52 protein-coding genes and 2 rRNA genes (1 of these 54 running past the window's edge) are annotated in these 57,671 nt (G+C 58.8%); 34 read left to right on the top strand and 20 right to left on the bottom strand.

Annotation, left to right across the window (positions count from 1 at the left end; genetic code table 11):
- From purL to IH944_12640, 7 genes are all read left to right on the top strand, one after another.
- A protein-coding gene (purL, locus tag IH944_12670; GenBank protein MCH7905400.1) for a phosphoribosylformylglycinamidine synthase subunit PurL crosses the window boundary here: on the top strand, window positions 1-1,429 show its 3' portion. 839 nt of this gene lie to the left of the window's left edge; the window shows 1,429 of its 2,268 coding nt (coding positions 840-2,268); its start codon lies off the left edge, out of view; it ends in the stop codon at window positions 1,427-1,429.
- A 107-nt stretch (window positions 1,430-1,536) separates the two neighbouring features.
- Window positions 1,537-3,414: a tetratricopeptide repeat protein gene (locus tag IH944_12665; protein MCH7905399.1), complete on the top strand. Its 1,878-nt coding sequence runs from the start codon at window positions 1,537-1,539 to the stop codon at window positions 3,412-3,414.
- Between the two features lies 1 nt (window position 3,415).
- A complete protein-coding gene (locus IH944_12660; protein MCH7905398.1) occupies window positions 3,416-4,264 on the top strand; it encodes an NAD(+)/NADH kinase in 849 nt (282 codons plus the stop codon).
- The gene (locus IH944_12655) at window positions 4,265-5,215 is read left to right on the top strand and encodes an ABC transporter ATP-binding protein (GenBank protein ID MCH7905397.1); all 951 of its coding nucleotides are present in this window, start codon (window positions 4,265-4,267) and stop codon (window positions 5,213-5,215) included.
- Between the two features lie 74 nt (window positions 5,216-5,289).
- Entirely contained in the window at window positions 5,290-5,691 is a 402-nt protein-coding gene (locus IH944_12650; GenBank protein ID MCH7905396.1) for an FKBP-type peptidyl-prolyl cis-trans isomerase, read from the top strand.
- Between the two features lie 15 nt (window positions 5,692-5,706).
- A complete protein-coding gene (locus IH944_12645; protein MCH7905395.1) occupies window positions 5,707-6,582 on the top strand; it encodes an ABC transporter permease in 876 nt (291 codons plus the stop codon).
- Window positions 6,579-7,364, top strand: coding sequence for an ABC transporter ATP-binding protein (locus tag IH944_12640; GenBank protein ID MCH7905394.1), 786 nt, complete (start codon window positions 6,579-6,581; stop codon window positions 7,362-7,364). The genes IH944_12645 and IH944_12640 overlap by 4 nt, the downstream gene beginning before the upstream one ends.
- On the opposite strand, the gene IH944_12635 is transcribed toward IH944_12640, so the two are convergent.
- Window positions 7,282-8,214 carry a glycosyltransferase family 2 protein gene (locus tag IH944_12635; GenBank protein MCH7905393.1) on the bottom strand — a complete coding sequence of 311 codons (933 nt, stop codon included), beginning with the start codon at window positions 8,212-8,214 and terminating at the stop codon, window positions 7,282-7,284. The genes IH944_12640 and IH944_12635 overlap by 83 nt on opposite strands.
- Before the next feature lie 42 nt (window positions 8,215-8,256).
- Between IH944_12635 and IH944_12630 the strand changes: the two genes are divergently transcribed.
- The 9 genes from IH944_12630 to IH944_12590 all read left to right on the top strand — a co-directional run bounded on the left by IH944_12630 (window position 8,257) and on the right by IH944_12590 (window position 17,691).
- Window positions 8,257-8,730, top strand: a complete 474-nt coding sequence (locus tag IH944_12630; GenBank protein MCH7905392.1) for a transcription elongation factor GreA — start codon at window positions 8,257-8,259, stop codon at window positions 8,728-8,730.
- The gene (locus IH944_12625) at window positions 8,678-9,385 is read left to right on the top strand and encodes a hypothetical protein (protein MCH7905391.1); all 708 of its coding nucleotides are present in this window, start codon (window positions 8,678-8,680) and stop codon (window positions 9,383-9,385) included. The genes IH944_12630 and IH944_12625 overlap by 53 nt, the downstream gene beginning before the upstream one ends.
- Before the next feature lie 550 nt (window positions 9,386-9,935).
- The gene (gene kdsB / locus IH944_12620) at window positions 9,936-10,664 is read left to right on the top strand and encodes a 3-deoxy-manno-octulosonate cytidylyltransferase (protein ID MCH7905390.1); all 729 of its coding nucleotides are present in this window, start codon (window positions 9,936-9,938) and stop codon (window positions 10,662-10,664) included.
- An 85-nt stretch (window positions 10,665-10,749) separates the two neighbouring features.
- Window positions 10,750-12,969, top strand: a complete 2,220-nt coding sequence (locus IH944_12615; protein MCH7905389.1) for a bifunctional (p)ppGpp synthetase/guanosine-3',5'-bis(diphosphate) 3'-pyrophosphohydrolase — start codon at window positions 10,750-10,752, stop codon at window positions 12,967-12,969.
- Window positions 12,966-13,412: a D-tyrosyl-tRNA(Tyr) deacylase gene (locus IH944_12610; protein MCH7905388.1), complete on the top strand. Its 447-nt coding sequence runs from the start codon at window positions 12,966-12,968 to the stop codon at window positions 13,410-13,412. Before IH944_12615 ends, IH944_12610 begins: the two co-directional genes overlap by 4 nt.
- Window positions 13,413-13,717: 305 nt before the next feature.
- Window positions 13,718-14,461, top strand: a complete 744-nt coding sequence (locus tag IH944_12605; GenBank protein MCH7905387.1) for an SDR family oxidoreductase — start codon at window positions 13,718-13,720, stop codon at window positions 14,459-14,461.
- Window positions 14,462-14,471: 10 nt separating this feature from the next.
- A complete protein-coding gene (locus IH944_12600; protein ID MCH7905386.1) occupies window positions 14,472-15,620 on the top strand; it encodes an insulinase family protein in 1,149 nt (382 codons plus the stop codon).
- On the top strand, window positions 15,617-16,819 hold the full coding sequence (locus IH944_12595) for an insulinase family protein (protein ID MCH7905385.1): 1,203 nt from the start codon (window positions 15,617-15,619) through the stop codon (window positions 16,817-16,819). Before IH944_12600 ends, IH944_12595 begins: the two co-directional genes overlap by 4 nt.
- A 65-nt stretch (window positions 16,820-16,884) precedes the next feature.
- The gene (locus IH944_12590) at window positions 16,885-17,691 is read left to right on the top strand and encodes a DUF4382 domain-containing protein (GenBank protein MCH7905384.1); all 807 of its coding nucleotides are present in this window, start codon (window positions 16,885-16,887) and stop codon (window positions 17,689-17,691) included.
- Here IH944_12590 and IH944_12585 read toward each other — a convergent pair.
- Window positions 17,675-18,472 (bottom strand): PD-(D/E)XK nuclease family protein, encoded by a 798-nt coding sequence (locus IH944_12585; protein MCH7905383.1) that lies wholly within the window; start codon window positions 18,470-18,472, stop codon window positions 17,675-17,677. The genes IH944_12590 and IH944_12585 overlap by 17 nt on opposite strands.
- A gap of 79 nt (window positions 18,473-18,551) precedes the next feature.
- On the opposite strand from IH944_12585, the gene IH944_12580 reads away from it, so the two are divergent.
- The gene (locus tag IH944_12580) at window positions 18,552-20,567 is read left to right on the top strand and encodes a hypothetical protein (GenBank protein ID MCH7905382.1); all 2,016 of its coding nucleotides are present in this window, start codon (window positions 18,552-18,554) and stop codon (window positions 20,565-20,567) included.
- A 71-nt stretch (window positions 20,568-20,638) separates the two neighbouring features.
- Here the strand turns inward: IH944_12580 and IH944_12575 are convergent, their stop codons facing one another.
- Window positions 20,639-21,157, bottom strand: a complete 519-nt coding sequence (locus tag IH944_12575) for a DUF1579 family protein (GenBank protein ID MCH7905381.1) — start codon at window positions 21,155-21,157, stop codon at window positions 20,639-20,641.
- 142 nt (window positions 21,158-21,299) lie between these two features.
- Here IH944_12575 and IH944_12570 point away from each other — a divergent pair, with 142 nt between their 5' ends.
- The 4 genes from IH944_12570 to IH944_12555 all read left to right on the top strand — a co-directional run bounded on the left by IH944_12570 (window position 21,300) and on the right by IH944_12555 (window position 23,717).
- On the top strand, window positions 21,300-21,500 hold the full coding sequence (locus IH944_12570; protein MCH7905380.1) for a hypothetical protein: 201 nt from the start codon (window positions 21,300-21,302) through the stop codon (window positions 21,498-21,500).
- 42 nt (window positions 21,501-21,542) lie between these two features.
- A complete protein-coding gene (locus IH944_12565) occupies window positions 21,543-22,040 on the top strand; it encodes a hypothetical protein (protein MCH7905379.1) in 498 nt (165 codons plus the stop codon).
- A gap of 200 nt (window positions 22,041-22,240) precedes the next feature.
- Window positions 22,241-23,221, top strand: a complete 981-nt coding sequence (locus tag IH944_12560) for a hypothetical protein (protein ID MCH7905378.1) — start codon at window positions 22,241-22,243, stop codon at window positions 23,219-23,221.
- Between the two features lie 37 nt (window positions 23,222-23,258).
- Complete coding sequence (locus IH944_12555) at window positions 23,259-23,717, top strand: isoprenylcysteine carboxylmethyltransferase family protein (GenBank protein ID MCH7905377.1); 459 nt, start codon at window positions 23,259-23,261, stop codon at window positions 23,715-23,717.
- Between the two features lie 321 nt (window positions 23,718-24,038).
- On the opposite strand, the gene IH944_12550 is transcribed toward IH944_12555, so the two are convergent.
- Entirely contained in the window at window positions 24,039-25,202 is a 1,164-nt protein-coding gene (locus IH944_12550; protein MCH7905376.1) for a hypothetical protein, read from the bottom strand.
- Between the two features lie 70 nt (window positions 25,203-25,272).
- On the opposite strand from IH944_12550, the gene IH944_12545 reads away from it, so the two are divergent.
- Entirely contained in the window at window positions 25,273-25,521 is a 249-nt protein-coding gene (locus tag IH944_12545) for a hypothetical protein (protein ID MCH7905375.1), read from the top strand.
- A 113-nt stretch (window positions 25,522-25,634) separates the two neighbouring features.
- Here the strand turns inward: IH944_12545 and IH944_12540 are convergent, their stop codons facing one another.
- Together IH944_12540 and IH944_12535 are read right to left on the bottom strand one after the other, a co-directional pair.
- Window positions 25,635-26,354, bottom strand: a complete 720-nt coding sequence (locus IH944_12540) for a hypothetical protein (GenBank protein ID MCH7905374.1) — start codon at window positions 26,352-26,354, stop codon at window positions 25,635-25,637.
- 352 nt (window positions 26,355-26,706) lie between these two features.
- Window positions 26,707-27,144, bottom strand: coding sequence for a hypothetical protein (locus IH944_12535; GenBank protein MCH7905373.1), 438 nt, complete (start codon window positions 27,142-27,144; stop codon window positions 26,707-26,709).
- Between the two features lie 1,126 nt (window positions 27,145-28,270).
- Between IH944_12535 and IH944_12530 the strand changes: the two genes are divergently transcribed.
- Window positions 28,271-29,104 (top strand): hypothetical protein, encoded by an 834-nt coding sequence (locus IH944_12530; protein MCH7905372.1) that lies wholly within the window; start codon window positions 28,271-28,273, stop codon window positions 29,102-29,104.
- Window positions 29,105-29,144: 40 nt separating this feature from the next.
- Here IH944_12530 and IH944_12525 read toward each other — a convergent pair whose 3' ends face one another.
- The 3 genes from IH944_12525 to IH944_12515 are packed head-to-tail and all read right to left on the bottom strand — an operon-like array spanning window position 29,145 to window position 32,787.
- Window positions 29,145-30,761: a GAF domain-containing protein gene (locus IH944_12525; protein MCH7905371.1), complete on the bottom strand. Its 1,617-nt coding sequence runs from the start codon at window positions 30,759-30,761 to the stop codon at window positions 29,145-29,147.
- A 9-nt stretch (window positions 30,762-30,770) separates the two neighbouring features.
- Window positions 30,771-31,997, bottom strand: coding sequence for an insulinase family protein (locus IH944_12520; protein ID MCH7905370.1), 1,227 nt, complete (start codon window positions 31,995-31,997; stop codon window positions 30,771-30,773).
- Between the two features lie 4 nt (window positions 31,998-32,001).
- Window positions 32,002-32,787: a fumarylacetoacetate hydrolase family protein gene (locus IH944_12515; GenBank protein MCH7905369.1), complete on the bottom strand. Its 786-nt coding sequence runs from the start codon at window positions 32,785-32,787 to the stop codon at window positions 32,002-32,004.
- A 122-nt stretch (window positions 32,788-32,909) separates the two neighbouring features.
- On the opposite strand from IH944_12515, the gene IH944_12510 reads away from it, so the two are divergent.
- The 4 genes from IH944_12510 (at window position 32,910) to IH944_12495 (ending at window position 36,190) form a co-directional block, all read left to right on the top strand.
- Entirely contained in the window at window positions 32,910-33,329 is a 420-nt protein-coding gene (locus IH944_12510; protein MCH7905368.1) for a response regulator, read from the top strand.
- A gap of 103 nt (window positions 33,330-33,432) precedes the next feature.
- Complete coding sequence (locus tag IH944_12505; GenBank protein ID MCH7905367.1) at window positions 33,433-33,798, top strand: hypothetical protein; 366 nt, start codon at window positions 33,433-33,435, stop codon at window positions 33,796-33,798.
- Window positions 33,799-33,925: 127 nt separating this feature from the next.
- Window positions 33,926-34,867 carry a phenylalanine 4-monooxygenase gene (locus tag IH944_12500; protein MCH7905366.1) on the top strand — a complete coding sequence of 314 codons (942 nt, stop codon included), beginning with the start codon at window positions 33,926-33,928 and terminating at the stop codon, window positions 34,865-34,867.
- A 78-nt stretch (window positions 34,868-34,945) separates the two neighbouring features.
- Window positions 34,946-36,190, top strand: a complete 1,245-nt coding sequence (locus IH944_12495; GenBank protein ID MCH7905365.1) for a 2-oxo acid dehydrogenase subunit E2 — start codon at window positions 34,946-34,948, stop codon at window positions 36,188-36,190.
- Between the two features lie 99 nt (window positions 36,191-36,289).
- Here IH944_12495 and IH944_12490 read toward each other — a convergent pair whose 3' ends face one another.
- The 6 genes from IH944_12490 to ilvC form a co-directional block, all read right to left on the bottom strand.
- On the bottom strand, window positions 36,290-38,251 hold the full coding sequence (locus IH944_12490; protein ID MCH7905364.1) for a DUF1929 domain-containing protein: 1,962 nt from the start codon (window positions 38,249-38,251) through the stop codon (window positions 36,290-36,292).
- 3 nt (window positions 38,252-38,254) lie between these two features.
- Window positions 38,255-38,929: a PEP-CTERM sorting domain-containing protein gene (locus tag IH944_12485; protein ID MCH7905363.1), complete on the bottom strand. Its 675-nt coding sequence runs from the start codon at window positions 38,927-38,929 to the stop codon at window positions 38,255-38,257.
- 157 nt (window positions 38,930-39,086) lie between these two features.
- Window positions 39,087-39,770: a hypothetical protein gene (locus IH944_12480; GenBank protein MCH7905362.1), complete on the bottom strand. Its 684-nt coding sequence runs from the start codon at window positions 39,768-39,770 to the stop codon at window positions 39,087-39,089.
- A gap of 162 nt (window positions 39,771-39,932) precedes the next feature.
- Complete coding sequence (locus IH944_12475) at window positions 39,933-40,979, bottom strand: DUF3466 family protein (GenBank protein MCH7905361.1); 1,047 nt, start codon at window positions 40,977-40,979, stop codon at window positions 39,933-39,935.
- A gap of 149 nt (window positions 40,980-41,128) precedes the next feature.
- A complete protein-coding gene (locus IH944_12470) occupies window positions 41,129-41,809 on the bottom strand; it encodes a hypothetical protein (GenBank protein ID MCH7905360.1) in 681 nt (226 codons plus the stop codon).
- A 129-nt stretch (window positions 41,810-41,938) separates the two neighbouring features.
- Window positions 41,939-42,931 carry a ketol-acid reductoisomerase gene (ilvC, locus tag IH944_12465; protein ID MCH7905359.1) on the bottom strand — a complete coding sequence of 331 codons (993 nt, stop codon included), beginning with the start codon at window positions 42,929-42,931 and terminating at the stop codon, window positions 41,939-41,941.
- Between the two features lie 287 nt (window positions 42,932-43,218).
- Here ilvC and IH944_12460 point away from each other — a divergent pair, with 287 nt between their 5' ends.
- Window positions 43,219-43,896, top strand: coding sequence for a M48 family metallopeptidase (locus IH944_12460; protein ID MCH7905358.1), 678 nt, complete (start codon window positions 43,219-43,221; stop codon window positions 43,894-43,896).
- Here IH944_12460 and clpB read toward each other — a convergent pair.
- The 3 genes from clpB to mnmE are packed head-to-tail and all read right to left on the bottom strand — an operon-like array spanning window position 43,883 to window position 49,970.
- Window positions 43,883-46,501 (bottom strand): ATP-dependent chaperone ClpB, encoded by a 2,619-nt coding sequence (clpB, locus tag IH944_12455; protein ID MCH7905357.1) that lies wholly within the window; start codon window positions 46,499-46,501, stop codon window positions 43,883-43,885. The genes IH944_12460 and clpB overlap by 14 nt on opposite strands.
- A gap of 39 nt (window positions 46,502-46,540) precedes the next feature.
- Window positions 46,541-48,643: a sulfatase-like hydrolase/transferase gene (locus tag IH944_12450; protein ID MCH7905356.1), complete on the bottom strand. Its 2,103-nt coding sequence runs from the start codon at window positions 48,641-48,643 to the stop codon at window positions 46,541-46,543.
- A 16-nt stretch (window positions 48,644-48,659) separates the two neighbouring features.
- Complete coding sequence (gene mnmE, locus IH944_12445; GenBank protein MCH7905355.1) at window positions 48,660-49,970, bottom strand: tRNA uridine-5-carboxymethylaminomethyl(34) synthesis GTPase MnmE; 1,311 nt, start codon at window positions 49,968-49,970, stop codon at window positions 48,660-48,662.
- A 62-nt stretch (window positions 49,971-50,032) separates the two neighbouring features.
- Here mnmE and fsa point away from each other — a divergent pair, with 62 nt between their 5' ends.
- From fsa to rrf, 4 genes are all read left to right on the top strand, one after another.
- Window positions 50,033-50,704, top strand: coding sequence for a fructose-6-phosphate aldolase (gene fsa, locus IH944_12440; GenBank protein MCH7905354.1), 672 nt, complete (start codon window positions 50,033-50,035; stop codon window positions 50,702-50,704).
- Window positions 50,701-51,186 (top strand): DinB family protein, encoded by a 486-nt coding sequence (locus tag IH944_12435; GenBank protein ID MCH7905353.1) that lies wholly within the window; start codon window positions 50,701-50,703, stop codon window positions 51,184-51,186. Before fsa ends, IH944_12435 begins: the two co-directional genes overlap by 4 nt.
- A gap of 201 nt (window positions 51,187-51,387) precedes the next feature.
- Window positions 51,388-54,338 (top strand): 23S ribosomal RNA (locus IH944_12430).
- A 100-nt stretch (window positions 54,339-54,438) separates the two neighbouring features.
- Window positions 54,439-54,555, top strand: a 5S ribosomal RNA gene (rrf, locus tag IH944_12425).
- Between the two features lie 95 nt (window positions 54,556-54,650).
- Here the strand turns inward: rrf and IH944_12420 are convergent.
- The gene (locus IH944_12420; GenBank protein ID MCH7905352.1) at window positions 54,651-55,337 is read right to left on the bottom strand and encodes a hypothetical protein; all 687 of its coding nucleotides are present in this window, start codon (window positions 55,335-55,337) and stop codon (window positions 54,651-54,653) included.
- A 241-nt stretch (window positions 55,338-55,578) separates the two neighbouring features.
- On the opposite strand from IH944_12420, the gene IH944_12415 reads away from it, so the two are divergent.
- Window positions 55,579-56,079 (top strand): redoxin domain-containing protein, encoded by a 501-nt coding sequence (locus tag IH944_12415; protein MCH7905351.1) that lies wholly within the window; start codon window positions 55,579-55,581, stop codon window positions 56,077-56,079.
- Here the strand turns inward: IH944_12415 and IH944_12410 are convergent.
- On the bottom strand, window positions 56,076-56,909 hold the full coding sequence (locus IH944_12410) for a hypothetical protein (protein ID MCH7905350.1): 834 nt from the start codon (window positions 56,907-56,909) through the stop codon (window positions 56,076-56,078). The genes IH944_12415 and IH944_12410 overlap by 4 nt on opposite strands.
- A gap of 82 nt (window positions 56,910-56,991) precedes the next feature.
- Between IH944_12410 and IH944_12405 the strand changes: the two genes are divergently transcribed.
- The coding region (locus IH944_12405; protein MCH7905349.1) for a sugar phosphate isomerase/epimerase at window positions 56,992-57,671 on the top strand (680 nt) is incomplete at its 3' end.

The following is a 57,671-nucleotide window of genomic DNA, read 5'->3' as shown; positions in this document are numbered from 1 at the left end:
CTCCACCTGCGAAATGTCTGCCAGTGGCGGAGTCGGTATGCGGGTCGATCTTGACCTCGTGCCCATGCGCGAAGACGACATGAGCGCATACGAACTGATGCTCAGCGAGAGCCAAGAGCGGATGCTCTGCGTCGCAGAAAGGGGTCGAGAGCACGAAGTAATCGACGTTTTCCGCAAATGGGAGGTGAACGCGGTCGTCATCGGGGAAGTGACGGACGACGGGGTCGTTCGGTGCACCAGACACGGCGAACTCGCAGTTGAGCTGCCGGCGCGACTGCTGACCGACGAGTGCCCGAGCTACACCTTGCCGCTAGAAGAGCCCAAACAGTACCGCCAAGCCAAGGAGTACTCGATTGAAGGCGTAGATGTCGCCGATCCGCAAGAAGCCCTTCTTGCCCTGCTGAGCAGTCCGGCGATCGCGTCGAAGCGGTGGGTGTACGAGCAGTACGACCAACAGGTGCAAACCCAGACCGTGCGGCTGCCTGGCTCGGCGGACGCGGCGGTGCTTGCCCCCCGTGGCACTGAGAAGGGCCTTGCGCTCACGATCGACGGCAACGGGCGGTGGGTGTTCGCCGATCCATACGTCGGCGGTCAGCTCGCGGTCGTGGAAGCGGCGAGAAACGTTGCCTGCTGCGGCGCGCGCCCTGTTGCAGTTACCGACGGATTGAACTTCGGCAACCCGACGCTGCCGCACGTTTACTGGCAGTTTGAGGGCGCTGTTCGTGGTATCGCCGACGCCTGCAGCGCGCTGGGGACGCCGGTAGTCAGCGGCAACGTCAGCTTCTACAACGAAAGTTCGCTCGGCGAAGTGTTGCCGACGCCGCTGATCGGGATGCTGGGGGTCTTGGATCGTGCGTCCGACTCCGTCGGCCTCGGCCTCCCAAAAGAGCCAGCCGATATCGGGCTGCTGTGGTATGAGAACGGGATCGGAGACCAAGAGGGGCTTGGCGCGAGCGAGTACCTGGCGTTGGTCCATGGGACAGAAGACGGATGTCCCGTCGCTCCAAACCTTGCAGCGGAGAAAGACATTTGCGTGTGCTTGGTTTCCTTGGCGGCTCGAGGTCTTCTGCTCGCCGCGCACGACGTGAGCGAAGGAGGTTCGGCGGTCGCGCTCGCCGAAATGTCCATCGCCGGGTTGGTCGGCTGCACGGTCGATTTGGCAGGCGAGGCTTACCGATTTTCAACCCGCGCAGATTCGGCGCTGTTTGCAGAATTGCCAGGTTTTGTTTTCATTTGCTTCCGGCCCGAATCGTGCAACGAGATTGATAATTTGCTTCCGTCCGGAATCAGGTTGCAAAAGGTCGGTCGATCCGGCAAGTCCGAGCCCAATCTGAGGATATCGGCGAACGGGAAGCGAGTGATCGATTTTGAACCTGAACGGCTTCGTTCGGTGTACGAAAACGCGCTGCCAGACATCATGTCGGGCTGAGTCAAGTACGCATACTGTGCGGACAGAATCGTATACACTATGGGCGGAGAGAATCTGTGTTGATTGATCGATTTGAGTTATAGAGGGCAGCCCGTTGGGTGGAAACGATGAAAAAACTGATGTGTAAACTTGCGGTCGGGCTATCGTTGGCCGTGCTGTCTGCTGTCTCCTTTGGTCAGCAAGAACCTCCGGTAGTCAGATCTGTCGAGGAAGAGGTCGTCGCGGCGGTCGAAGATTACAAGGCGGGGAAGATAGAGATCGCGATCAAGGCGCTCGAGGAGCTGTACAGGCGAGACTCCGAGAACCACGACGTCGTTGCCTGGCTCGGTTACGTGTACTTGGTCGAAGGCCATCCGGACAAGGCGATTCCGCTTCTGAGACAGGCTGTCCGACTGCGACCCGAGGAGCCAACGCTTCGTCATGACCTGGCCATCGCATACACGCGTTCGGGCATGCAAGACGATGCGATCGAGGTGTTCGAGTTCCTCATCAAACAGGATCCGAAAAACGCGGATTACTTGAGCAGCCTGGGATCGCTGTACTTGCGGACGAACGAAGTGTCATCCGCAGCCGACGCACTGGCTGCCGCGCACGAGCTTGATCCTAAGAACGCCCTCGTGATGATGAATCTGGCGTCGGCGTACATCCGCCTTGATCGAAGGCTTGACGCGCTGCCGATTTACGAAAGGCTATTGGTCGTCGATCCACAAAACGACGTCGCCCTCTCTTGGGTCGGCTTCCTGTACTTGCAAGGAGGGCGCGCTGAAGACGCCGTGAAGGTTTTAGAGACGGCTCGATCGGTGCGTCCGAACGATCTAGAGGTGTTGAACAACCTCGGCAACGCATACGTGAAGATCGGGCGCAACTCCAAGGCGCTCGACGTATACATAAGCCTCGCCAAGCTGGCGCCGCAGCTTTCGGAACCTTGGTACAACATCGGCAGCATCCATCTGCAGAACGATCGGCCAACCGAGGCGGTGGAGGCGCTTCGCAACTGCGTGAGGCTCAATCCGCGTGATGCATACGGATACAACAACCTCGGTCGGGCGTTCGAAGACTTGGGCAGGCCAACGTCAGCGGCCGAGAGCTACAAGAAGGCTGCCGACATGGTGCCGGAGAGCCGCTTGTTCAACCGCAACGCAGGGCTTGCGCTCGCTAAGGACCGCAGGGCTGCCGTAGCCGTCGCGTATTTGGAGATGGCGCTCAAGCAGGGCGAAGACGATCCCCGGTTTAAGTTGGTGCTGTCCGAAGTGTACTCGCGCCTTGACCGACAGGACGACGCGCTCGCGATGCTGGAAACGTTGTCTGGATCGATGTCGGATAACGCATCTTACTGGTTCAACCTCGGCGTCATGCGGGCTCGCGCCGGAAACCTGGCAGGGGCAGACCGGGCTTATCGAATGGCGCTGACGATCGACCCGACCGACATCGACGCGATCACCAACCTCGGGCTCATGCTATACCGCTCCGAGCGGTACGAAGAGGCCGTCGGGCACTTTGAAAAGCTGGTAGGGCTGAACCCCAAGTCGGCGGACGCCAAGCTGAATCTTGCCGCTGTCTACTCAAAGCTGGGGCGCGCCGACGAGTCCGTCGATCTGTGGAAGGACTATCTGCACGTGTTTCCAGCGCGCCACGATGTGCGAATCGACCTGGCGAATGCGCTCTGGAACAGGCGAGAGTTCGACACGGCACGGTTCCAATACCAGTACGTCCTGAACAGCGCTCCGAAGAACGCTCCCGCACTGAACGGCATCGGTCTTTACTTGCTGCGCGAGACGAAGACGAAGGACGCTGAGATGAAGTTTCGACAGGCGATCGAAGCCGATCCGAAGTTCGCTCCGGCGTTCAACAACCTGGCGATTACCCTCGAGCGACAGAATCGAAAAGATGAAGCGATCGCCGCTCTGAAGCAAGCCTTGAAACTCAAACCTGACTTTGAAGACGCACAGCGCAACCTAAACCGATTGGAGGCCATCGGCGGCTAAGTTGAAGGCTCACCTTCTAGTCAACCTCTTTCGTCCGGATGCGGTAGAGGCCGCGCGCAACGCCGTGATGTGGCTGCAAGCCCACGGCATCGAGGTCTGCGCCGAGCGCGAATCGGCAGACATCATCGAGGTGCCGATAGTGTCTCAAGACGACTTTGGCCAAGCTGATTTTGTGATCGCGATAGGCGGCGATGGCACGCTGATCAAGGCTGCGCACATGATCGGCGATGCCGGAACCCCAATCCTCGGCGCCCAATACGGTCGGTTCGGCTTCGTCACGCAGATCGGGCCGGGTGAACTGGAGGCGGCTCTCAAGAAGTACGTTGCGGGAGAGCTGAGCACCGTTGAGCGCATGATGATTCAGACCGATCTGGTTCGAGACGGAACGGTCGTTGCGACGTTGCATTCGCTGAACGAGACGGTTGTGCAGAGGTCTGCAACCACGCGCATGCTGACGTTCGACGTTCATGTCGATGGCAGCGAGGTATCGCGCTACCCCGCAGACGGGGTAATGGTGAGCACGCCAACTGGTTCGACCGCCTACAACCTTTCCGCTGGCGGACCGGTTGTCGATCCGAGGATGAAGGCGCTGATCTTGACCGCCATCATGCCGCACACACTTTCGGCTCGCTCGCTCATCTTGCAGCCCGAGGCGGTTGTTGAGATCAAAGTCGAATCCCGCGAGGAGGCTGTGCTCTCATGCGATGGACACAGTCGGCTGCACCTTTTGACGGGTGATTTTGTCCGCATAACTATGTCGGCCCGGACGACCAAACTTCTGACGCCTGATGTCAACAGCTTCTTTGACAAACTGTCCGACAGATTGCTTTGGAGCCAAGGGCCGATCTAGATGTCTGAGGCTTTGCTGAGTGTTCGGGACGCTTCGATTTCGTTCAAAACGCCCGGCGGGTCGATTCGAGCCCTGGACGGCGTGTCTATCGAAGTAAACGTCGGGGAGACGGTAGCCGTGGTAGGCGAATCAGGATGCGGCAAGACGACCTTGGCCGTCGCGATCCTCGGCCTTGAGAAGCTCGCCAGCGGAACCATCCGATTCCAAGGAAAGGAGCAAAATCGGATGCCGAGGGACTTGGCGGCAAAGATCGGCATCGTCTGGCAAGATCCGTTTGCAAGCATCGACCCGCGCTGGCAGATCGGTCGCATTCTCGCGGAACCGGGCGTGCTGCTGAACAGACCGATCGACGTTCCCAGGCTTCTTACAGAGGTCGGCCTCGATCCAACGATGGCCGAGAGGTATCCGCACCAACTCAGCGGTGGCGAAAGGCAGCGTGTGGCGATCGGTCGGGCGCTGGCGCTGCGTCCTCCGCTGGTGATCTGCGACGAACCGACCGCTGCCCTCGACCTGAGCATTCAAGCACAGATTCTCAACCTGCTTCGCGAACTGCAGGCAGAGCGAGGATGCGCGTTCCTCTACATCTCGCACGATCTGTTGACGGTTCGATATTTGGCGGACCGTATGGCCGTTATGTACATGGGGCGAATCGTCGAGTTCGGGCGGACGGAGCAGGTGTTCAACTCCCCGATGCACCCGTATACGAAGGCTCTTTTGGACTCTGCGCCGACGCTCGAGCGCCTTGGCGAGTTGCCCGATATCGCGGAAGGGGAAGTCCCCGATCCTACGATCAAGATCGTCGGCTGCCGCTTCGCAGGACGGTGCCCAAACGTACAAGATGTGTGCAGAGTGGGCGAGCCGAAGCTCGTCGACAACGGCGGCCATATCGCGTATTGCAATTTCCCAAATCTGTTGATAACTGATCGCGAGCCGACCAATGCCAGCGGCTAAACTGACGGCGTGAGCCGACTGCCTTTGCCGGGCGCCAGATTGACGCTTTTGCCGATTGCGATTCGTCCCTTGGCATGATGATCTCCACCTTCCTACTGGCATTGGCAACTCTGCAAGTGCCGACGCCGTTGCCGACGCCAAGCGTGCTCGCGCCGCTGGCGTACGAAACGACGGCCCCTGGATACGGCGACCGAGCCGAAGTAGGGGATCGAGTCACCGTTCACTTCTTGGTCCAGGATGCGGACGGCGGAACGCTCATTGATAGCGAGATGCGTGGCTTGCCTTACACGTTCTTGCTCGGGCAGGAGGTATCAGAACCGTTCTGGACCAAAGCCGTGGACGGTCTGCGAGTTGGCGGCAGTCGCGTCGTCACAGGGCCAGGGGGTGCGTTCGGAATCTCAAGCAGCGAGGATTCTGGAACAAACAGCGTGACCGTTGTTGTTAGGCTTGTAAGGGTCAACCCGCTAAAAGGCTAGAAATTGAAAACCTCGATGCTTGCAGAACTCAAGGAGCTGTGGCGGTTCCGGGAGTTGCTTTGGGCCATGGTTGAGCGCGAGCTCAAGATTCGGTACAAGAACAGCGCGCTTGGCTTCTTGTGGTCGCTGGTCAATCCTCTTGCGACCGTGCTCGTCATCACCATAGTCTTCAAGCTGTTCTTGCGAAATGAGACTCCGAACTTCAGTGCGTCGGTGCTGGCGGTGTACCTGCCGTTCATCTTCTTCCAGTTGTGCCTGATGGACTCGGCGCAATCGGTTCTCATCTCGCTGCCGATCATCAAGAAGGTGTACTTCCCGCGTGAAATCCTGCCGATAGCGAGCGTCGTAGCGAACTTCATACACCTGCTGCTCGCGCTGGGCGTGTTCTTCCTGTTTCTCTTTGCCGTTTGGGCCAAGAGCGGATTCGAGGTTTCGCCGTTCACGTGGAAGCTCGGATTCCTGCCGCTGTTGCTTCTCGTCAATTTGGCGCTGGCCATGGGCATGTCGTTCTTCATTTCAGCGCTCAACGTGTTCTACGAAGACGTCAAGTACGCAGTCGGCGTGGGTCTGTACCTGATGTTCTTTCTCACTCCCGTCATGTACTTTGCCGAGACCGTCTACTACGCGTTCAAGTCGTCCGGACAAGAGTGGCTGTACTACGTCTACAACCTGAATCCGCTAGCGATGCTATCGACGGCGTATCGCAAGACGCTGCTTCCAGACGGCAAGATCTCAATTACGATCGAGGCTGGACAGCCAGCGGAGATGATCTCCCCGCTTGACTTCAATTGGGTGCTGTTCGGCATCACCGTCGCCATGTCGTTTGGAGCACTGGTCTGGGGCTACGCCTTCTTCAATCGACTGAAGTGGAAATTTGTGGAGCGACCATGAGCGAAATCGCCATCGAACTCAAGGATCTGCGTAAGGAGTTCCTGCTCAGCCACAGCGGAGTCGGCTCGTTGAAGACGCTGTTGCTCTGGTGGAAGAACCGCCCGAAGATCGAAAAGCTAACGGTTCTGGACGGGCTGTCGCTGCAGATTCCGAAAGGCCAGTGTGCGGCGATCATCGGGCACAACGGCGCGGGCAAGAGCACGCTGCTGTCGCTCATCGCAAGGGTGTACAAGCCAACTGCGGGCACGATCGAGGTGAAGGGTCGGATCGGCCCGCTGCTCGAACTCGGCGCAGGGTTTCATCCTGACCTGACCGGTCTGGAGAACATCGTCTTCAACGCAATGATCCTAGGGTTGACGCGCAAACAGGCAGAGGAGCGCGTCGGCGCGATCGTCGAGTTCTCAGAATTGGAGCACCACATCGACGCACCGGTGAGGGCTTACTCCAGCGGCATGCAGGCAAGGCTCGGGTTTGCCATTGCGGCGAACGTCGATGCCGAAGTGCTGATCATTGACGAGGTGCTGTCGGTCGGCGACTACTCGTTCGCCAAGAAGTGCTTCGACTACATCGACCAATTCAAATCTAGCGGTGGAACCATCCTGTTCGTTTCGCACGACATGAGGGCGATCCGCCGGGTCGCGGATCGCTGCCTTTGGCTGAAGGACGGGGGGATCGAGGCTGACGGCACGACCGACGACGTTATTGCTCAGTATCAGGCGGACGAGCCGGACCTGTCAGCGGGGCTAGAAGAACGCGACAGAAAAGACCGGTTTGACTCCTGAACTTCGCAACCAACCCCAGGGTAATCACGGCCGGCGCCAGCCAAATCAGGAGTCTGAGCAGCGCCCCCAGCCGGTTGATCGTGAACGCAAGTACGGCCACGAGACGCCCGGACGTTATGCTGAAGTACAGTTCCTTCCCGCGATTGTAGCGAGCAACCGCCTTCCAACGGCTCTTGCTGCTGGCGCCGAGCGCATGGCCAAATCGCGCCCTTGGCACGTACACGATGCGACCGTGTTTCCGAAGCCGTCGACACAGCTCTGTGTCTTCGCAGTAGAGGAAGAAGCGCTCATCGAACCTCTCTAGCGGCCTCATAGCGAGGCAAGCTCCCATGACCTGCTCGACGTCGACCGCGCCGCTCGGATTCGTCGCCAGGATAGTCGCGGTCTTCCAGTACGGGGAGAAGATTCTGGAGGTTGGCAGCGCCTTCTCCAACAGCGTTTGCTCGCAGATCAACGCCCAGAGCGTCAGCTTTCCGGCACACGAGTTTTGCGCCTCGCCATCGTCGCTTTCTAGCAGTCCCCCGCACGCCACGATGTCAGGGCTCTCCGACAGCGTCTCTCGCAGTTGGGTGATAGCGCCGGGACGTGCCTCGGCATCACTGTTGAGCAGCAACGCGTATTCGCCGGACATCGCGTCAAGACCTTGATTGTTAGCGGCGCCGAAGCCCTTGTTGGCGCGGTTTTCGATCAGTGTGACGGCGGGGAACCGGTCTCGCACCATCACCGGGCTACCGTCCGACGAGGCGTTGTCGACGACGATAACCTCGTCTGCTTCACCAAGGGTCGCTAGACACTTTTCGAGAAGCTCGCGCGTGTTGTAGCTCACGACGATGACGGAGATGCGGCCCACGACAACAGTTATACAGCCCGCCATGCTAGAATTTCACCGTTCATGTCCGAGGAAGTACTTCTAACGCAAGAGGGTCTTGAGAAGCTCAAAGCCGAACTGCACAACCTCAAGTCGGTTGAGAAGCTGAAGAACGCCCAAAACCTCCGGGAGGCGAAGGCGCACGGCGACTTGAAGGAGAACGCCGCGTACCACGAAGCGAAGCTCAATCAGCAGCGGTTGAACGACAGAATCGGCCAGCTCGAAAGGGCGGTGATGCTGGCCAGGATCGTAGAGCGCCCCGAAGACTTTGATGGCAAGGCACACCTCGGTTCGAAAGTGGCGCTTCTTGATTTGAAGCGGAGCGGCGAAATCACGATAACGCTCGTCGGATCGTTCGAAATCGAGGCTGATGAGGACATGGTCGCCATTACATCGCCGCTCGGAGCGGCCCTCATCGGAAAGAAAGTTGGCGATGAGATCGAATATGAAGCACCTGCGGGCATACAGAAATACAGAATCGTTTCGATCGGCGATTAGCGCGCTGGCTGTCTTGCTGCTCGTGGCTGGCTGCTCGTCGCCGTCGCAACAGGTCAGCGATCAGCCAGAAGCGCAGGCTAGGCCACCGATTGACCCGAGCATCTCCTACGATGAAGAGGTCGTGGATGGCGATCTTGCGCTCATCCAAGGGGACGCCAGGCTATCGGTCGGCGATTCCAGATCACAGGCGTTAAGGGTGTTCAAGGCGCCAGCCGGTTCGTACCCGAGAACATCGCTGCCATCAGGCCTTGGCAAGAAGTTCAGCGCGATCGGATGGGAGTCGAACGACGCCTCCTTTGGGGCGATTCTATACACGAGAAATGATGCCGCTGCCTCCCACGTAGTGCAGGCAATGGTCACGTGGGAAGGCGTCGATGAAGAGACCGTTCAGCAGAAGTTCTTGCTTTATCGCGACGAATTCGGCCTCCCCTCAACGCCCATTGGTGGTCAGGACGTGGCGTATTGGTTCTGGCAAAAGCGTGAACGTGTGCTCATGATCAACAAGGCGACAGATCCTGCGGGCAAAGTGTCGCTAACCGTTGCGGTCGGGTTGAAAGAGGTGATGGCTGGGCTCAGGATGTCAGAGTCGGCAGCTAAGAAAGATAAGAATACTGCCGAAGAACTCCTGAGATCTGCGAAGTCGACAGGGCAATAGCTGCAACCAAATCGGGGTTCGCGGCGTCAAGATATATAGCCACTGGTGAACCAGCGGCAAATCTTTGTCTACAGGAGGTGACGCTAAGTATGAATGACCATAGTATTGAACGCCAGGGAGGTGTTGGGTTTTAGCACCCGGCATACGAGGCTGGGTTTAGCGATGAACCGCAGCCTCCCTGGCTAGAGAGTCGGCCTCAGACTTGGTCTGGGGCCGACTTATTGCGGGCCGTCGCCTGGTCGTCGCCAGATAGTCGCCAAGCAGTTGCCAGCTCGCCGATCCAACGGAGCGCGGACGTCATCCTGAGCTGAGCCTGTCCTGAGCCAGTCGAAGGATCGAAGGACCGCAACCCGGCATGTGGACTCTCAGTCCGCAGTGTTCTGGCCCCCTCCTAACCTCCCCCGTCCACGAGAGCGCGCTGCGAGCAGCAGCTCGCAGGCCGGGGGAGGGATTGAGGCCAGTCCCCTCCCCCGGAGCCTCGGGGGAGGGTTAGGGAGGGGGTCCGAACAGACGAAGTCCCTTCGATTGTGTAATGGTAACCTCATCCCAGATGCGATGCGTCGTGATTGTGCCAGCGCGGATGGGCTCGTCGCGATTCCCTGGCAAGCCCCTCGTCGATCTGCTCGGCAAGCCGATGGTCCAATGGGTCGTCGAGCGAGCGGTAGATTCCAAAGTAGCCGAGCGAGTGATCGTTGCTACGCCCGATTCAGAGATCATCGACGCGTGCAAGCGGTTCGGTGCCGAAGCCATGTTGACGAGCTCGGGGCACCGTACGGGCACGGATCGCATAGCCGAGGTTGCTGAAACCGTAGACGCCGATGTGTACGTGAATGTGCAAGGCGACGAGCCGCTCATTCGATCGGAATCGATCGCGGCGTGCGCCAAGCCCCTGTTGGACGACGACTCGATCCAGATGGGCAGCGTGTACTGCGACTGCCCGGCGGACGAAATTGAGAATCCTGACGTTGTGAAGGTCGTGCTGGACGGTGATGGATACGCCCTCTACTTTTCACGCTCGAGGATCCCGTATCCGCGCAACGAGGGATCTTTGGCCGTCAAGAAGCACATAGGACTGTACTCGTACACTCGCGACGCGCTCGCCAGGTTTTCACAATGGCCACAATCGCCGCTAGAGCTGACCGAGGGTTTGGAGCAGTTGAGATTCCAAGAGAACGGCGTGCGGATCAAGATGTCTGAAGGGGCCGGGACCGAGCTGGCCGTGGACACTCCTGCCCAGGCGGAGCTCGTTCGCTCGATTCTTGAAGCACAAGGGCGATGAGAGTGCGTCTTTAGGTTTAGCTGCGCTTGCCTGATATAATTTAGGTGAGGCCCGTAGCGTCTAATTAGATTGACAGCTGGAAAAGATGGCGATTCCGTCTGAACACGGTGAAGGCAAGACTGGTTCCGAGAGCCTGGAAGCGCTCTTGGACGCGGTCAAAGAACGCCTGCCAGACGCCGCGATAGACCGGATCCGCGCGGGGTACACGGCTGCTGAAGCCGCGCACAAGGGGCAGACGCGGGCCAGCGGCGAAGATTACATCCTTCACCCGCTCGCGGTCGCTGGAATCGTCAACTGGCTGAGGATGGACGAAGACTCGATCATCGCGGCGCTCTTGCACGACGTCTTGGAAGACACCTGGCTCAACGCACAGGAGATTCGCAAGCAGTTTGGCGACGAGGTGCTTCGGTTGGTCGAAGGCGTGACGAAACTCAGAATCAGCGTTGATTCGAGCGCGACCGCACGGCAGAGAGTCCGAGCAGAGAGCACGCGCGCCGCGGAAAGCCTGCGCAAGATGCTCATGGCTATGGCGCAGGACGTCCGCGTGATGGTGATCAAGCTCGCCGATCGGTTGCACAATATGCGGACGCTCGACGCGCTGCCGCCTGAGCGGCAGAGCCGGATCGCCAACGAAACGCTGAACGTTTACGCTCCCCTCGCGGGCCGTCTCGGCATTTGGCAAGTCAAGTGGCAGCTGGAAGACCTCTGCTTCAAGGTTTTGCATCCGAAGGAATTTCAAACGATATCCGAGATGGTCGCAAAATCGCGCCGCGAGCGCGAGAGCGAAGTCAACGAGGCGATGACCAGCCTGAGGACGCGTGTGGACGAAAAGGGGATGTCGCACGCGAAGATCGAGGGGAGGCCCAAGCACCTGTACAGCATCTTCAACAAGATGGTGATCGACAAAGTACCGTTTGAGGAGATTTACGACCTGCTTGCGATCCGCGTCATCGTTGAAACCCAGGCCGAGTGCTATACCGTGCTAGGTCTCGTTCACGAACTTTGGTTGCCGATCCCCGGTCTTTTTTACGACTACATCGCGATGCCAAAGCCGAATGGGTACCAGTCGCTGCACACAAAGGTCATCGGTCCCGGCGGCGAATCGGTCGAGGTGCAGATGCGAACTGTGGCGATGCACGAGGTCGCAGAGTACGGCATCGCTGCCCACTGGAGCTACAAAGAGGGGACCGACGACGCGGATCAGTCCGACAAGATGAAGAAGCTGAGGGAGCGGCTGTTCGACTGGTCGAGCGACAGCCAGACGTCCAGCGATTTCCTGAGAACGGTCTCGTCGGACCTGTTCAGCGAGCAGGTGTTCGTTTTCACGCCAAAAGGAGATGTGCTGGATCTGCCTACGGGCGCGACGCCGGTGGATTTTGCCTTTCGCGTACACACGCAACTCGGCATGACGGTCGTAGGAGCAAAGGTCAACGGGGTGATGGTGCAGCTGAGCGCGAAGTTGCAGAACGGCGACGTAGTCGAATTGATCACGCGAAGCAACGCCCAGCCCAGCCTTGATTGGCTGGAGTTCGTGACTTCGCAGCATGCGCGAAGCAAGATTCGAACTCACTTCAGAAAGCTGAACAAGGACGTGAGCATCAAGCGCGGTAAAGAAGCTGTCCAACGAGAGCTCAAAAGCGCCGGTCTGGATCCGAAAAGGGCGCTGAACGATGAAGTGATGGCGAAGGTCGCCGAGAAGATTCGAGGCTGTAAGACCGGTTCTGACGTCTTCGCAAAGGTCGGCGAAGGCCTCACGAGCGTCCAGAACGTGTTCAACAAAGTCCGCGCCATAGTCGATCCGAAGGGTGACGTCAAACTCGACAAAAAACAGCTTGAGGACAGCCAGCCGACGATGATTACCTCCGGGATAGACAACATCATGCTCAAGCGGGCTCGATGCTGCATGCCGCTTCCGGAAGAGGACGTCGTAGGTTATGTGACAAGGGGCCGCGGAATCATGATCCACAGGCGTCTCTGTCCGAACGCATTGCGGTTTGCCAACACGGAGCCGGAACGGCTGACGAGCCTTCAATGGCCCGCCGACGGCGACCGCTACGACGTGAATCTCAAGATCGTGACAGTCAATCGCCACGGGCTGCTGATGGACATCTCGACGATCTTGGCTGAGAGCAAGACGAATGTGCTGGGAGCAAGGATCAAGACGCTGCCGAACCACACGGCCGAGATAAACTTTACGATAGACGTTCGGGACGTCCAGGAGCTTCAAGATGTGATGAACAAGGTTGGGCAGTACTCAGACGTCATCAGTGTTCTGCGAGTGCTTGGAAGGATCGCCAAAAGGTGAGGGCGATTGTTCAGCGCGTATCGTCGGCGTCCGTTTCGGTCGACGGCGAGGTCGTCGGCCGCTGTGGAAAAGGGTTGTTGGCGTTGGTCGGCGCGCACAAGGACGATACCGACCTATCTGCGGCGAAACTGGCCGACCGAATCGCTGGAATGAGGATCTTCGACGACGGCGAGGGCAAAATGAACCTTGCGCTCTGCGACGTAGAGGCGTCCGGCGCGCAGGTGTTGGCGGTCTCTAACTTCACCGTGTTCGGCGATGCGCTGAAATCCCGGCGACCGTCGTTTATGGAGTCGGCTCCGTACGAAGAAGCAGAAAAGCTGTTCGATAAGTTCGTCTCTGAGTTGAGGCAGAGAGAGATCGATGTGCAGACAGGCGTGTTCGGCGAAATGATGCAGGTCGAACTGTGCAACGACGGGCCGGTGACGCTCGTGATCGACTGTTGAGCGACGTGATTCAACTTGGCCCTCCCCATCTCACGTCTCGGGACTCGGGACTCAGGACTCGGGACTCAGGACTCGGGACTCGGGACTTGCAACTGTCCCGGGAGGGCGAGCGTCCCCGCGAGCCGCGCCAGCGCAGGCCGATCGCACCGCCAAACTGCCAAAATCTGGCACACGCATGGAGGGTCGTCCTCCTGGGCGACCTTGGCTCACCGCGCACATCGGACTGAGAGTCCGAAGGCCGGGATGCGGACTAAGAGTCCGCGCTCCTAGCTGCGCCAGCGCATCGATATGCCACAGTAATCGCCATGGATCGACGCAAGGTGCTCGTCACCGGTTCGTCGCGCGGGATCGGGCGCGCGATCGCGATCAGGCTGGCCGACGACGGGTGGCGCGTGGCTCTTCACTACCGCACTGGTGAATCAGAGGCGAAAGACGTTGCGGGAACTTTGGGCGAGCGGTGCTCGGGGGTTTACCAGGCCGATTTAGCCGACGGTGCAGAGGCACGCGCACTGATCGACACAGTAATCGCCGACGGGCCGCTCCACGCCCTCGTCAACAACGCCGGAACATACCGGAACATAGATTTCTTATCAGATGACGAAGACGAAGTGGAACAGGCGTTTGCGGAAGTGTTCCAGGTGAACTGGCACTCGCCTCGCCGCATGATCCACCGCGCGTGCCGTCACTTCAAGCAAAACGGCGGCGGCAAGGTGTTGAACGTCGTCAGCCGGGTCGCGCATCGCGGCGAACCGCGGGCGTCGTGCTACAGCGCGAGCAAGGCGGCGTTGCTGAATCTCACGCGCTCTCTGGCCGTCGAGATGGCCGGCGAGAACATCCAGCACTTCGCCATCGCTCCAGGGTGGGTGGATACCGCGATGGCGAGGGAGGGCATGGACGACAGGCTGCCGGAGATCGTCGCCGAGATACCGCTTGGACGAATGGCGACGCCTGAGGAGTGTGCGGGCGCGGCGGCTTATCTGCTCAGCGACGAGGCATCGTATTTGAGCGGGGTCGTCATCGACGTCAACGGTGCGAGCTACCTGAGGTAGCCTGATAACCGTGCTGCCGGCGATTTTCCTCACCCTTGTGCCCCAAGTCCATTACGCGCCTGCGCTGAAGGAGACGCTTCCAAACGGCGCTCAGGCTTACGTCGAGAGATTCGCCGCCGGTACGGACTTCGCCCTGAGCCTGTTCGTCGATCGGCGGGGCGTGGCCACGTCATCCGAGCAGCACGGATGGTTGCACTTGCTGGAGCACATCGCGGCAAAAGGGCCGGAGAAGAGCCTGGACGCGCAACTAGAAATCCGAGGGCTTTTCTTGCGCGCCGAGACTCTGCGCGACGGCATTCGCTATGAAATCGTCGGTCCGGGCAGCGAACTATCAACGGCGCTGGCGCTTGCCCCTCGTTTGCTCGCTCCGGTTGTGGTCGATGCTGACGAGCTGAGCCGGGAGACCGCAATCATGCGGCACGAGCTGGCTGAACTGGATTCGGGGTCCATGCTGAGCAATGCAGCATGGACGTCGGCGTTCGGCGAACAGGGCCGCGATCCTCACGGATCGCTGGACGCGATGGCTGTGGCAACACCCGAGGACCTTGAAAGCATTCAAGCCGAACTGGCTGTCGGGGTGCGTCTCTCCGTGGCCGTGATCGGCGCAATAGACGTCGAAAGAACGATGGAGCAACTGCGCAACTGGCTGGGCGAGTACCCGCCGGGCGATACGATTCCGCCGGATGCCACGAGCGAAACTGCCACGGTCGATGGCTTTTCCACGTCGATCGAAGGCGGAGCAGTAAGATTGGTACTCGTTGACGGTTTTCCGGATCGGCGCACGTTGGCGACGGTCGGCGCGGCGATGGCGATCTCGCTCGACATTAGCGGCTCGATGCCTCGGTACACACCGACGGTCGGACGGTCCTTGGTCTCGGTTTCCAACGCTAACGCGCAGAGCCTGGAAGCGCTCGACAGATACAGCACGAACAAGATCAAGGAGTTGGCTAGAGACGCAAGACGGTTGATCGACTTGCAACTGGCCAGTTGGCTGCGGTCGCCCAGCAAGAAGGCTAACATCTACTCAGTGCTGCATCGGCGATCGGCGAGCTTCGACCTGGAACGAGCCCGTGACACGGTCAAAGTCCTCACGCCCGAAGAGCTGATCGCCGCCGTGCGTTCATTCCAATCCACGGCGGGCCAAGGAGTGCCCCAGTGATTTCGATCGCACTTGCGGCAGTCGCGATTAACGCTGGACAGGAGGCGAAGATCGTCGAGGTCATCGACCCTTCGAGCCAGGTTGTGGTCGTGCAGGCGTTTATCAAACCGCCGTTCGAGTTGGACGCCCGCTACACCGCAAATTGGCTCGTACTTGGAAACATTTTGTTAGAGGGCACCAAGTCCTTAACTCCCAATCAGCTGAAAGCATTCGGGTCTCAGGCCGGGGTGCCTCCGAGCGTTGCAGTGTTCTCGGATTTCATGGTTGTGCAGTTCGTTGCGCCCATCGGCGGCCTGTCGTTGCTTGGCGATCTCGTGAGCGATGTTCTGACCAACGCGATGCTCCGCGATGACGATGTGCTCGCGACGACTAGGCGATTGGAGTCCGCGTCGGGCAACGCATTGGTGAGTTCCATGCTGGGGATCGACTACGAGCTATCGGAGGTGAGGGCAGATCGCATTCGGGATCTATATACGCGCTCGTTCCGACCCGAAAACATCGTGATCGTTGTTGGCGGCGCCGTCACAGAGGGGGAGGGCGTGGAGGAGTTTACGATGCGGTTTGCGAGAAACAAGTATCCGAGAATTGGCCGACCGCCACGACTCGGAAGGGGCGTCGGGCCGCTTGCGGGCGTGGACGGCAACATCAGCACGTTTCTGCTGACCGGGCAGACGATTCGTCCGGACGCAACAGCTGCAGTGCGAACGCTGCTGGCCCTGTACGCTCTCGGAGTGGGGAAGGAGAGCGCCGCGTTTCAAGCCTTGAGGGAGGAACGTGGGTGGTCGTACTCTCAAGGCGCGGTCTTGTGGCCGACTGCAGTTGGCTGGTCCCCTCGTATCTACATGCAGCGAGAGGCGGAGGAGGATGAAGTGCATTTCATTGCGGATATGCGTACGGCTCTGCTCGAAGCCATCGATGAATGGGATGAGCCAGTCGTTGCGAGGGCGGTTGCCATGGTTGAAGCGAGCTTTTCGTACGCGATGCCGACGACGCCGCTCAGGCTTCGCCCCGACCGCGTCGTTTCCTGGAGCCTGGAGGATCGATGCTCCTGGCGCGGATACACGGAGATGACTGGCGCGGGACAAGTCGACTTGGACTTGATCCTCGGTGCGATGCGGAATCTCGATCTCGACGACCTCAAACTCGCTGCCAAGCTGCTGATAGAAGGCGCAAACGGCGCGGTGTATCCAGGCCGGTAATCCTACTGGGTAACGATCTTGCGACCGTTTCAGCCGGCAGCGCCGTCCTGTATAATGGGTTTGTGATGAAGAAGTTTTTCCTGATCTCGATCGTAGCCAGCCTTGGATTTGGCCTTCTCGGCTGTGGTGGCGACGGTGCCCAACTCGGCACGACCGGCACGCTGTCGTTCAACCTCGTTGACGCGCCGCTTTCCAACGTGCTAGAACTGAACATCACGTTTGACCGCGTAGAGGCTCATCTCGATGGGCAGTGGATTGAGATCGCCGAGCCAGGCATCAGGCTGAACTTGCTCGATCTTACTAGAGAGGCAGCCCCGTTGGGTTCTGCTGGCGTACCGCTAGGGACGTACACCCAGGTCCGGCTGTTCGTCAGCGACGTGCAGGTGGTCGACGACCAGGGAACCCACGACGTCACAGTTCCAAGCGGGCTCCAGACTGGAATCAAGGTGAACATCGACGCAACGGTTACCGGCGGCGATATCACTACGATTCTGTTGGACTTCAACGTCGAGAAATCTCTGAGGAGACAGGGCAATGGGCAGTATCTCCTACAGCCGGTGATCCTAGCGGTTCTCGAGGTTCTTTCAGGCACCGTCACCGGAACCGTAGAGCTGCTCGACGAGCCGGTCCACGGGGCGCTGATAACTGCGATTTACACAGAGGGCGACAACTATCCGTTAGGAACAGAGGTGAACACGTCGACGACGGACGAACAGGGCGAGTTCAAGGTCTGGGCGTTGCTCGAAGGCACCTATCAGATCACCGTCAGCTACACAGACCCCGACACGTCACTTGAGTTTTCATCTGTAGTCGAGGACGTGGTTGTCGTTCGACAAACGGACGTCTCTCTCGGCGTTATTGTGCTGGAGTAGCGGGCTCGGACTCGGCGGCTGGCAGTTCGAAATCTTCATGCCTCGAGCACAGCGGCAGGAAGTCGCAAGAAGGGCACAAGCTTTTAGGAACCGGCGTCATGCCTTCAAAGTCTCTGTCGTGAATCTCTGACCGGAGCGAGACGAGATCCGACTCGAACTCTTGAAGGTCGGCTTGGCTCATCGAAGACGTCGCTTGTCCGCCGCTTCTCAAGGCGATGATCGTCGCGACGATTCTCTTGTTCGGATGAAGCTTGCTGAGCAAGAGTTGATAGCACGACATCGCCATGTCCGCCTCAACGTCTTCCGCGCTGACGGTGTCCCGACCGGTCTTGTAGTCGATGATCTCCAGCGTGCCGTCTTCGTGCTCGTCAACCCGGTCTACTCGGCCAATTAACACGAACTCACCAAGGTCGGCCCGTAGTAGCTTCTCGATGTAAATGGTCTCCGCCGTCACCGGCTTCGCCTGAACAGCCTCCACGTAGCTCTCGATGATGTCCTTGCCCTCTGCCATCGCCTGCATCATGTCGTCCTGGCTGGCATAACCGGCCTCGATCCAACTCTCGTCCAGCGCGGCCAGGGCCTGAGACGTGGTCGTGACTCCACTGTCGCCAGAGTCGTGGAATCGCTGCAGTACCTTGTGCAACGTTGAGCCGAAGCTGAAGTACGACTTCGACCGCATGTACCACTTGCCGCGGTCGTCGACGTACGTCCATTTGTACTTGTCCGGGCAGGCAAGATAGGTCGTGATCTTGGATGGGCTCAGGCTAGGCTTACGGGCCACGCTCCCATTCTATCAGGTCAAGGCAGATGCACTAATGCGGCGCACGGTGAACGAAATTGGATGTATAACGTTCAGGCAGTTGGACAGCTTGCATAGGAAATTTGGACTGGCCGCGGCGATAGTGCTGTTGTACGCCGGCGCACTCGCCGATTCTGAGGACGTCCCGCGTTTGCAGGGCGTCCGTATCGCGCGTACCCCAACCATCGACGGGGTGCTGGCCGAAGGCGAGTGGGCAGCCCTGGCTCATGCGAGCGGCTTCATCGACCCGTACACCGAGACCAATCCTGTTGCTGACACAGAGATTTGGCTCGGCTACGACGACGAAGCCATCTATGTCGCTTTCTTTGCGCGCGACTCACAGCCAGACCGCATCGTTGCTCGTGAAATACAGCCGGGCGCAGTGTCGGGCGTTGGGGGTGGCCGCGGTGGCAGCACCGTCCGTGAGGACGTTCTTGAATTTTCGATCAACCCTTTCAACACCAGACAGGGGGGGATGTCTGAGTTTCGGGTGAATGCTCTTGGCACGACCTCGGAGAACATCGCCGGCGGTCGATCTGCCAAGAGGGAGTTTCGCGGGGAGTGGACGGCTGCAGCGAGGATCGTAGAAGGCGGATGGGTTGCGGAGATGCGCATTCCATGGGCAATTCTAAACATCCCTTCCGGTGAAGATATGGATATGGACATCAACTTCGCCCGGGGTCATGCCAGAACACAGGTCAACTCGTATTGGGCGAACAGAACGTTGCGACGGCTCTCTGATCTGGTCGGAATCTGGGAGACGGTAACACCACCTGCACAGTCGAGCGAGCAAAAGCTGCGTTTGCTCGGATACATCGCGCCGGAGTTCGACGAGGACGCAGACGATGAGTTCGCGATACGCGGAGGACTGGATGCGCGATACGAGTTCAATTCTCAAATGACCGGGCTACTGAGCGTCAGCCCGGACTTCAGGAACATCGAGCAGCAGGTTACGGGGATTTCGTTCACGCGGACCGTAAGATTTGAGCGAGACAGCCGACCGTTCTTCACCGAGGGCTCGAGCTTTTTCGGCGGCGGCCGAGGAGGCGGATTCAGCGACCAGCTGTTCAACAGTCGGGCGATTGAGGACTTCGACCAAGGCGCGAAGTTCTACGGCAACCTCGACGCGAAGAACTCGGTGGGCATACTGGTGACGCGAGAGGACGGGAGGCGAGTCGACGCCGTGCTGAACTTTCGACACTTGCTGGGCAATCGCTCACGGGTCGGCTTTTTTGCGTCCGCGTCGAGCGACACCGGCTTGAGGAACTACGTATATCAGGCGAACGCTACCATCGCGCGAGGCAACTACAACATTCGAGGATCGTATGGCGTTTCAGAGACGAACGGCGTCTCTGATACTTCAGGATCAGCAAATCTAAGCTACAACATTCCGAAGTTCTCGACCAGTCTGACATATAGCTGGGTCGATCCAGATTTCGATCCTGCTCTGGGTTTCATCCGTTTCACCAACCGGCGCGGCGCGTCATTCTTCACCAATTACAACACTGAATATCGAACTGGACCCCTGCGGTCGTTCAGCGTGTTTCTGTTCGGCCAAGACTTCAAGAAGTTCGATGGAGACAATCAGCAGAAGGGTGCCAGCCTGAACATCTCCGGCACTCTGCGTTCTGACATTCGGCTCAGCATCTCCGGACAGACGGAGAGGTTTGAAGACGAAGAGGAGAAGACGGTCTCGATCGGCGCGGACTTCAACGTCAGCAACCGGTTCCGGTCTTTCGGTTTTGATTACAACTTCGGCGAAAGGGCGGGAGAGCGGACGGAGTTCGTCAGCATCAAGGGCAATTACCGGTTTCCGGGCAGTATCGATGTCGGGCTGCGTCACTCGTTCCTTGACTTCAACGGTAGGACGGAGCAGACGATCGTAACGCTGGGCTGGGAGATCGACGCCAGGCAGTCGCTCACCGGGCGATTTGTATCGCGTGATGGCACCAACAACTACTTTGTCTCGTACAGCAGCTCCGGCTTCACGGGAATGGACTGGTTCGTGATCATTGGCGATCCAAACGCAGATGAGTGGAGAAGCAGGGTCACGGTCAAGTTCGTTTGGGCTCGATAGGGCGACCTGCCCTTCAGCCTGGCAGCGTAACTTCTGTTCGCACCTCAGCCGCTGTTTAGCGCTCTACCGTCTCACTTCTCGACGCGCTTGAAAGTCGATTCGTTGATCAGAGTCCAAGAGCCTCCTTCCTTGAATTCCAGCGTAAACGTATATTCGTCGTCGCTGACCTTCACGATTGTCGCTCTGCTCACGGAAACGTCGCCCATGATCTCCCAAGGGTCGCTGATCATCACGAGCGTGCTGCCGACGAGCCTGCCGTACTCGACGCGCGGCATCGGGGCCATGTTCGTGTAAGCGCTGGAAAAGTACCACTTGTTCTTCGCGTCGTAGCCGAACATCATGGTCTCAGTCATCTCCATCATTCCAAAGTCGCTAACGGTAGTGTGTCGCAGGAACTGGCCGTCCCAGACGGCCAAAACTTTGGTTTCGACCGGCATTTCCATGCCGTCGATATTCCAGACGGAAGATGAGACCCACTCTCCGACCATCCAATCGAACTTCTTAATCTCGTCGGATGGCTCGGTATTTGGCTGGGCCATGCAGAGGCTTGCAGCAAAAACGGCGGAAACGATCAGCAGTGTTTTTCTCATGTCGTACTCCGAGCGGCTGCGACCGCTTCTATCTCATTTTGCCTGAAGTGGGAGCGGGTTCGCTTTCTAAGGTGCCTCTTTTTGCGGGCAATCCGACGAACGGGAACTCAATTTGGCGGTGCGAACCGTATACTGCGGCGTGATGTTGAGTAGATACGCTCCTTTAATCGGACTGGGACTAGTCGGCGCTGCCGTCGCAGTGCCAGGCGGCACGGCTGTCCAACACCAGGACCAGGACGTCGCAAAGATGTTTGAAACGTCTTGCGCGTCTTGCCACGTGAGACCGGATCCGCAGTTCAAGACGGACAAGGCGTGGATCGATCGCATCGCTGGAACAACGTGAACCGGCACTCCAGAGAGCGTCCGTGGGGCGCTCGCAGCGTATTTGACATCTGACAGGGACAACTATCCGCGACTCATCAAGGAGAAGGCAGCACGCGGTCAATCCGGAGTGAAGTCGTCGATCGGTGAGGGCGCGGTTATTTTGCGCGACGCACATCAAAGGGAGATTAGACTTTCGTGGGACAAGAAAGGGCAGGCCGGCGAAACGCGGGCGTTGGCTCCGGGCACCTACACTGTCGTCGGCTACCGTGCCGTCAAGAAGAGCGAGGACGGCACTGAATGGATGATCACGGCAACCAGTATCAACTTCGCGAAGCTGGTTGTTAAGGCAGGCGAGATTACAACAGTGTCTGTTCCTAGAAAGATTCTGCAGAGCGGTCGCCTGGTACGGCGCGGTTCTAATACAAACGTCAACATGGCGCTCACGTACGGTCGCGGGGGCGTTACGATTTATCAGAACGGAAGGCGGATTGCGATGCCGTTCCGCGTCGTCGACGGCTACGGCAGGACGATCGGCAGTGGAAGTATCAACTACGGATGAGGCGGTGGCGGTGGAGCCGCGGTGCGGCTCAATTCGGATACCGACTCTGACCTTAAAGTCGTGTTCGACCTGCCGAAAGACATGCCGTTCCAGGTCAATTGAATTAGCCCAGCGATCAATAGACGGACAGGCCGGTACGGCCTGTCCGCTTCTTGCCAGTCTGATGCCCGGATATGCCAACATCGGTGCAGGTGAGATTAATGAATATCAATCGGATTCAAGGTCTAGCTATCGCTGCTTCGCTCATCCTGCCTTACTTCGCTACCGCGCAATCAGTGCAGTCCGACCTGCGGCGCACCCTCAAGCTCAAGCAGTACCTGACGATCGAGGATCTGACGGACGAGTACATGGCGATCAAGATAGGTATCGACTCGCTACTTGGCATGATGGGGCCGTACATGTACATGGACACGGTAGGTGAGGCCGACACCGTTGCCGAGCAGGTAGAGAGGATTCGGTATTTCGACGCTCGTTGGACCAAGGGCGACGTCGTCGAGATCGGGGGCACGGGGTATCTCGTGACGTACCAAACCGACGCGTTCGAAGTCATGGTGGCGATGGAAGGAGAGCATGAACCGTCCCAGGGCCTCGCGCTGCATCTCGACCTAGTCAACCTTGACAACATTATGAGTATCAAGCCGCTCGCGGACCTCACGCCCGAGAAGTACGGCGAGCTTTTCGGGGACCTCTTTGCAGACGTTTCGAGGATGAACGAGGAGATGGTTGGAACGAGAGCACAGACGACCGCGCTCAGCAATATCAGGCAGGTGTCCACTGCAATGATGATATACGCTACGGACTACGACGACATCACGCCCTACGCGCAGTCCACTAGAACGGTAGAGTATCTGATTTATCCCTACATGAAGAACTTCGAGTTGTGGAACACGCTCAATCCCAACGGCAGCCGCTTCCTGTTCAACATGGCGGTCGCTGGCGTCAACATAGCTGGTATTCCTGATCCAGTTGGGACAGTGATGTTCTACGAGTCGCATCTGTGGCCGGATGGACGCCGTCTTGTGTCGTTCATGGACACCCACGCGAGATTCCTGACCGAAGAAGAGTGGAATGAGGTCAAGGGATCCCTGAAACTGAAGCTCAAGAGGTCGGCGGTGCCGCTCCCAGCGGACTATGGCCTCAGGCGTGACAGCGCAGGACGTCCGATCCCGCCACCTGGGTGAGCCGCGCACGGCGCTCAGATAGACGTACAATCGTGCGGTGACCAAAGCTGACTCTCCCGGCGTGCACGTTCCGCCGCCGTTCATCTTCGCGGCGGCGTTCGGTCTGGGGCTTGGCTTGCACCGGCTTTTTGCCTGGTCCCTGCCTGCGTTCTTGGAGCTGCCCGGCATAGTCCTGGTCGTGGCTGGGCTCGGGCTGATGTTCGTGTCGGTCGGAGTGTTCTGGTCGCGGCGGACGACGATCATGCCGAACAAGTCCGCCACGGAGTTCGTGGTCGTCGGCCCGTACCGTTTCACGCGCAACCCGATGTACGTCGGGATGTCGGTAGCTTACGTCGGCCTGTCGTTTGCGTTCTCCCCAGCCTGGCCGCTCGTGCTGTTGCCGCTGGCGGTCTTTCTCGTCGGCCGCACCGTCATCGCGCGCGAAGAGGAGTACCTGCTGCGGACTTTCGGGTCTTCGTACGAGGATTACCGCTCCCGCGTGCGGCGCTGGATTTGACGGGTTTTCGCATCCCTCCACACTCGCAGTGTGGAGGGTTCAGTAAAGGAATCATGCATCGACAGAAGGTGCTCGTACAGTTCGCTCCCTCTCCCTAACCCTCTCCCTTTAGGAGTAGGGAGAGGGGACTTTCCGATCTCTTCGCGTGCCACTTTGTTCCGGTCGGCGTCCGGAACAGCACTGTTCCCGCCGCCTTCCTTGGATTCGAGCATCATCTTAAACTCGTCGCTGCTGACTTTCACGATGGTTGCCCTACTCACTGAAACGTCGCCAATAACGTCGTCCTTCGACATGATTTGCTCTAGACCACCTGCACTCGGCCTAACCCCGGACGATGGTCATGGTGGCGAGACCTCGGTGCTTGTAGTCGATCCGGTTGGCGGACATGACTATCCAGCCGGTCGACCTTTCGTACCACATGACCACAACGACCGAGTTCATACCGTGCACGTCCTCCCATTTGGCCCTGCCTTCGATCTTCCAGCAGTCGATCCCACGCGCTTTTTCCGGGCCGAGGAAGGTGTAGTCGTAGTCGAGTATGTAGTCGTCGTAGCCGTGCGTGTGCACCCAGCTGTCGCCGGGCAGGAGGCCTTGTTCGGGGAACACAATGAGCGCGGGGGTGTTGGTGGCGCCTTCCACCTTCTTGTCCGTAGTGCCGTTGTTGCTAAGGCTGCTGACGACGCCGCGCGAATCGGTGACGGTGGTCCAAAAGGCGCCGTCCTCATCGTTCAGCCTATTGGTCTTCCATGTGAATTGGCCTTGGCTGACTTTGACCAGCTCTATCGTCGACCAGAACTGTTCGCCTTTCGTCGGTGTCCTGCCTGCGTGCTCGGCGACCAGCTTTATCGTGTCGCCTTTTTTGCCGCTGAGCCGCATTTTGACAGGCGTCGCTCTTCGGGTCCACGTCACGACTTCGCCGAGCTGGAACTTCTGGCTCGTCCGTCTTTGGTACAGCCATCCGGTCGCGACCTCGATCATGCAGGTCGATTCGACCTGGGCCTTGGCTGTGCCCAAGTTTATCGTCGCCCAGGAGAGGATCTTGGCGCAATCTGTCTCGTTCACCGTCTCGACTCCTTCAAGCCTGTAGTAGACCTTCTGCCCGTCTGCGTAGGTGACCGTCCATTCGTCGCCTATGTCGACCGGTGTCTCCGGGAACTGCATCTGTGATGGCACGAGGCTGCTGCCGGACTTCGTCATGGTTTGTTGCGCTGGTCTCTCTTTGCTCATTACGACTTGGCCTTTGGTGTCGCTCACGCTGCTCCAGCTCGTGCCTGGCTTTGCCGAACTCGTTAGTTTCCAGGTGAGACGGTCCTCGGTCTTTGCGGTGAGTTCGATTCTTTCGTAGCCGGTGTACTCCCAGTCGTCCGCTTTTGCGGTGTACTGTTCGAACACCATGCGCTCTCCCACCATCGCTTCGATGCGAAGAAGCAGCGCGCCGTCTGTGGGCGCGGCCAGAGCCATCAATCCTAAGACCAACCCTATCATGCACACAATGATACCTCTGGCTAACTGACGGTCTGGCGGTGTTACAATTTCTAGAGATGGCGTTCCGTCATTGGCTCAACGGATTGCGATCTCGGTCTTCGTTGGTCGACGACATACCGCCCTGCTTTCTGGTTACTTCGTTCTCGTTTCTTCTCTTGGGGGCAGGACTCCTGTCGGGGTGTTCTGGCCGCTCGTGCTGTTGCCGCTGGCGGTCTTTCTCGTCGGCCGCACCGTCATCGCGCGCGAAGAGGAGTATTTGCTGCGGACGTTCGGGGCTTCTTACGAGGAGTATTGCTCACGCGTGCGGCGGTGGCTTTGACGGGTTTTCGAATCCCTCCACACTCGAAGTGTGGAGGGTCTTGTGCACTAGAAGTCAGACTCCCGCACTGCTGATTTGCACAGACATCCAAACAGCAGTGGCACCTGGCAGAGCTACGCGACCAACCCCAGCGAAGGCTCGACAGGAGCGGCTTCGCCAGCCGGGACGTAGATCGCGGAGCCGGAAGACGGAGCGCTGAACTGTGCGTTGCGCTCGGCGCGGACGCGGTAGACCGCCGGGCGGATCGTCACGCCGGTCAGAGTCTTCTTGGCCTGTGTTGTGCTGGTCACGACCTGCCAGCTGTCGCCGCTGTCATAGCTCACTTCGATCGTGAACGTACAGCCCCACTTGTTGCCGTTGCGGTCCCATTTCATTTTGACTTCGCCGTTCCCATTGCCCGTAGCGACAAACTTCAACGGAGTGAAAACACCGACCTTGCTCAGCCCGTCTGCGCGGATCGTCAGACCGAGTTCGCCGATGAGCGTCTGCGCGATGGCCGGGTTGGCCTGCCACTCTGCGTTGAACTTTCCGACGACAGTGAGCGAGTTTGCGCGCTCGATGTCTTTGCCTGCGGTCGCCGAAAGCGCAGCGGCAGCAGCGGCGACTTTCGCGTTATAAGCAGCGGTGAAATCGTCCCGCGCGGCATCGATCTCGGCCTGGTCCGGCGCATCGATTCCCAGGGCCGCCGCGTTCGCAGTCGCGACGTTGACGAAGTTGTTGAGCCATGCAATGAGGGATCCGTCGGTCAGCTTGTTGTAGCTCATGGTCGTGCTTCTTCCTCGGTCCAGCCGCGTTCCCGTTTCGTTTCCTCCAGAAGGCTCTACCGTTCTCACTATCGGCAAACCTCACAGATTACTTTAGGTTTTGTGCCTCGGAAATGTGGCAAAGAGGCTGGGAAACGCCGCATTTCCACGTGGAAACGTCACTTTTCCACGTGGAAACACCGCACCGTCACGTCGAATCGCCGCATCGTCACGTCTCTTCGCAGCACCCTCACGTCTGTTTGCCGGACCTTCACGTCAAAATGCCGTACCTCCACGTGAAAATGCCATACCTCCACTTGAAAACACCCCACCATCCCCCGTAAAACCAACCCGGGCCCGTCCGTTTCCCGTCCTCGTGTCACCCATTTCCTATCAAATCCGAACAACAGTGCCACCCGTCGACGCGACAGTAGAGGACTGGCTATCGTTCGTCCGCGGCTGAGAAGTCGAAATCCGGCACCCATCGGGTGACGTGGTCGCGCACATAATCCTCGTCGTAATGCGTGAACGGCGCCGAGGTCAGGTCGTGATAGAGACTACTTGCGACCTCGTACCGGCGATTGTCCTGCTTGATCGCAAATACTGCAAGGCGCAGAGCCTCGATCCAATAGTCTACATAGTCATCGCCCTCGTTCCATAGATCGAATTGGTCGACGACGTACTCGCCCATGTCAGCGTTCCTATCTCGGATTACGGCAAGTTGACCGTCGAGGATGAGGACGAACATCTGCCAGCGAAGGGCGTCATCAAGGGAATCCACGTCGGACTCTAAGAGCATGGCCGTCGTCTCACGATGTCGATCTGTGACTTCTGCCTTCACCTCCGTGTTCCCGACGTCAAAGGCATACTGCCAGAGCATCCAATCAGCATGCATCGACGGTTCAGACTCCGGCTGTGATTGCCGAATGACCTCCAAATGAACCGGACTCAAGTTCTTCGGGCGGACACCGCAGCACGTTTCCCAGTGTAGGTAGTTCGATGCACTGTCGACCTTGACAAGTTGAGGTCTATCGAAGAGATCCCGAATGTGAGCGATGTCACTTTCACGAGGCATGAGAAACGTGGTAGCTGCTCCCAGACAAGCGGGAAGGAATGCCGCCATAGATATGATCTGTTGAGTTGTCGAAACCGGATCCGATTGAGATGCGAAAAAGTAGAAAATTCCAAACGGAAAGGCGATTGAAGCCAGTGGCGCGACTATGATGGATAGGAGTTCCCGAACAAAAACACCGGTGACAGGTTTGAGCCCCATTCCGCAGTGTCCGGACAGAGGGTGGCTTTGTCCCAAAGTGAAAACAAATCGTCGCCCCTGGCGAAAGATCATTAGCGGGCCAACGTGCAGCGAGTAGAGTCGCTGTCCCGTGAGCCATCCAGCAACGAGGTGCGCCAGCTCGTGGATTGTGAGCGACAGAAAATACGTCGCATACGCGACCATGGGCAGAGCAACAGCTAGCCACAAGATATGGAACTCCTCCTGATTGCTGACACTTCTGGAGATTGCCACGAAACCGAAGACAACTGCACTGACTTGGAGTGTCCCACGGACGGTGCTCCCCAATCTCCTATCGTCTAGCGTTTCTTTAGCCATGGCCAGAGCCGAGTTTACCGGTGGCGGGTGGCCCGGCTGATCATGCTTGGCATTGTTGCAGGGAGCAGGGGGCGTGAGATACGGGGTGCGAGGGTCAAGGTTCAAGGGTCGAGGGTCTGGGACTGCGTAGGGGCTCCGGTAACATCAGACCGTGAAGATCAAGCTTGGGCATTCGCCTGACAGCGACGACGCGTTTATGTTCTGGGGGCTCGCGACGGGGGTCGTCCAGACTAACGACGACTACGAGCACATCCTGCGCGATATCCAGACGCTCAACGAGTGGGCGATGGAAGGGCGGCTTGAGTCGAGCGCCGTCTCCGTCCACGCTTTCTCGAAGATCGCCGACAGATACGCGCTGCTCAGGCACGGTGGCTCGTTCGGCGAGGGGTACGGCCCGATGATCGTCGCAGAGCAGCCCATCCCTCTTGATGAGTTAAAAGACACAGTCATCGCTGTTCCTGGCGAGCTGACCAGCGCGTTCTTGCAGCTTCACCTGTGGTTCGCCGACCATTACACTGGCGGACTGCCGTGGTCTGACGGCTTGGAGAAAGTGAGCGGGGAAGCTGTGGCTCGGGCGCTTGACCTCCACCCCCTAACCCCCTCCTCCATTTCGCCTCGCGGCAAGAATGGAGGAGGGGGGACTGGTAGAACGTCGCCCGCTGCACCGTCGTCCGATGGTCGCCAGGTCGACCAGGCGACAACCAGGCGACAACCAGGCGACAACCAGACGACGGCAGAAGGACAGGCGGCAGGCTTTCTCAAGCCGAAGTTCACGGTCGTCCCGTTCGACGAGATCATTCCCGCGATCAAGAGCGGCAAGGTGAAGGCTGGGCTGATCATCCACGAAAGCCAACTCACTTACGAAAGAGAGGGGCTGGTCGAGATCGTGAACATGGGGAAGTGGTGGCAGGAGCGCACCGGCGGACTGCCGCTGCCGCTCGGAGTGAACGTCGTGCGCAAAGACCTCGGCACAGAGCGCTGTGCGGACGTCTCCCGCTGCATGCGCGAGTCGATCGCCGCAGGGCTCGACAACCGCGAAAAAGCGCTCGACTACGCACTGCAGTTCGCCCGCGACATGGATCGCGAAACCAGCGACGAGTTCGTCGGCATGTACGTCAACGACCGCACCCGCGACATGGGCGAAGACGGGATCAAGGCGATCCGGCTGATGCTCGGCCTCGGCAGTGCGATCGGGATGGTGCCAGCGACAGCTATTGACGTGATCGATTGACACGCACCCCCTCCCTAACCCTCCCCCAAGGGAGAGGGGATTACTCCGCCGTCGAGCGGGTGAACCGCAAGTCTGCGACGGTCAGCCCGTCCTTCATCGACAGCAAGAACTCGCCGCCGAGCGCTTGGCTGAGCGAACGCATGATCTGCATTCCGAGCCTCCCCTTCGACTGATCGAAGTCGTCCGGCAGCGGGTCGCCTGAGTTGCTCATTACGAGCGCGACTGCGTCGCCGGATACGTCTACTTTGATGATGATCTCCCCAACGTCAGTCACCTTGAATCCGTGCTCGACGGCGTTCAGCAAAAGTTCGTTGAGGATCAGCGCGACCTGTGTTGCTTGAGTCGTGTTGAGGAAGCCGTCCTCGCCGGTAACCGTAAAACTGATGCTCTTGCCAGGCAGCATGAACGACTGCTGTTGGTGCTGGACCAAGCTTTTGGCGATCGTCATGATGCTGACGTGATCCAAGTCCTCGCGGCTGAGAAGCTCGTGCACTGCCGCAATCGCCAGAATTCTGCTGAGCGAATCCTCCAACGCTTCGTCCAGAGTCTTGTAATAGCTCTGTCTTTTCTGCAGTCTGAGCAGAGACGCAACCTGTTGCAGGTTGTTCTTGACGCGGTGGTGCATCTCTTGCATCAAGGTGTTGCGAACCTGCAGCCGCGCGTGCTCGATGCTGATCGCCGCCTGTTCGGCCAGCGTCTCAAGAGCAGCGATCTCTGCAGCGCGGAACTTCCTGATGCGATCCGTGTAGCAGGTGATGACGCCGACTGCGCGGCCGTGTAGCAAGAGCGGAACACAGACCATGCTTTTCAAGCCCTGCTCTCTCGCCAGATCGTGTCCGATGTAGTCCTCGTCCTCCTGCACGTTTTCAACGATCATCGTCTTCTTGTTCTCGATGACCCGGCCTGCGATCGACTGCCCGAGCTTGATCGCCTCTTTGCGCTGATACGCCTTGTTCGTCGCCTGCGTGGCGCGCAAGACGAGCTCTTGCCGGCGTTCGTCCAGCAGTCTCACGGTTACTACCTTGTAGCGGAACCGCTGCGCAGTCAGATTGACGAGCAGCTGTAGGATCTCCTCGAGATACGGGCTGGCTGCAATAGACCGCGAAACCTCGCTGACGACGCTCAACTTGTCGCCGATGGCGGCTGCATCGTAGCCGCCGCGGAAAACTTCCAGCGCAAACGAGACGTCGTTGACGACCGCCTTCAAATACTCAAGTTCGTCGTCAGTCGGGCTCCATGAATCCAGGCGCCGCAGAAAAAGAACGCCGACAGGTCCCTTGCGGTCGTTCAAGGCCATGCCGAATGCTGCGTCATACGGCGGCTCCGGTATTCCTGGGTGAACCGTGTAATCAGGGTCAGACTGCAAGCCGCTCTGCACGATGACAGGCTCGAATGAGGAGTACGCCCGCGACGCCGTACCCCGCCCCGGACCGAGCCGAAATCGACCGGCGTACTCCGGAGAGAGCGTGCTGGCCACAAGCACCAGAGCGTTCCCTGGGCCGCTGATCAGAATATCGCAGGCGTCCCAATCGGTCGATTCTTTTACGACTGTCGCCGCCTCTTGAAGCAGCTGCTCCTCATTCCGCGACCGAACCATGGCTGCCCTTAAGTCGGTCAAGATATCTTTGAGGGAAACGATAGGCTGAAAGTTTGCCAAGCAGCACCTCTAGAACGGGCCGATCGCAGTCGTGCTCGTGTTGTCCTTGCTCAGAACACGGTTTGCAATAGTCATCAGTTGATCGTTCGTCACCGCTCGGACGGCGTCAAGAGTCTCCTCTACCGGAATCTGCCGACCGTAGTTGATCTCATTCCGCGCCATGCGCATCATTCGGGTGCTCGTACTCTCTAGCGCGAGGACGACGTGTCCTGCGAAGTTCTTCTTCACCTTCTCCAGCTCCCCGTCCGGAGCACCGCTCTTCATGAGCTTGTCGAACTCGGATCGCACTATATCCTGAACCTGCTGCCACGTCTTCATCCCGGTGCCGCCGAAGACCGTGAACGCGCCGCCCGTGCTGTAAGACAACATGTACGAGCCGATTGCGTAAGCGAGACCTCGCTTTTCTCGAACCTCTTGGAAAAGGCGGCTGCTCATGCCGCTGCCGAGGACGCCGTCCATGACGATCGCAGCGTAACGGTCGTCGTCGTGCATCGAGACCCCGTCGCCGCCGATGCAAAAGTGCACCTGCTCGATGTCCTTCGCGATGATGTTCTCGCCGGCCGCGCCTTCCGGCCGTGCAAGCCCGTTTCCACGATCGCCCGCAGGGATGCCCCCCAGGCTCTCCTCTGCCCAGTTTCGAACGTCTTCCGGATCGACGTTGCCGGCGACTGCAAGAAGAATCGTTGCGCCGTTGTACCGTCGGGCCATGTAGTTTCGAAGGTCGTCCGGCGAGAACGAAGAGACCGTGTCCGGGACTCCTAGCACCGGCTTGCCGAACGGGCTGTCTTTCCAAAGCGCTTGGATGTGCAGTTCGTGAACATGGTCGCTCGGCTCATCGTCCGAGCGCTTGATCTCTTCGAGGACAACCCCCTTTTCGCGCTCCATCTCCTCTTCGGCCAAAGCAGAATCGCAGACCATATCCGCTAGGACGTCGATTCCGACCTCGGTATCTTCGGCGAGCACGCGGCAGTAGTAGCACGTGTTCTCCTTGTCGGTGAAGGCGTTCAGCGCCCCGCCGCGTCCCTCGATCTCCTCAGCGATCTGGAGGGCGCTCCTCTTTGCCGTTCCCTTGAACAACATATGCTCGATGAAATGCGTTATGCCAGCTTCGCGAGGCGTTTCGCACGTGCTACCTGTGCTGCACCACAGACCGATGGATGCGGAGCCGACGTGCGTAATCGGCTCGACGAGAACGCGAACTCCGTTGTCAAGCGTAGAACTGCTGATCGATTCCAATCGCTTACTCCAAGTTGGCGACGAGCTTGCCGAGCCCATCGACGCTGACCTCGATTCGGTCCCCGGACGTGAGAGGCCGACCGAGTTGCGAATCCTCCATGGGGGCTTTCTCAAGTTTCGGCCAGGCGATGACGTCGGCGCTTTGCAATCGGCGAATCCGGCTGGCGTACGACAACAGCTCAGCAAACGGCTTGTTGGATTCGTCCAGGCCGTGCATGATTTCTTGATCGTTCACCTTTACGTCGTACTTCCAGTTGAACGCGGTGGGGTTTGATCCGACCATGAACTCCGTCAGGCTTTCGGGGGTTGTCAGGAACGGGCCGATGGAAGTCGCGATATCTTGTGACGGCCCGGTCGGCAAGTTGTGCTGCTCCTCCTCCAGCGCAAGCTCGAGCGAGACGATCACGATGAGGATCGAATACCCAAGCGTGAACCCAACGGCTTCCTCGGGCTCGATCAACTCGCCGGCGTCCCTAATAACCCCGCAAATGCGAACGTCAATGTCGAACGACGTTCCGAACGAAGAAACGTCAATCGAAGCGTTCGGTCCGTATATGCCGCTGGAGTTCAAGTACTGATACGTATACTGAACCTGGCCGTGCCCGTCGTGATACTGGTTGAAGGCCCGGATGGACGGGGGGGCGCCGACTGGAGGAAGCAGCGCGATCTGTCCTGGGTCGCGGATTCCGACGGCTCGATCTCCATCGGTCTCGTAGTATCTGTCGTCGAGCATGATGCCGGACCGAACTTGATCGGGCTGCTCCTTCAGAACGAACCGGCATAGCTGCACAGGTTCAGGGTACCTGTTGGCCAAGCTGGAAACGGGACCGCAGGACGGCCCGAAACTCGATTGACAGTGTAGAACGATTAGGGTACGATGCTTGAACTCGGAAGAGGCAAGGTACGCGTTGAATGGCGGCATTGAAAATACTGGTTTGTGACGACGAGCGGCACATCGTTCGCCTGATTCAAGTGAACTTGGAGAGGGAGGGCTGGGAAGTCGTGACGGCGTATGACGGCAAGGAGGGCCTGGAGAAGGTCAAAGCTGAAAAGCCCGATCTTCTCGTCCTCGACGTCATGATGCCGTATATGGACGGCTTTGAAGTGCTGAAGTCGATTCGTAAGGATCCGGCTACCGAAAAGCTTCCAGTCATCATGTTGACGGCAAAGGCGCAGGACAAGGACGTGTTCGAGGGTTACCACTTCGGCGCTGACATGTACCTGACCAAGCCGTTCAACCCGCGAGAGTTGGTCAGCTTCGTCCAACGCATCGCAAAGGGTGATGTTGGGGACGGTGAAGGCAAGGGATCGAAGCGGTACGACTTGGACTGATCCCAGACTGTGAATTGACGCGGGCACGGTAATTGCCGTGCCTGTGTTCACTTATCATGCAATGGCACGCGACTTGCGGCCAAACTGAGTTCCGGTGAGCAGAATGGGAATATTTATCGCGCAGCTGTTCCAAGTTTCTGAAGACAAGATGGGGGCGCAGGAACTGATCATACTGATGTCGGTCCCGATCGTCATCGCCGCGATTGTACTGGTGGTTTCTCGAATGCTTGAACAGCGCGGCATGTCTAGGCTGATCAAGTGGTTAGCCGTCTTTCCGCTCATTGCTGGCGTCTTGCTCGGCGTAACTCCGTACCGGTCGGCGCATGACAGCCTGTACCTAGACTACACGCGAGCGAGCACCAACTCGCGCATGCTCCATGAGGCCACCCTCTACGCCCCGTCGGTGGCCCTGCTGGTCGTCATCGCCTTCCTCATCTACCTCGACCGTCGTCATCGCTTGGAGCACTGAGGTTCCCTCAAACGGCTGGAGAATTCCCCGCGGGAGAGCTACTCCTGACTCGTCGAAGGCGTTAGAATAGAGTGTAGATCGCCAATACTCTAGATTGCGGAGCGACTTTAGAGAGGCTCGTACGGGAATGGCAAACAAAATCGCAGAGAAGTTTGAACCGGGCGTCGGTATGACGACCAACATGGCGCCGTATATCGAGGAGGTGCGCGGTGGGGACGATCTTTACATAGATCAACCGTACGGTCTGTACTCGGAGGACAACCACGAGTGCTGGCGGCGTCTCTACGCACGAATGCTTCCGAGCTGGGAGAAGTACGCCAACGAACACTTCATGAAGGGCATCGGCAGCCTGATGATGGACCCGAACAAAGTGCCCTTGCTCGACGACGTCAATGTGAAGCTCTCCAAGCTGACTGGTTTCAAGGCCAAGGCCGTCGCCGGTTACATACCAGCGTATAAGTTCATGGAGAGCTTGCGGAATCGCGTGTTCCCAACTACGATCACGATTCGACACAAGGACGAGCTGGACTACTTGCCCGAGCCCGACATCTTCCACGACATCGCGGGCCACGTGCCGATGCACACCGACCCGGCGTTCGCCGACGCGCTGGTCCGGTTCGGCGACGCTGCGCACACGGCCGCCGAGATCTGCAACGCGATGCCAGACGAGGAGGAGAAGGTGCGCCGCCTGACCAGCATCATCAAAGCGATGGCGCGGTTCTTCTGGTTCACGGTCGAGTTTGGGCTCATGAAGGACAAGACGGGGAAGGGGTACAAGGTTTACGGCAGCGGCATCCTCAGCTCGCAAGGCGAAATCGTGTACTCGATCGAGGACAAGGACGCGCAGCGGTATCCGGCTCAGCTCGAGTGGATGGTCAACCAGTACTTCGAGATCGACAAATTCCAGCCGCTGTACTTCGTCGTCGACTCGTTCGACCACCTGTTCTCGCTGACCGACGAGCTGATCGTATGGATGAAGGAGGGCAAGCTGAACAACGTCTCCCCCGGCGAGCCCCACATCAGCGAGACTGACCTCAAGAGCTTCATGGAAGCCAGCGCGACGGTGTAGCCGCTCAAAAACCTTTCGCGCCTCTTTAGGCCGGACCATGTCGTCCAATGAGATGAAAGGATACAATAAGGTAAAGACATGGCTGTCGAGATACTTTTCCCTGAGTTGGGCGAATCGGTCCACGAAGGACAGGTCAGCAAGTGGCTGAAGCAGGTTGGCGACTTCGTCAAGGAGGACGAACCGGTCGTGGAGATCATGACCGACAAGGTCAACACTGAGCTCCCTTCGCCGGCAACGGGCATCCTCGTCGAGATCACCGTGCCCGAAGGCGACGAAGTCGAGGTGTTCCACAAGATGGGCGTCATCGAGGAGGATGAGGCCAAGGCAAGGGAGATGATCGCCAGCGGAGCATCGGCATCGGTGGAAACAAAGGTTGCCGTAGCCGCCGTCGCGACTGCTGCCAATGAGCCGGTAGTCACACCATCCGGCGATCGCAAGTGGTTTACGCCCGTCGTGCGAGCGATGGCTCGCGAAAGCGGGATCAGCGACAGCCAGCTCGCCGCGATCAGCGGAACAGGCCAGGGCGGCAGGGTCACGAAGAAGGACCTTGTTGCCTACCTGAAGAACGGCGGAGCTGTACCAAAGCTGGACGCTAGGCCGAGCGCGCCGACAGTCGCTGGCCCAGAGCAAACGGTCACGAAGCTGACCGGAATGCGCAAGATGATCGCAGACCACATGGTGCGCTCAGCGCAGTCGCCCGTCGTCAGCACGCTGATCGAAGTCGACCTCACGGCCGTCGTTGATTTCCGCACGAACAACAAAGAGTCATTCCAGAAACAGCACGGCGTAAAACTGACCTACACTCCGTTCTTCATCGAGGCGATCACCAATACGCTGGTCGAGTTCCCGGCGCTCAACTCTTCGCTGACGGACGACGACGAGGTTGTGACCAACCGCGCCGTGCACATGGGCATCGCCGTCTCGCTCGGCGAGGACGGCACCGGCGGACTGATCGTTCCGGTGATCCGCGACTGCCACAAGAAGACGCTCGTCGAAGTTGCGCGAGACCTGGCTGAGATCGCCAAAAGGGCGCGCGCCAGCCAGCTCGGCACGGAGGACGTCAAGGGCGGGACGTTCACGCTGACCAACCCCGGCACGTACGGAGCGACGCTCGGCACTCCGATGATCAACGCGCCGCAGGCCGGCATCGTCGGGATTTACGGCATCAAAAAGCGCCCGGTCGTGATCAACGACGCGATCGCGATCCGCTCGATGGTGAACATTGTGCTCACTTACGACCACAGGCTGGTCGACGGCATGACCGCAGGGAAGTTCCTGCAGGCGCTGAGAAGGCGGCTCGAAGAGTTCGACTTCTATCGGTAGGGCTGGCTAGTCCCGAGTATTGAGTCCCGAGAACTGTCAACTGTCAACTGCCAACTTGAGCCGCCGCGGCGAGCGTCTCCCCAACGAGCGAGGCCGATTCTACGGCACGGGCGCTGGCTTGAGGGACCAGTGAACTTCGTCGACTTTCGCTATCCTCTCGAGTCCCGGGCCGCCGGGGTCGAACCAGCTGATCCGCGCCTTCATGGCGAAACCCTCAGGCTTCATGTAGTCGTTCGGGTTTAGAGCGACGGTCTTCTCCACCACGCTGTCCGAGCCTGTCGCCGTACGGGTGTCCACCTCGTCCCACTGGTTGGTTTCATAGTTGAACAGCTCGATGCGCTGGTCTCCGACAAGCCCGCAGGATGCCTCCAGTTTGATCGTGAGTTCGGCAACGCTGCTTAGCGGCGACGTCGTTTCTACTTCAATCTGGAACGGGGGTTGAGGTGGTGAAGGACCGGGCGCGTCCTCGATCGTGACGTACTGGTTGTCGCTTTGCCAAAGGTCGGAGAGAGCGCCGGAAGCGAGCTGACCAACCGTGACGTTGAAGCTCTCCGGGTAGACGTGCTCCAGACCGTCCGAGACGCGGATATAGGCAGCCGTTTGGCAAGGTACCCCACTCTGATTGACGACGAACAGCATGTAGTAGCCGGGCGGCGCGTCGTTTGCGTTTGCTGGGGCCACCACTTGGAGCCGTTGAATGCCCTCCGTCGGCGGCGGCAGCACTTCGGTGAAGACGAGGTTGACAAACCGCTGGTTCTGGTCGAACGAGTGCGTTACTGCGCCGAGGCGCAGCAGGCTTACCTTTTCGACGACCGACCCGCCTTCAAGGTCCACGGTCACTTGGAACGTGTCCCCGTAATTGATTTCACTTTGGAAGCTCTGGATGCTGCATCGAATCGGGCTCCCGTCCAAGTACGGCGGCGAGAAGATGTCTCCGGACCTTGTATTGAAACCTGGCGAACCGTTGCCTCCGGCGACCAGAACGGTAGCGTCCTTAAGCAGAACGGCCGTTGAGTGGTACCACCTGGGATGGTCCGCAGGCATTGGTGCGAGCAAATCTCCCCACGTTCCGTCTGCAGGGTTGAAGATCTCCGGTTCGTATACGGGATCAACGCTTTCGCCCGGCGGCACATTGTCAGGGTCTTGGCCAATCCGGTTGCCGCCCACCGCGAGGACCGTGCCGTCCGGCAAGGGCACCAGGTTATGGTTGCGCCGTTTCTTCTTCATCGGGTCTACGCTGGACCATTGCGGGCTGTCATCGCTGAAATCTATGACGATGGCATCGGCGATCCCTTCACCGAGGTGGCTGGGTGCCCCGCCGCTCTGCAGCACCTTCCCCGGCTCGTAGATGGCGACTGATCCGTGATGCTGGCCGTTGTAGGTCGGGTGTGAGGGAAAATCTTCCCATGTGAGCGTGATCAGGTCAAGGGCGCGAGCGTCGGGGCCGGGCCCGGCGTTAACGAGTTTGTCGCCGACGCCGCGCACTTTCGATACGAACATGAAGGGGTAGAGATCTGGCAGTTGCGAACTAGCAGGCAGTTCCGACCAGACGTTCTTCTGGGGCAGATACACCTCGGGGATGGTGGATACTACCGGTGGCGGCGGCGGCGGCACAGCCTGCTCTTTGTAACCCATGAACGCCGTCAACCGACCATCTGCCAAGGTTGTGATCGTCGGATACCAGCGCTGGTGGTTCATGAAATAGCTCGGGTCGCGGTCCCACTGATCCGGCGGCAGAGTCGCCGGCTTGAAGAAACTGACGTCCTTCTTGCTCTGCAGCGGGTCTCCACCGTCCCAGTTGCTGCCAGCGACCAGCACTTGGCCGAGCTCTTCCGCTGCTGCCCGGAAGTCCAGGTGCGCGTGGCCGGCGCAGAACAGATCCGTCCCGGTGTGGTCGACGTTCTCGAACGTGCCCGGGTTTTGCTGGTCCCAAAGCCTTGCGACCGTGATAGAGTCGATTTGGAAACCCCAAATCAGTATCTTGCCGCTTGGCAAGTGAATGCTGTGGACTGCGGCCAGATAGCTCGGCCAATTCTGAACTGTATCCCAACTGCCCGCCATCTCTTACGGCCTCCTTCTGCGCAGAAGATAGAGCGCGCCTGCTGCCAACACCATTAGGGTGGTCGGTTCTGGGACAACATCCACCAGGTCGACGTGCAACGGGTTGAACACAGCGGGGTCGCGCGCACCGAAGACCAGCCCTACCCAGTTGCCGGACAGCATGTCCGAATCCGTGGAGCGCAACAGCAGTTCCCCGTTGAGGAACGCCTCCAACGTCGTCCCGGTCCGGCTCAGCCGAAACTCGTGCATTCCGGGTGGCGGAGCCGGAACTTCGATGTATCCGTCTCGGGTGTTGTTGAAAGAGACGATCACTACTGGGTCTGCATTCCGCGGCTCGCGGTACCCAATTGTAGCGATATCTCTATTCAGGTTAGCGCCGTTCCAAATCGTCAGGCCCATGCCACGACCCACGCTACCCGAATCCCATCCCATGATGGAGACCGCGTCGAAGTTCGCCAACGCTGGCAGCTCCGCCAGAATATGCACGCCGTGAATCTCGGCTTGGCCGAAAACCCTCGTCACGTGCAGCATGCTGTCGCTGACGCTGTGTTCCCAGCTCTGGCCCCAACTGGTGAACCGCCAGTGGCCAGCCAGCCTATCGCCTTCGAAGTGGTCGAAGAACTGCGCTGCCGCAGTAAGCGGCACCGCGAGCGCGAGTATCAGAATGTATCTCCTCATCACTTTCTCCAGTCTCCAATGTTTAACTTCTAATCAAACTATATTGTACAGCACATTTCGCACAAATCAGTATCTTGCCGCTTGGCAGGTGAATGCTGTGGACTGCGGCCAGATAGCTCGGCCAATTCTGAACTGTCTCCCAACTGCTTGCCATCTCTCACGACCTCCTTCTGCGCAGAAGATAGAGCGCGCCTGCTGCCAACACCATTCGGGTGGTCGGTTCTGGAACAACACCCACCAGGTCGACGTGCAACGGGTTGAACACAGCGGGGTCGCGCCCGCTGAAGCCCAGCCCTACCCGGTTGCCGGCAAGCATTTGCGAATCCGTGGAACGCAACAGCAGTTCCCCGTTGAGGAATGCCTCGAGCGTCGTCCCGGCTCGTCTCAGTCTAAACTCGTGCATTCCGGGCGGGGGTGCCGGAACTTCGATGTACCCGTCGATTCCGTTATTGAAAACGACGATCAGTATTGGGTCTGCAGCCCGCCGCTCTAGGTAGACCATTCCCGCTGGTGCCCTTGCAAATGCTCCTACGGGATGACCGTTCCAAATCGCAAGACCTATGCCACGACGCGCCCCGCCCGGCTCCAAGCCCATGAGGGAGACCGCGTCGAAATCCCCGAGCGCTGGCAGCTCCGCCAGAATGCCAACGCCGGATATCTCGCCTTGGCCGAAAACCCTCGTCACGTGCAGCATGCTGTCGCTGACGCTGTGCTCCCACTGCTGGCCCCAACTGTAGAACTCCCAGTGTTCGGCGAGCTCGTTTCCTTCGAAATGATCGAAGAACTGCGCCGCCGCCGTGAGCGGCGCCGCGAGCGCGAGTATCAGAACATATTTTCTCATCACTTTCTCCAGCCTCCAATGTTTAACAGCTTACCAAATTCATTATACGACACATTTTTGATCAGATCAGAACCTTGCCGGTGTGAAGGTGGATCATGTGAACGGCGATCAGACCGGAAGGCCAATCGTTCGCAGCGATAGTTTCCCAACTTCCAGCCATCTCTATCTCCTCCGTCGTCTGAGCAGCACGAGAAGAGCGACGCTCAGCGCGGCAAACGTTCCAGGCTCGGGAACAGGAGTCATCCGGTACGCATGGTAACGCCCATTTATTATCCCCTGACCGACAATCTGGCCCGCGTCGTTGATCCCGTTAGCGTAGCGAAGTTCCCACCCAGAGCCGGTCGGAAGCAAGTCGTTCAGATCGGTCATCGCCCCGTTTCTCCACAGGAATGCGCGCCTGCCGCTCCAACCAACAACGTCGCCGGCAGCGTTGATGTCGAATGCCGAGCTTTCGTTGCCCAGCAGTGTGCCCAGATCGGTCATGACTCCGCTCTCCCACAGGAACGCGTGCTCCGATCCTCCGGGTGAGAGCTCCGAACTGCCGACTGCCTGAGCCGAATCGTTGATCGCGTAGGCCGAGCTGTCTTCGCCCCCGAGCGTTCCCAGGTCTGTAATCGCGCCGTTCTCCCAGAGAACAGCCCGGAAATCCGTGCGGTAGCTATAACCGACGACCTGGGCCTGCTCGTTGATGTCCGCAGCACCGCTGAACAGTTCACCCGGCAGCGTGCCGAGGTCGGTCATAAACCCGTTCTCCCAGAGGTAAGCATGGCCACCGCCTGCGTTAGGTTCCGCCGAACCTACAACCTGGCCGGAATTGTTGACGCCGCTAGCTGTACTGTATGAGCCTCCGAGGGTTCCCAGGTCGGTGATCGTTCCTCCGCGCCAAAGAGTCGCACGGCGCTCCTCAGGCTCATATCCACGGATCGACACCCCCACGACCCAGACGGAGTCATTGACTGCGGATGCGTCGCCCCTATCGTAACCTGGAAGAACGCCGAGATCGAACATCCCGCCGTTCCGCCAAAGGAACGCTCTAGAAATGCTCGGGGGAATGTGGGAGTAGCCGACGACGTGACCAGAGGCATTGATGCCCCCCGTGCCGCTCCAGTCACCGCCCAGGGTTCCCAGGTCTATGATCGTGTACTGCGCTGCCGCGCTGAGCGGCACCGCGAGCGCGAGTATCAGGACGTACTTCCTCATCACTTTCATCAGTCTCCAAAGTTATAACGCTTAATCAAACTATATTGTACAGCACATTTCGCCCAGATCAGAACCTTGCCGCTTGGCAAGTGAATACTGTGGACTGCGGCCAGATAGCTCGGCCAATTCTGAACTGTCTCCCAACTGCTTGCCATCTCTCACGACCTCCTTCTGCGCAGAAGATAGAGCCCCTCTGCTGCGAACACTATTAGTGAGGCTGGCTCTGGAACAACCCCAACCATGTCAACGTGCAGGGGGTTGAACGCGACCGGGTCGCTGCTGCTAAAGCGCAGCCCTACCCAGTTGCCGGACAGCATACGCGAATCCGAGGAACGCAGCAGCAGTTCCCCATTGAGGAACGCCTCGAGCGTCGTCCCGGTGCGTCTCAGTCTAAACTCGTGCATTCCGGGTGGGGGAGCCGGAACTTCGACAGATCCGTCGATTCCGTTGTTGAAAGAGACGATCACTACCGGGTCTGTACCCTGCCGCTCGAAGTAGACCATGATCGCTGGTGCCCATCCGAACCCGGTGGGCTCACGGTTCCAAATCGTCAGGCCTATGCCACGCCGCGCCCCGTCCGGCTCCAAGCCCATGAGGGAGACCGCGTCGAAGTCCGCCAGCGCAGGCAGCTCCGCCAGAATGTGCACGCCGTGAATCTCGGCTTGGCCGAAGACCCTCGTCACGTGCAGCATGCTGTCGCTGACGCTGTGCTCCCACTGCTGGCCCCAACTGGTGAACCGCCAGTGGCCTTGCAGCCTGTCGCCTTCGAAGTGGTCGAAGAACTGCGCCGCCGCAGTGAGCGGCATCGCGAGCGCGAGTATCAGGACGTACTTTCTCATAGCTTTCTCCAGTCTCCAAAGTTATAACGCTTAATCAAACTATATTGTACAGCACATATCGCGCAAGGCCCGCGCTCTTTTGGATGCGTCGCCTGCTTTGCTGTCGCCCAGTTGTCGCCTAGTTGTCGCCTAGTTGTCGTCCATCTTCAGCATTCGCTCGCGCAGTCGCCGGCCGACGTCTTCGATCGCGTGGCGGCTCTCCTCTTCACGCATATGGTGCAATCGCTTCTTGCCGGTCTTACTTTCGGCGACCCACTCTTCGGCGAACTTTCCTGAGCGAATCTCGCCCAGCACCTGTCGCATTCGCTCCTTGACCGATTCGTCGATCAGCAGCTTGCCTGCCCGATAGCCGCCCCACTCGGCGGTGTCGCTGATCGCTTCGCGCATGCCAGTCAGCCCTCGTTCGTACAGCAGGTCGGTGATCAGCTTCGCCTCGTGCAGGCATTCGAGATACGCGCTCTCCGGCGAATACCCGGCCTCGACTAGAGTGTCGAACGCAGCCTTGATCAGCTCCGGTATCCCACCGCACAAGACCGCCTGCTCACCGAAGAGGTCGGTGACGCACTCCTCCTCAAACGTCGTGTGGATGACGGTCGAGTGACAGCCGATCCCCCATGTGTAGCTCAGCGCTATCCCAAGCGCCTGACCGGATACGTCTTGATGCACCGCTACGAGCCCGGCCATGGAACGCCCCTCGGAGACCTCCTTTCGCAGCGATGCTCCCGATCCCTTTGGCGCGGCCAGCACGACGTCGATGTCCTGGCGAGGTTTTAAGAAACCGAAATGGATTGAGAACCCGTGGCAGACGAGCAGCGTTTTCCCCGGCGTCATCGCCTTTGAGATCTGCTCTTCGTACACCTCCGCCATGCTCTCGTCGGGAAGTGCGAGCACGACAAAGTCCGCCGGCGACGTCGCCTCGCCTAACGAGGTTGGCTCGAAGCCGTCGGAGACGGCGTTCTTCCACCCCTGCCCTCCGCGACGCTGGCCCACCAAGACTGTGATGCCGCGGTCCCGCAGGTTCAGTGAATGGGCGCGGCCCTGGTTGCCGTAGCCGATGATTGCTACGGTCTTGCCCTTGATCAGGCTGGGGTCGATGTCGGACTCCGGAATGATGGTCGGCATGGGTCGTCAGGCGGGCTCGCCTGGCTCAATCATGACACCCGAACGGTCGTGCTGGTAGATCTCCCAGGCGTGCAGAGGCTCGCTCTCGCCCATATTGAATGTGGAGTGGCCATCATGATGAAAGCGGGGCTCTGAGGTCGATGATCACGGTCGCCAGTCCTGCAAATCCGGCGTTGAACCTGGGGCAGAGGACTTGGTCCGTCACGGCGCACAGCAACCTTCCCAGTTTCCCTTAATTTCCCTGGCGAATTGGTGCATCGTCCGGCCTTTGGGGTTAGAATGAAACAATGATCGCCGAGCGCGAATTTTCTGGATACATAGCGGCGGTCAGCCTCCGAGTTTCACCTCGCGCTCGCGGAATTCGCCTCTCAGTTGAACCTGAGGGGGTCCTGGTGACCGTTCCTCGCAGGTACACGCTCCAGGATGTCAACGAGGCGCTGTACATCCACGAAAACTGGATCGGCCGGCAGCTCGGAGAGCTCCTGACCGATCTGGATCGGATCAGCCCCGACGCGATTCCGTACCAGGGCGACGGGTATCCGATCATGCCGAGCCCGATCAAGCTGGTGCTGTTCCAGGACGGCGAATTCTTGGCGCCAGGCAAGAGCCGAGAGGCGAGAAAGGAGGCGGTGCGAGGGTGGATGACGAAGCAGGCTAGACCGGCCTTTTCCAACGCGGTGGCTGAGCGGGCCTTGGAGATGGGAGTGTCGCCCAGTCGCGTGATCGTCCGGGATCAAAAGCGCCGCTGGGGTTCGTGCTCGTCGAAGAGAACGATCTCGCTGAACTGGCGGCTGATCATGGCTCCGGAGGAGATTCTGGACTACATCATCATCCACGAACTGGCCCACCTCAGGCACATGAACCACTCGCGTCGATTCTGGACGCTGGTTGAGCGCCATTGTCCGGACTACCCGGAATGCGAACAGTGGATCAGCGACGAGGGCCGTCGCCTTATGATGGAGTAGGCGCAGGCGGCACCGGGACGGTGTCGAATGTGAAAGTGCCGTCGCGGAAGTCTATGCTCACGCTCTGCCCATCCTCAATCGACCCGGAGAGCATCATCTTCGCCAGAGGGTTCATCAGTTCTTTTTGAATCGCCCTCTTGAGCGGTCGTACTCCGAATACCGGGTCGAACCCGACGGCCGCGATTTCAGAGACGGCCGCGTCGGATAGCTCAAGCTCGATCCGTCGCTCCCTCAGCCTTTCACGCAGATGGCCGATCTGAATCCCCACGATCTCCTTGATCTGGCTGGCGTTCAGCGACCGGTAAACGACGATGTCGTCCAGTCTGTTGATGAACTCCGGCCGGAAGAACTGATCGACGATCTCCAGCACCTTCTGCTTGGTCTCCTCGAAGCCCTGCTCGGTCAGCGCGCCCTCGCCGTAGTGTTGTGAACCGAGGTTGCTGGTCATGATGACGATCACGTTTCGAAAGTCGACGGTCCTGCCGTGGCCGTCCGTCAGACGGCCGTCGTCGAGCAGTTGCAGCAGGACGTTGAAGACCTCGGGGTGCGCCTTTTCGATTTCGTCGAGAAGCACGACGGAGTACGGACGTCGCCGCACGGCCTCGGTCAGCTGGCCGCCTTCCTCGTAGCCAATGTACCCCGGCGGTGCGCCGATCAGTCTTGCGACGGAGTGCTTCTCGCCGTACTCGCTCATGTCGATCCGAACCATCGCCCGTTCGTCGCTGAACATGAACTGCGCTAGTGCTTTGGCAGTCTCCGTCTTGCCGACGCCGGTTGGGCCGAGGAACAGGAACGAGCCGATCGGCCGGTGCGGGTCTGCGATGCCCGAGCGCGATCTGCGGATCGCATCGGCGAGCAGTCCTAGCGCTTCTTCCTGCCCGACGACTCTCTTTGCGAGCTGTTCTTCGAGAGTGAGCAGCTTCTCCAATTCTGCTTGCATCAGCTTTGACACGGGGACGCCCGTCGCCTTGCTGACAACCTCGGCGATGTCCTCGCTGGTGACCTCTTCTCGCAGCGATCTCGAGCCGGATTTCATTTCGCTGAGCGATTCCATCTCTCTTTCGAGTTCCTTTTCAAGAAGCGGGATTTGACCGTGCTGGATCTCTGCAGCTTTCGTCCAGTCGAGGTCTCGTTCGGCCTGCTGCAGCTCAACGCGCAGGGCGTCGATTTCCTCTTTCAGCTCTCTCGCTCGCTCGATCTTCTCCTTCTCCGCCAGCCACTTGGCGCGCATCGACGTGCCCTGTTCGTTCAAGTTTGCGAGCTTCTTCTCGGTCTCGACGAGCTTCGCAATACTGGCTTTGTCAGTCTCTTTCTTAAGAGCCTCTCGGTCGATCTCGAGCTGCACGATCTGTCGCTCGACGTCGTCTAGCTCTCGGGGCACTGATTCGATTTCGATCTTCAGCTTGCTGGCGGCTTCGTCGATCAGATCGATCGCTTTGTCGGGCAGGAAGCGGTCTGTGACGTACCGGTTGCTGAGGGTTGCGGCGGCGATGATCGCCGAGTCCGTGATCCGAACGCCGTGGTGGATTTCGTACCTCTCCTTCAGCCCGCGCAGTATCGAAATGGTCTCCTCTACGCTCGGCTCTTCTACGAGCACGTTTTGGAACCGACGTTCCAGCGCCTTGTCCTTCTCGATGTATTGGCGGTATTCGTCAAGCGTCGTCGCTCCCACGCAGCGCAGCTCTCCGCGCGCCAACATCGGCTTGAGCATGTTCGCTGCGTCGATCGAGCCTTCCGCTTTGCCAGCGCCGACGAGCGTGTGCATCTCGTCGATAAAAAGAATGATCGCTCCGTCCGTTTTTTTGATCTCGTCAAGAACGGCCTTGAGCCGCTCCTCAAATTCCCCGCGGTACTTCGCGCCAGCCACGAGCGCGCCCATGTCGAGCGCGACGATGGATTTGTTCCGCAGTCCGTCCGGAACATCGCCCGCGATGATGCGCTGAGCAAGCCCCTCGACGACGGCAGTCTTTCCGACGCCAGGCTCTCCGATCAGAACGGGGTTGTTCTTCGTGCGCCGACTCAGCACCTGTATGACGCGCCGAATCTCATCGTCTCTACCGATGACAGGGTCGAGCTTTCCGGCGCGCGCCAATCCCGTCAGGTCGATCCCGTACTTTTCTAAAGCCCGATAGCTGGATTCAGCGTTCGGATCCGTGATCTTCCTGCCCGCACGGATGTCTTCGATCGCCGTCTCCAGGCCCTCCTTGGTGACCCCGTGCTGCTTGAGAACTTTGCCGGCGGTGCCTTTGTCGTCGATCATCGCGAGCAAAATGTGTTCGGTCGAAACGTACTCGTCGCTGAGCCGGTCGGCCTCTTGGAACGCCGTGTTGAAAGCCGCCTGCATGCGGCTGCTGATGGTTCCGCCGTGTTCCGCGCCGCCTGTGATTTTCGGTGCGCGCTCAAGCACTTCTACGAGCTCTTGTCGGACGGCGTCTGACCGGACGTCGAGCTTGGCCAGCAAGGAGGCCGACACGCCGCCTTCCTGCTCCAGCATGGCTAGCAGGTAATGCTCGACCTCGATGGCCTGGTGGGAGAATTCTCCAGCCTTTTGCTGTGCGTCTTGGAACGCCTCTTGCGCCTTGATCGTGAGTTTGTCGAATCGCATTGGTTCTTGAGCCTTATGCTATCAAAGGACGTGCTTCTATTATATATTTACGGGTCGAGAATCGTCGCGTTCCGAGTTGGAGTCGATTCCCAGCAAATAATATTGCTGCTCGTCTCCGGACTTGAAATCAGGGTCCGGCTTCGGGAATTTGGCGCCTTGCGAGCGCAACATCCGATCCAGCTTGGCTTTCATAGCTTTGACGGTCGATGGCCGCGAGGCTGAGAGGTCTCGTTGCTCCGACAGGTCGGTGTCCAGGTCGTACAGCTCGTAGCTGTCCTGCTGATACCGATAGATGAGCTTCATGTTCCCGTCACGGATGATGGAGTACGGCGTGATGTTCGTGTCCCACCAGTAGTGCGGGAAGTGCCACGTCAGCGCCTCGCGGTCAAGGATGCCGTTTCCTGTGATCACATTCGACAGATCGATACCGTCGATTGACAACGAGTCCTGACCAGTTGCACCGGCAATTTGAGCAAACGTCGGAAATAGGTCGGTGCTCATGATGATTTGGTCGGACACCCGGCCGGCTGGAACGTGACCAGGCCAATGAAAGATGTACGGCTCGCGGATCCCGCCTTCGTACGGGTAGCCCTTGCCTTTGCGAAGCGGTGCATTGTCAGTAGCGGGGAAGTGGACCGCGCCGCCGTTGTCCGATGTGAAAACGATCAGCGTATTCTCAAGGAGCCCTTCGCTCGCAAGCGCTTCAACGATGCTTCCGAGTGCCTCGTCGACGCTCTCGACCATCGCCGCATAGACCGGCTCCTTTTGATTGGTCTTTGGCTTTCCCTCGTACTTCGCAATCAGATCATCCTTGGCTTGGATCGGCGAGTGCACGGCGTAGTGCGCGACCATCAAGAAGAACGGTCGGTCGCGATTTCTCTGGATGAACGCTACGGCTTCGTCTGCCTCCCGGTCGGTCAGGTATTCGCCCTTTAGACGTGGCTCGAGGTTAGGAAACGTTGTGCGCTGGTGAACCGGCGGATACGGGTCGAAGTAGTCAGGCGGGTGACCGTAAGAGTTGCCGCCGAGGTTGAAATCGAACCCTTGGTCTTCCGGCCAGTACCCCTTCGGGCCGAGGTGCCATTTGCCGATGAAACCGGTCGCGTACCCCTTCGATCGCAGCACCTCTGCAATGGTCAGTTCGTCCCGCTCCATCCATCGCGGGTTCGTCGGTGTGAGGAGTTGTCGATCTGGACCGCCCTGAAACTCCGGTCTGCCTCTGACTTGCTCTTCGCTCCAATCAACGCCCTCCAGCGGCCTGATCCAATCGGTGATCCCGCTGCGCGTTGGGTATTTGCCCGTTAGTATTGAGTATCGCGTCGGCGAACAGACCGCGCATGCGGCGTACCCTTGCGTGAACTTCATTCCGTTGGCTGCCAACCGGTCGATGTTCGGCGTCTCGTAGTAGGTCGAACCGTACACTCCCACATCGGTCCACCCCATGTCGTCTACGAGGATCAAGACTATGTTCGGGTGGTTTACTTCTTTCGCGATCGCGGCGCGTATGCTCTCTGCCACTTCACCCGCAAGCACCCGCGATGTTTCTTGCTTGAAATGCACGTTGCCAGGACCAGTAAACGCCTCATAGCCGATCTTCATGATCGTTGCGTGAAGGTCGTTGATCGGTACTCCGTGACGGTACATGACTTTCTGTGCTATCCAGTTGTAGCGAGTGTCGTCGCCGACGTAGCGTCCAGCCTCGCCGGGCGGCACCGGAGTAGTGCTTGCCCAGATGAGCCTTGCGCCAGTTTCTTTCAGTCGCACGACCAAAGCTTCGAGGTTCTTCTCGTAATCCTCCGGCGATGTGGATACCGTGCCCTTGAATTTATCCAGGTTGACGCCGGGGCTGCGGTACGCCAGGTCGTGCAGCCCCCAATTGAAGTGGATGACGTCCCACGGTTCGTCCCCCAGCCATTCGTCGAGTTTCTCCAGGCCGAACCCGGTGTGTCGCCCGTTGCCCGGAATTCGAAGCACCTCCGCCTCGTCAGCCAATTGCTCTTGCACGAACTTGGTGTACCCCTGCGAGATCGAATCGCCGATCAGGAGGACCCGCGGCCTGTCATCCAGTCTCACTTCTGGATAGGTCGTGACGAAGGCGGCCATGATGACCGACAGCAAGACGACTCTAAGGCAGAGCGACATGGCGTTGGTATACCCGCTACTTGCCAATGCAGAAATCGTGGAAGATGCGATCGATGACATCGGGAGTGGCGGTCTCGCCTGTGACCTCTCCGAGTAGCCTGATAGCTGCCAGAAGATCGACCGCCGCCAGGTCGTCCGGAACTGGGCAAGAGAGGGTCTCGTGTACGCGGTCCAGCGCTTCGCGCGCGCCTTGTAACAGCGGGGCGTGACGGCTGTTGATAAGAGCAGGGCTGGTCGGCTCTTGGAGGACGAGCTTCCGCACGGCTTCGACGAGACGCTCCAACCCGTGGCCGGTCACCGTCGAAACGGGGAGTCCCTGCTCTGCGTGCGGATTGAGGTCGATCTTGTTCGCGACGATGATGCAGGGGCGCCCGATCGGCCGGCATAGTTCATCGTCCTCATCCTGCCAGCCGACCGCGTTGTCGTAGATGTAGAGGACGACATCGGCGTTCTCGATGGCTGAGCGGGACCGCTCGACGCCCAGAGACTCGATCAGATCGTCCGATTCGCGGAGTCCGGCGGTGTCGATTAGGCGGACGAGGAGCCCTTTCCAGGAGAGCTCGGCCTCGACCGTGTCGCGTGTTGTGCCGGGGACCTCGGTGACGATAGCGCGGTCTGCGCCGATCAAAGCGTTGAGGAGGGAGGACTTACCGGCGTTCGGCAGGCCAACTATGGCGACGCTTGCGCCGTCGCGCACCACGCGGCTCGCATCTTCTGTCGCTAGCAGGGCAGTGATCTTGGCTTGGGCTGCGAGGCATCGGTTCCGAGCTGCGGCTCGGTCCAGATCACCGACCTCCTCGCTGAAGTCGGTGGAGGCCTCCACCGCCGCAAGGACTCCTTCGATCTCGGAGCGGATGCAGCGGACTTCGTCGCGGAGGCTGCCCTCGCGCATGAGGTTGGCCTGCCGGAGCTGCGAATCCGTAGCCGCGGCCACAGTGTCGCGAACGCCTTCTGCTTGGGTCAGGTCCATGCGACCATTCATGAAGGCGCGGAGCGTGAACTCCCCCGGCTCGGCCATCCGCGCGCCTGCGCCTACGCAAGAGTCGAGCAGGTGCTGAACGGAGGCGACAGACCCGTGCACGGACATCTCGACCACCTGCTCCCCTGTATAAGAAGAGTCTTGCTGAAACGGAATCACCAGGCCGTCGTCGCCGGATGAGAACCTGCCGTACGTCGCTCGCCGAGGCTCGATTCTCTGCGGCCAGTTTCCAAAGACGACTTCTGCGATCCTCCAAGAATCCGGCCCCGAAAGCCGCACGAGCGCGACCGCGCCGCCGGTGGCGGTGATCGGTGCCACGATAGTGTCTGAGAGCCGGTCGACGGACATTGGCCACAGGATATCCGCTCAGGGGGTGACACGCGGGGCTGTTCGCATATAGAATGATCGTGATGAAGCTGTTCTTGGATACTGGTGACGTCGAAGAAGTGCGCAGGGTCGCCGAGTGGGGCGTCGTAGACGGCGTCACGACGAATCCAAGCCTGATAGCGAAGAGCGGCAAAGGGTTTCGAGAGACCGTTCTGAAGATCTGCGACTTGCTTCCCGGCGGGGCGATCAGCGCAGAGGTCGTCGCGACCGATTACGACGGGATGCTCAAAGAGGCGCTGGAGATTTCGAGCTGGCACGAGCAGATCGTCGTGAAAGTCCCGATGATCGAGGACGGCGTCCGGTTGGTGACGACTCTGTCAGGGAAAGGCGTTCGGACGAACGTGACGCTCGTGTTCAGCGTCACTCAGGCCCTGCTCGCAGCGAAGGCCGGCGCGACGATCATCAGCAACTTCGTCGGCCGGGTGGACGACCTGAGCGGGGACGGAATGGAGGCGGTCGCGGCAACGGTCGAGATGGTCGAGCAGTACGGCTTTAAGAGTGAGGTCTTGGTCGCGTCAGTCCGCCATCCGCAGCACGTCGCTGACGCTCTGGAAGTGGGCGCGCAGATCGCGACGATGCCTTACAAGGTGATGTCGCAACTGTTCAAACATCCGCTGACGGAGATCGGTCTGCAGCGGTTTCTGGACGACTGGAACAAGGCTGGGCTTTCGATTTCCGACAAGGCGTCCGTGTGAGCGGAATGAGATACCAGGACCAAGTCGTCAAGCAGACTCAGCGTGCACTGGACGACGTGCTGCGCGCCGTGGACGCGCTGCCAGAGGACAAGAGGGACTGGAAGCCCGCAGAAACGGCGCGCTCAGCGCTGAACCAGCTGCAGGAGATCGCGATGTCTCCGCAGTTCTTCGTGCGGCTCATCCGCGACGGCAAAATGCTGGAGTTCGACGATCACGCCAAGGAGGAGTCTGAGAAGCTGCGAAAGAGCTTCAACACGCTCGCAAAGTGTCGAGAGGCGGCAAAGGACGGAACGTCCGAGCTTTGCCAGATCGTGAGCGATTTTCCTGACGATAGGCTCGAGGACGAGGTGACGCTGCCGTTCGCCGGCGGAATGGTGATGACGATGGCGGACGTTTTGGGCCTGCACGCCTGGAACCTGACCTATCACCACGGCCAGGTGAACTACATCCAGACGATGCTTGGCGACCTGGAGATGCACTAGCGTCCGATCGCCCACGAGCATCCACTGGTCCTTGTTTTGCTATTTCGCGTCCCCGGGCTTGACTCCAACCTGGGCGTCCGGTATCATTCCTGTTCGCCGGTGGGCGTTTCTGCCCGTACCGGTGCCCGTTTGTGGCAGAGCATTTTGACAGTCGAATAATTGTGAGTAGTCTGTGCGTTAAAGGCACCGAGTCTAGACTTCAGAAAAGCTACTGAGGGTGTACGACGAATGCCTAGGGACAAGCTGCCGATGAAGGACGCGTAAGCGGCGATACGCCACGGGAAGCTGCACAAGAGCGATGATCCGTGGATTTCCGAATGGGGAAACCCACCAGGGGTAATGCCCTGGTACCCACAGCTGAATATATAGGCTGTGTGGAGGGAACCGGGTGAACTGAAACATCTAACTAACCCGAGGAAAAGAAATCGAAGAGACTCCGTAAGTAGCGGCGAGCGAAAGCGGACCAGCCCAAACCAGCGGGTACGCCCGCTGGGGTTGTAGGGCATCCACCGACCTCCCAAGCTGAGGATCCGACAGGGTCTTGAACTTGGTGAGCGTCGGAAAAGAGTATCGAACGGTATAGAGGAAGGGCGTTGGAAAGCGCTGCCAAAGAGGGTGATAGCCCCGTACTCGAAATACCAATCGAATTCAGGATGTTCCTGAGTAGCGCGGAACACGAGGAACTCCGCGTGAACCTGCCCGGACCACCGGGTAAGGCTAAGTACGGCTTGTCACCGATAGTGTAACTAGTACCGTGAGGGAAAGGTGAAAAGAACCCCTGTTCGGGGAGTGAAATAGAACCTGAAATCGTATTACCCACAAACAGTCAGAGCGCTATGTCGAGAGCAATCTCGTCACGCGTGATGGCGTGCCTTTTGCAGAATGAGCCTGCGAGTTGTTGGCTCTGGCGAGGTTAAGCCGTTAAGCGGTGGAGCCGTAGGGAAACCGAGTCTGAATAGGGCGTCGAGTCAGTGTCAGCGGACCCGAAACCACGTGATCTAGCCATGGCCAGGTTGAAGTGAGGGTAACACCTCATGGAGGACCGCACCAGTAGACGTTGAAAAGTCTTTGGATGAGTTGTGGTTAGTACGGTGAAATGCCAATCGAACGTGGAGATAGCTGGTTCTCTCCGAAATGCATTTAGGTGCAGCGTCATGTGATGTCACACGGGGGTAGAGCACTGGATGGGCTAGGGGGCTTACCCGCTTACCGAACTCAACCAAACTCCGAATACCGTGCGATTAACATGGCAGTGAGACTACGAGGGATAAGCTCCGTGGTCAAAAGGGAAACAGCCCAGATCGACAGCTAAGGGCCCTAAACGACGACTAAGTGTGAAACGATGTGAGATCGCAGAAACAGCCAGGAGGTTGGCTTGGAAGCAGCCATCCTTTAAAAAGTGCGTAACAGCTTACTGGCCGAACGTGATTTTGCGCGGAAAATGTATGGGGGCTAAAGTCGTCTCCCGAAGCTTCGAGATCCCGCATGAGCGGTGATCGGTAGGAGAGCGTTGTGCAGGCAGTGAAGCCAGAGCGTAAGCACTGGTGGAGCGTGCACAAGTGAGAATGCAGGCATGAGTAGCGATAACTGAGGTAAGAATCCTCAGCGCCGAAAACCTAAGGTTTCTCCGGCCATGTTCGTCAGACGGAGGTTAGACGAGACCCTAAGGCGAGGCCAGAAGGCGTAGCCGATGGAATTCCGGTTGATATTCCGGATCCGGCGCGGTGTGCACTGGAAGGACGCTTCTAAATATCCCATCCCGGACCGTTGGTTGTTCCGGGCTACCGGGAGGCTTGGCCACTTGGAAGAGTGGCAGAATGGCTGAACGGGGGGAACGGATCTCTTCGGAGAGAAGGAACTGGGATTGATGGGGGCCGAGAAAAGCTCCAAAGGCATTACACCGTGGCCGCTCGTACCGCAAACCGACACAGGTAGGTGAGTCGAGGAGACTAAGGCGTTCGAGAGAACTCTCGTTAAGGAACTAGGCAAATGAGTCCCGTAACTTAGGAATAAGGGACGCCCACTTAGGTGGGTCGCAGCTAAGCAGCCCAGGCGACTGTTTACCAAAAACACAGGTCTCTGCTAAGGTGAAAACCGATGTATAGGGGCCGACGCCTGCCCAATGCCAGTAGATTAAACGGATGCGTTAGGGGCAACCCGAAGCGTTGAAGCGAAGTCCTGGTGAATGGCGGCCGTAACTCTAACGGTCCTAAGGTAGCGAAATTCCTTGTCGGCTAAATACCGACCCGCATGAAAGGCGTAACGACTTGGGCACTGTCTCAACGAGAAGCTCGGTGAAATTGTAGTCCCCGTAAAGATGCGGGGTACGCGCAGTAGGACGGAAAGACCCCGTGGAGCTTTACTACAACTTCGGATTGTTGTTCGGTTGTAGATGTAGAGCGTAGGTGGGAGCTTCGGCGCCAATGGAACACCACCCTTCTACATCTGAATAACTAACTGGGACCCTTATCGGGTTCGAGGACATTCCGTGGTGGGTAGTTTGACTGGGGCGGTCGCCTCCCAAAAAGTAACGGAGGCGTACAAAGGTGCACTCAGGCTGGTCGGAAATCAGCCGTTGAGCGTATAGGTATAGAGTGTGCTTGACTGTGAGACTGACAAGTCGAGCAGGGACGAAAGTCGGTCTAAGTGACCCCCTGGTGGTGCGTGGGCACGCCAGGGTTCATCGGATAAAAGCTACCCCGGGGATAACAGGCTGATCTTGCCCGAGCGCTCATAGCGACGGCATGGTTTGGCACCTCGATGTCGGCTCGTCTCATCCTGGGGCTGCACAAGGTCCCAAGGGTTCCGGAGTTCACGGATTAAAGAGGCACGCGAGCTGGGTTCAGAACGGCGTGAGCCAGTTCGGTCCCTATCCACTGCGCGCGTAGGAAACTTGAGGAGAGTCGCTCCTAGTACGAGAGGACCGGAGTGAACTGACCTCTGGTGTACCTGTTGTCCTGCCAAGGGCATACGCAGGGTAGCCATCGTCGGGAAGGGATAAGCGCTGAAAGCATCTAAGCACCAAGCCCACTCCAAGAACAGGTTTCCCATATTTAGTAAGGCCCCTCGAAGACTACGAGGTGATAGGCCGCAGGTGTAAGCGTGGTAACACGTTCAGCTAAGCGGTACTAATTGGCCGAGGGCTTTTTGAAGTCAATAATGGCCCGGTGCCTTTAACGCGCACTCTGCTCACAACTGTTCGACGGTCAAACTGATTTGTCCAAGCAGGCAAAACAGAATAGCGATTTCTTTTCGCGTGTCCACAGCGAGAGGGCCACACCCGTTCCCATTCCGAACACGGCAGTTAAGCCTCCCAGCGGCGGATGTACTTGGTGGGCGACTGCCTGGGAGATATGCACGATGCGCGGGAAGATAAACTTGAGTGGCTCCACGATTTGCGTGGGGCCTCTTTTTTTATGGCTGCTACCGCAGTTCAGCCTGCCGGAGCAGAGGGGGCACGACTATCAGGCAGGCGGGGCCGTCTTGATCGGCGGGGCGAACCGCTTGTCGCTGATGGTCAGCCCAGTCTTGAGCTTCGTAAGGACGTACTCGCCGTTCGTGAACTCCTTGTCGAGCGTCATCCGAATCGTTTTCCAAATGAAGTGAGTCTTCGGATCGATGAAGTACTCGACGTAAATATCGACCCTTGGCGCGGATTCCTCGAGCACGATCCACTCCTTGCCCTTCCACTTTTCCTTACGGATTGACAGAGTGCTGTCGTGCATGTTTGCCCCTTTATCCGTTGATAGCTGCCGCTTCCAATCGTAGAAGCAGAGGACCTCCAGATTAGCGGCGCCCAACGCTTGGTTCAACCTGTCGATCGAAAAATCTGTCTTGCCGACCTCCTCGACGCCGGTTGCAGAAGCGTAGATCTGCTTTCCGTCAGATATGACGTTGATCTTCCGCTCGTCCGACGCGATGTTCATCACGATGTCCACCGCCAGCTTGTTCGGAGACTTGAACAACCCTTTCATCTTGATCACGACGTCGCCTTCCACCGCCAACAACGTTGTCTCAAGCTCAAAGCTGGCTGTCTTCGTCTCCTGGTACGCCTTCCGCATCTTGGCTAGGAGGTCCTCGACGTCCTTGTCGGCTCCCAGAGCGCCCGCTGAAAGGGCTGCGCACAGCAATAGACTAGCGATCTTCTTCATGAAATTCGACTTCCTGTTTCTGATTGTACCGGGAACTGATCAACCGTTTTACCAACATCGCGGACTGAAAGGTTCCGCGGCAGTCCCCTACGTTCGACTATTTCGAAGCTCGTACAACCCTACAAGACGTCCAAGCGAGGCCCGGCAGTTCCGACGGCGTGCCGTTTGGCGACTTCAATATGGCAATGGCTCAGCCGGCGGAGGCACAGAATATGTACAAAAACGTCATAATTGGTTCGTTATGGCGATTTCGGTTGGAAGCAAGGCTCCGGACTTTTCTTTGATGTCTGCGAACATGGAAGGCGCGGAGACGAACGATTTTGGGCTGGCTACGGTGAGCCTCGGCGACTACGCAGGCAAGAGCAACGTCGTGCTTCTGTTCTTTCCGGGCGTGTTTACGCCGCCGTGCACGACCGAAATGTGCACGATGACCGACGCCCTGGGGGGTTACCAAGATATGGGCGCGCAGGTGCTTGCGATCAGCGTTGACTCAGCCTTGGCGCAAAAGACGTGGGCGGCTGCGGAGAAGATCGGTGTTCCGCTGCTGAGCGACTACGAGAAGACGACCGTCCGGGCGTACGACGTGGTGCTGCCCGACTTCCTCGGGATGGGAGAAGGCTCGAAGCGCGCAGCGTTCGTGATCGACAAGCAGGGCGTCGTGCGGTACGCAGAGGTGACCCCGACTCCGCCAGAGCAGCCCGACTTCGACGCGATCAAGTCTTGTTTAGCAAACTTGGACTAATCGGTTTTCTCATGCGTTGCCATGAGTTCGAGCCGCACGTCGAGGCCAGCCGGTGGGTTGTCCACTGCAAAATCGCCAACTGCGTTGATAACAGCCTGTCGGCGGCTACGCGAAAACCGGCTACGCGAAGAGACGAAACGCGATGGAATTTCGCCATCACCATGAACGTGTCTGTCGTGAGGCAAGTCCTTGAATGGATCATCGTCCTGGAAGAAAGACGGAATCTCGTCCTTGCTTGCGGAATGGCTGATGATCAGCGCGAGCCTCTTCTCTCCTGTCGCCTCATCGATGATTTCTTCGGTGTAAACCCTCGCGTAAACGTACGTGCCCGCACGAATCCTAACGATTCCGTACAATCCAAATCCCATCGTGCCGAGGTCGTAGCTAATAACGATCGTGCCGTCACCATTGATTATCGGCGTGATGCGAATCGTCGTATCTGATGCAAGTCCAACGTACTCCCATGTGCTGTTGGTTGCTGTCAGCATCTTCGCCGCAATCGTGCGGTTTAGTGGCCGGGCGTACACGTGAATGTCGAGTTCTACGTTTTGGGGCTCTTTGTCGAGTAGGGCGATGATCCGCGCCAGATCTCGCGTTCCTTCAAGCGTTCCTTGAGCGGTAATACTGTTCTTTCCGGTTGTGATTTCAATGGTGACTCCATCGGGAAGGAATCCGAGCCTGTTCTGCGAATAAAGCGGGCTAGTAAATCGACCCTGCAGCGTGAAATAGTCATACACGTAGCTTGCCGAGACGTTTGTGACCGGTATTTCAACTTCGTCCTGGTTGGTCAAGGTGATGGCGGCGAAAAGGGTGAGTGCTGATACTAACATGGATATCTCCTCGGGATTCCCAGCAACAGTATAAGCCGGATTTCGATGCGGGGCAAGGTTCGGGTAGAACTGAGCCACCACCATGAAGATCGGAATTTTCACGGCGCTGTTCGGCGACAAGACGCTCGACGAGACGCTCGACATCGTCGTCGCGGAGGGTATCGAGGCGGTCGAGCTCGGCGCGGGCGCCTACCCGGGTTCGGCCCACCTCGAGGTCGAGAAGCTCCTGGAGAGCAAGGCCGAGCGCGACAGGCTGATGAAGAACATCGAGTCGCGCGGGCTGATCCTCAGCGCGATCTCGTGCCACGGCAACCCGCTCCACCCGGTCAAGGAGATCGCCGAGGAGCACCACCAGGCGTTCGTCCAGGCCGTCAAGCTCGCCAGCGCCCTGGGGATCGAGTGCGTCAACGGCTTCAGCGGCTGCCCCGGCGACCACGCGCGCGCCAAGAACCCGAACTGGGTCACCTGCGCGTGGCCCGACGAGTTCCGCGACGTGCTGGAGTGGCAGTGGAAGCGCAAGGTCTTCCCGTATTGGAAGAAGCAGGCAGCGTTCCTGGCCGAGCACAACGTCAAGTTTGGGATCGAGATGCACCCCGGCTTCGTGGTCTACTCGAACGACACGCTTCTCAAGCTGAGAAACGGGGTCGGCAAGCACGGCGACCGGATCTGCGCGAACTTCGACCCCTCGCACCTCTGGTGGCAGGGCGCCGACCCGATCCAGGCCGTGCGGCAGCTCGGAGAAGAGGGCGCGATCTCGCACGT

It is taken from the genome of Armatimonadota bacterium (assembly GCA_022563855.1).
GTDB lineage: Bacteria > Armatimonadota > Fimbriimonadia > Fimbriimonadales > Fimbriimonadaceae > JADFMN01.
Note: the sequence above shows the minus strand (reverse complement) of the source record. Positions and strands in the feature narration are given on the sequence as shown.

Excerpts from the sequence above, each read along its gene's own strand:
- IH944_12485 (MCH7905363.1), bottom strand. The coding sequence starts at position 38,929 with ATGAGGAGATACATTCTGATACTCGCGCTCGCGGTGCCGCTTACTGCG.
- IH944_12560 (MCH7905378.1), top strand. The coding sequence starts at position 22,241 with ATGAATATCAATCGGATTCAAGGTCTAGCTATCGCTGCTTCGCTCATC.
- IH944_12480 (MCH7905362.1), bottom strand. The coding sequence starts at position 39,770 with ATGAGAAAATATGTTCTGATACTCGCGCTCGCGGCGCCGCTCACGGCG.
- IH944_12490 (MCH7905364.1), bottom strand. The coding sequence starts at position 38,251 with ATGGCGGGCAGTTGGGATACAGTTCAGAATTGGCCGAGCTATCTGGCC.
- IH944_12450 (MCH7905356.1), bottom strand. The coding sequence starts at position 48,643 with ATGTCGCTCTGCCTTAGAGTCGTCTTGCTGTCGGTCATCATGGCCGCC.
- IH944_12470 (MCH7905360.1), bottom strand. The coding sequence starts at position 41,809 with ATGAGAAAGTACGTCCTGATACTCGCGCTCGCGATGCCGCTCACTGCG.
- IH944_12475 (MCH7905361.1), bottom strand. The coding sequence starts at position 40,979 with ATGAAAGTGATGAGGAAGTACGTCCTGATACTCGCGCTCGCGGTGCCG.
- fsa (MCH7905354.1), top strand. The coding sequence starts at position 50,033 with ATGAAGCTGTTCTTGGATACTGGTGACGTCGAAGAAGTGCGCAGGGTC.
- IH944_12630 (MCH7905392.1), top strand. The coding sequence starts at position 8,257 with ATGTCCGAGGAAGTACTTCTAACGCAAGAGGGTCTTGAGAAGCTCAAA.
- IH944_12625 (MCH7905391.1), top strand. The coding sequence starts at position 8,678 with ATGAAGCACCTGCGGGCATACAGAAATACAGAATCGTTTCGATCGGCG.
- IH944_12415 (MCH7905351.1), top strand. The coding sequence starts at position 55,579 with ATGGCGATTTCGGTTGGAAGCAAGGCTCCGGACTTTTCTTTGATGTCT.
- IH944_12650 (MCH7905396.1), top strand. The coding sequence starts at position 5,290 with ATGATGATCTCCACCTTCCTACTGGCATTGGCAACTCTGCAAGTGCCG.
- IH944_12640 (MCH7905394.1), top strand. The coding sequence starts at position 6,579 with ATGAGCGAAATCGCCATCGAACTCAAGGATCTGCGTAAGGAGTTCCTG.
- ilvC (MCH7905359.1), bottom strand. The coding sequence starts at position 42,931 with ATGCCGACCATCATTCCGGAGTCCGACATCGACCCCAGCCTGATCAAG.
- IH944_12505 (MCH7905367.1), top strand. The coding sequence starts at position 33,433 with ATGGGAATATTTATCGCGCAGCTGTTCCAAGTTTCTGAAGACAAGATG.
- IH944_12535 (MCH7905373.1), bottom strand. The coding sequence starts at position 27,144 with ATGCTCTGGCAGTATGCCTTTGACGTCGGGAACACGGAGGTGAAGGCA.
- kdsB (MCH7905390.1), top strand. The coding sequence starts at position 9,936 with ATGCGATGCGTCGTGATTGTGCCAGCGCGGATGGGCTCGTCGCGATTC.
- IH944_12665 (MCH7905399.1), top strand. The coding sequence starts at position 1,537 with ATGAAAAAACTGATGTGTAAACTTGCGGTCGGGCTATCGTTGGCCGTG.
- IH944_12510 (MCH7905368.1), top strand. The coding sequence starts at position 32,910 with ATGGCGGCATTGAAAATACTGGTTTGTGACGACGAGCGGCACATCGTT.
- IH944_12500 (MCH7905366.1), top strand. The coding sequence starts at position 33,926 with ATGGCAAACAAAATCGCAGAGAAGTTTGAACCGGGCGTCGGTATGACG.
- IH944_12605 (MCH7905387.1), top strand. The coding sequence starts at position 13,718 with ATGGATCGACGCAAGGTGCTCGTCACCGGTTCGTCGCGCGGGATCGGG.
- IH944_12655 (MCH7905397.1), top strand. The coding sequence starts at position 4,265 with ATGTCTGAGGCTTTGCTGAGTGTTCGGGACGCTTCGATTTCGTTCAAA.
- IH944_12575 (MCH7905381.1), bottom strand. The coding sequence starts at position 21,157 with ATGAGAAAAACACTGCTGATCGTTTCCGCCGTTTTTGCTGCAAGCCTC.
- IH944_12645 (MCH7905395.1), top strand. The coding sequence starts at position 5,707 with ATGCTTGCAGAACTCAAGGAGCTGTGGCGGTTCCGGGAGTTGCTTTGG.
- IH944_12530 (MCH7905372.1), top strand. The coding sequence starts at position 28,271 with ATGATCGTCGCAGAGCAGCCCATCCCTCTTGATGAGTTAAAAGACACA.
- IH944_12460 (MCH7905358.1), top strand. The coding sequence starts at position 43,219 with ATGATCGCCGAGCGCGAATTTTCTGGATACATAGCGGCGGTCAGCCTC.
- IH944_12570 (MCH7905380.1), top strand. The coding sequence starts at position 21,300 with ATGTTGAGTAGATACGCTCCTTTAATCGGACTGGGACTAGTCGGCGCT.
- IH944_12420 (MCH7905352.1), bottom strand. The coding sequence starts at position 55,337 with ATGAAGAAGATCGCTAGTCTATTGCTGTGCGCAGCCCTTTCAGCGGGC.
- IH944_12410 (MCH7905350.1), bottom strand. The coding sequence starts at position 56,909 with ATGTTAGTATCAGCACTCACCCTTTTCGCCGCCATCACCTTGACCAAC.
- IH944_12550 (MCH7905376.1), bottom strand. The coding sequence starts at position 25,202 with ATGATAGGGTTGGTCTTAGGATTGATGGCTCTGGCCGCGCCCACAGAC.
- IH944_12495 (MCH7905365.1), top strand. The coding sequence starts at position 34,946 with ATGGCTGTCGAGATACTTTTCCCTGAGTTGGGCGAATCGGTCCACGAA.
- IH944_12590 (MCH7905384.1), top strand. The coding sequence starts at position 16,885 with ATGAAGAAGTTTTTCCTGATCTCGATCGTAGCCAGCCTTGGATTTGGC.
- clpB (MCH7905357.1), bottom strand. The coding sequence starts at position 46,501 with ATGCGATTCGACAAACTCACGATCAAGGCGCAAGAGGCGTTCCAAGAC.
- IH944_12615 (MCH7905389.1), top strand. The coding sequence starts at position 10,750 with ATGGCGATTCCGTCTGAACACGGTGAAGGCAAGACTGGTTCCGAGAGC.
- mnmE (MCH7905355.1), bottom strand. The coding sequence starts at position 49,970 with ATGTCCGTCGACCGGCTCTCAGACACTATCGTGGCACCGATCACCGCC.